Here is a 57,671-nt window from a genome sequence, read left to right as displayed (position 1 = left end):
GTGATGGTGGCGTTTGATGTGGTGACTCGCTGGCTGCGCCATCGCGGCTATGACGTGACCTACGTGCGCAATATCACCGACATCGACGACAAGATCATCAAGCGTGCCAATGACAACGGCGAGCCGTTCGAAGCATTGGTCGAGCGTATGATCGCGGCCATGCACGAAGACGAAGCGCGGCTCAATGTGCTGCGTCCGGATCAGGAGCCGCGTGCCACCGGCCATATCGCCGGCATGCACGCAATGATCCAGACCCTGATCGACAAGGGCTTTGCCTATGCACCGGGCAATGGCGACGTGTATTACCGCGTCGGCAAATTCGTCGGTTATGGCAAGCTGTCGCGCAAGAAGATCGAAGATCTGAAGATTGGCGCGCGCATCGAGGTGGATGAAGCCAAACAGGACCCGCTGGATTTCGTGCTGTGGAAGGGCGTCAAACCCGGCGAGCCGAGCTGGGAGTCACCTTGGGGCGCGGGTCGCCCGGGCTGGCATATCGAATGCTCGGTAATGTCGACCTGCTGCCTGGGCGAGACTTTCGATATCCATGGCGGTGGCCCGGACCTGGTGTTCCCGCACCACGAAAACGAGATCGCCCAGAGCGAGGCAGCCACCGGCAAGCTCTACGCCAATGCCTGGATGCACGCCGGTGCGGTGCGCGTGGACGGCGAGAAGATGTCCAAATCCCTGGGCAACTTCTTCACCATTCGTGAAGTGCTGGAGAAGTATCCCCCGGAAGTGGTGCGCTACTTGCTCGTATCCAGCCACTACCGCAGCCCGATCAACTACTCCGAAGACAGCCTGCGCGAAGCCAAAGGCGCGCTTGAGCGTTTCTACAATGCGCTCAAGGGTCTGCCCGCTGCTGCGCCTGCGGGTGGCGAAGCCTTTATCGAGCGCTTTGCTGCAGCCATGGATGACGACTTCAACTCGCCGGAAGCCTGCGCCGTATTGTTCGAGCTGGTCCGTGAGATCAACCGTCTGCGCGACAGCGATCTGCAAGCCGCCGCTGGTCTGGCAGCGCGCTTAAAGGAACTGGCTGGGGTGTTGGGTGTGCTGCAGCTGGAGGCGGAAGCTTTCCTGCAAGCCGGTGCTGCGGGCAAGGTCGATGCTGCTGAGGTTGAAGCCTTGATCGCCGCGCGCCTTCAGGCCCGTGCCGAGAAGAACTGGGGCGAGTCCGACCGTATTCGCGACCAGCTCAGCGCCATGGGTGTGGTGCTTGAGGATAGCAAGGGCGCTACAACCTGGCGTTTGGTTGATTAAGGCAGGCGTTGGATTAAACAGGCCGCTTTCGAGCGGCTTGTTTATTTGCGGTTCTAGAGACAGAAGGAAGACTTATGCACATCAGTCGTCTATCGCGAACCTTGCTTGCGTTGCTGCTCTGGGCGGCGGCCGTGTATATGCTTATCTGCGTTGCTTTGCTGGTGTTCCAGCGTTCGCTTATCTACTTCCCGCAGCCCCGTGCTATCGATAATCCCAGCACGCTGCTCAAGCTGCCCATCGAGGATGCCGAGGTGCTGGTTTCCACCCGGCCACTCAAGGGGCGCAATGCTCTGATCTATTTCGGCGGCAACGGCGAGGATGTCTCCCTCAATCTGCCCGAATTTTCCCAGGCCTTTAGCGACCATGCGCTTTATCTGCTGCATTACCGAGGCTACGGCGGTAGCAGCGGCTCGCCCGCAGAAGAGGCTATTCAAACCGATGCGCTCGCCTTGTTTGACCAAGTTTATGCCCAGCACCCCTGCACTGTGGTGGTGGGGCGCAGTTTAGGCTCGGGCGTGGCGGTGCGACTTGCCAGCCAGCGGCCGGTAGCCCGTTTGATTCTGATTACGCCTTACAACAGCATCCAGGAACTGGCGCAGAGCCGTTTCCCGTATATCCCCGTGCAGTGGCTGCTTAAGGATAAATTCGAGTCCTGGAAGTACGCCCAACAGATTCGTATGCCAACGCTGTTGATCGCGGCGGAGCAGGATCAGGTCATCCCACGCGCCAGCACCGATGCGCTTTTCAGCCATTTCACCCAGGGTGTGGCTGCGCTCAGAGTTATTCCGGCGGTGGGACATAACTCGTTATCGCAAAGCCCGGAGTACCTGATGCGACTCAAGGACGCGTTGTGTAAGGGCTAACGCGGTGATCGCCTGCCTTGGCCTTGTTTGACTTATGCGCCTGCGATTGTGAACAGACCTATAGCTGTAACGTGTAACCGTTAGGCCATAGGGCTTAGTTCCACAACCAGTTCCACAGTCCTGGCAGGCGGGCGTATTGCTGTGAATCGCCGAGGGCACGTCTGAGGGCTGCACGTTGCAGTGCGTCGCGCTGGCCATAGAACGGCTGTTTATCGGTGGCCAGCCCCACATCCTCGGCTACATCCAGAAGAATCTGCAGGTATTCCTGCATATGCCGCGCGGTGTAGGGGTTGAGGTCATGGAAGGTCACTACCACGGGTATTACCCCATCGACTACTGGCAAGGCGCCGACGCTGATTTGCTGCGCGGCCCGCGCCAGCTGGTCACGCAGATTACTGCGCCGGCGCAGGCTGCCATTGATACCCCAGGTCTTGCCATCGTGGGCGCTAAGATCGGTCAGCAGTAAACGCAGGCCGTGCGCCTGGTAGGCAGCGAACGTGCGTTCGTCGTAGTTCCAGAAGGGTGGCCGCACCAGGCGCGGCGGGGCGCCGCTGATGGCGGTCAGGTCGGCTACGCCGTCGGTCAGTGACTGATCCAGAGCGGCCGGGGTGAGAAAACGGTGGTTGGCATGGCCTGGGGTGGCGGTGTGAAAACCGAGCAGATGGCCCTCACTGTGCTGACGCTGTAGCAGCGCCTGGCCCTGTACGCTGCCGCCGGCCCAGGCGGCGCGGGTCTGGACAAAAAACAGTGCCTTGATTCCGGGTTGGATCGGGTTGTCTGCCAGGCTGTCGAGGATCTGTTCGGTTGGGTTATCGCGGGCGCTGGCACTAGGGCCGTCATCGAAACTCAGGAGAAAGCGTATCGGCTCAATCTCGGGGTTGGGTTGGGGCGGCGCAAGGCTGCTGCAGGCGCTCAATAACAGCATGCTGACTAGGGCGTAGGCCAATTGCGTGATTCGAGGGAAAGCGTTTGTTGGAGTTGCGGGGTAACGCATTTGGCTTTGGCTCGCGAGGGGAAAGGATTGGCATGCTGAAGACACAGGATAGAGAGCGGGGCGCGGAGTCTATACGGCAGCGGTTGCAGTGGATTGGCGACTTAGCGGTTTCGACCCTGTTTGTGCCGTATAGATCCGTGGTTGATTAATAAGGTTGGCTCAGGCCAAGGCTTACCGGTGTTGCCGCGAGTTTTAGCGTGCTGTCAGGCCGGCCTCCCGTAGCCGTTTGTACAGCGTGTTGCGGCTAACCCCGAGGCTGCGCGCCAGGTGCGAGATATTGCCGCCGCAGGCCTGGTACTGGGTGGCCAGATCATCCGCACTGGTGCTGGCCAGTGGTTGCGGGGAAGGTTGGGTGGCGGCTGTCTGCGCTGCTGCTGGTTGCAAATCGGCAAAGAAATCATCCGGCAGGTGTTCTGGGCGAATCTGCTGGTCCTCGGCCATGGCCAGAGCGATCTGCAAGACGCTGCTTAGCTGACGCAGGTTGCCAGGCCAGGGGTGACGTTCGAACAGTCTCAGTACCTCATGGCTTAGCCCCGCCCATTGTTGTGGTTCGCGGTGGTAATCCCAGATGCGCTGGACCATGGCGGCCTTGTCGGTGCGTTCGCGCAGCGGCGGCAGCTCCAGGTTGAGGCCGCTGATGCGGTAGTAGAGGTCCTGGCGAAAGAGCCCGCTTGCCACATCCTGGCGCAGCGGGCGGTTGGTGGCGGAAATCAGGCGGATATCCACCGGATACAGCTCGCTGCTGCCCAGCGGTTGCACGCAGCGCTCCTGCAATACCCGCAGTAGGCGGGCCTGCACCCGCAGTGGCATATCGCCGACTTCGTCGAGAAACAGCGTGCCTTTGTCAGCCTTGCGAATCAGGCCGATGCTGCCTTTCTGATTGGCGCCGGTAAACGCGCCTTTTTCATAGCCGAACAGTTCGGACTCCACCAATTCGGCGGGAATGGCCGCGCAGTTGACCGCGATAAACGCCTGGCTGGCGCGTGAGCTGGCGTGATGCAGGGCTTTGACGAAGACCTCCTTGCCGACGCCGGTTTCGCCATGCACCAGAATCGGGATGTTCTTTTCCAGCAGCCGTTCGGCCTGACGCACGGCTTTGTCGACCCGTGGGTCGCCGAGGTTGAGTGACGCCAGGGTGAACGGGTTGCGAGTGGCGCTGGCAGGCGGCTGTTGGGTTGGACGAAAGTCGCGAGCCTGAATGGGTGAAGGTTGCTGCGGACGTCTGATCTGCGCGTGGAAGCGAAAGCGTCCGCTGGCGCGCAGGTTGAACGGCAGCGCCTCGGGCTGGTTGAGCAGTTGCTGCAGCGGCACGTCGAACAGGCTTTCGATATTCACTTGGGCCAGGCCTACACCCAACAAGCTGTCGGCACGGCGATTGGCGGAAACCACCTGGCCTTGCTCATCAAAAATCAGCAGCCCAGCCCAAGGGCTGCTGAGATTGTCCAGGCTGGTGTTGAAACTCAGCTGGAAGTAGCGCTGCTGGAACAGGTTGAGAATCAGGCGGTTTTCCACCGACTGACTCATCATCTTGACCATGCCCAGGGTGTGCGAGGGCGGCAGGTAGCTGTCGCTCGACACATCCAACACCGCGATCATCTGCCGCTGCTCGTCAAAAATCGGCGAGGCCGAGCCGGTCATAAAGCGATTGGCCTTGAGAAAGTGCTCATCGTGCTGAATATGTACCGCCTGGGCGCAGCTCAGGGCGGTGCCGATGGCATTGGTGCCGGTGTAACGCTCCAGCCAGGTGGCTCCGGCGACAAAACCTGCGGCGCGACTGGGTTCGATAAAGCGTTGGTCGCCCCAGGACTGCAGCACCTGGCCTTGGTGGTCGGCCAGCATGATCAGGCAATTAGAGTTGGCCAGGATGGTGCCGTAGTAGGGCAGCACTTCCTTGTGGGTGGTATGCACCAGGGCGTGCTGGCTTTCCAGCAGGGCGCTGACTTCGCCGCGCTCTGGCTGGTTGAAGATCGGTGTGCTCTGGTGGGTCAGGCCGTAGTCACGGCAGCGGGTCCAGGAGTCCTGGATGATGGTCTCGTGAGGCAGGGCAGTGACAGCGTCAGCCATGACAGGGTTCTCGCGCGGGTTCTTGTTGTTATGGGCCACGGTCTTTGCCGGGTCTGTGCAGTGTCGCCAAAGGCTGTTCAATGTCAACGCTGTGACTGTTCAGTTGTTCACTGTGCACTGTTCAAAAGTGTTCAATGCGCTCTTCTCCGGTTGTCTTTGTGTGGCTGTAGTTGTTTTAAATCAGTGACTTATATTTGCCTGAAGGGGTTGGCACGGAACTCGCTTTGTAGCTGGGCAGATAACAAGAAAAAGGACGGCCCATGTCACTTACCCTGGAGCATGTCACGCGGATCGTTGATCACCAGTTGTATATCGACGATGCCTGCCTGAGCTTCGAGCCCGGCTCCTTCAATGTGCTGCTGGGGCGCACGCTGTCTGGCAAGACCAGCCTGATGCGCCTGATGGCGGGGCTGGATAAGCCCACCAGCGGACGCATCCTGATGAATGGCGCGGACATGACCAATGTCTCGGTGCGCCAGCGCAATGTGTCGATGGTCTATCAGCAGTTCATCAATTACCCGACCCTGACGGTGTTCGAGAACATCGCCTCGCCGCTGCGTCAGGCTGGGGTTAGCAAGGCCGAGATCCTGGAAAAGGTCCACGCCACGGCGCAGATGCTGCGCATTGAAGGCTTGCTCAAGCGCTACCCGCTGGAGCTGTCCGGCGGTCAGCAGCAGCGTACGGCGATGGCGCGGGCACTGGTCAAGGATGCCTCGCTGATTCTGTTCGATGAGCCGCTGGTCAACCTCGACTACAAGCTGCGCGAAGAGCTGCGTCAGGAAATGCGCGAGCTGTTCCAGGCCCGCCACACCATCGCCATCTATGCCACCACCGAGCCCAACGAGGCCCTGGCCCTGGGCGGCACCACCACCATCCTGCATGAAGGGCGCGTGGTGCAGAGCGGCAAAACAGCCGAGGTCTATCACCGCCCGCAGCAGGTGCTGGCGGCCGAGCTGTTCTCGGAGCCGGCGATCAACCTGATGCCGGGACGCGTTAGTGGCACCGAAGTAAGTTTTGCCGACACCGTGTACTTCCCGCCCAACCCGGACCTGCAAGGTATCGCCGAAGGCGAGTACCGCTTCGGCGTGCGCCCCAGCCATATCGGCCTGGTGCCGTCCAACGATGACGATTTGGAACTGGCGGTAACGGTCGAGCTGGCCGAGATCAGTGGTTCGGAAACCTTTCTGCATGTGCGTAACGAGCAGTTCGTGCTGGTGCTACATCTGCCTGGGGTGCATGAGTACGACGTGGACACGTCGATCCTCATCTATATCCCCACCCACAAGCTTTTTGTTTTCGCCGCTGATGGGCAGTTGATTCAGGCGCCCAGCCGCCGCTTGGGGAGGGTTGCCTGATGGCCGAGATTCGTTTGCACAACCTGGCCCACAGTTACAGTCGCGCGCCGACTGAGGCGGCTGACTACGCCATCCGCGAGATGAACCATGTGTGGGAGCAGGGCGGCGCCTATGCGCTGCTGGGGCCTTCGGGCTGCGGCAAGTCGACCTTGCTGAATATTATTTCCGGGCTGCTTAGCCCGTCCCATGGCGAGGTGCAATTCGATGGCAAGGTGGTCAACGCCTTGGCGCCGGAGCTGCGCAATATCGCCCAGGTTTTCCAGTTTCCGGTGGTCTACGACACCATGACGGTGTTCGACAACCTGGCTTTCCCGTTGCGTAACCAGGGCATGAACGAGGCGAAGATCCTCACCAAGGTCAACGAAATTGCCGAGGTGCTGGAGCTGCATCCGTTGCTGCACAAGCGCGCCCGTAATCTGACCGCCGACGAGAAGCAGAAAGTCTCCATGGGCCGTGGTCTGGTGCGTGATGACGTGTCGGCGATTCTCTTCGATGAGCCGCTGACGGTGATCGACCCACACCTGAAGTGGAAGCTGCGGCGCAAGCTCAAGCAGATCCACGAGCAGTTCAATATCACCATGGTCTACGTCACCCACGACCAGCTCGAAGCCTCGACCTTCGCCGACAAGATCGCGGTGATGTACGGTGGGCAGATCGTTCAGTTCGGCACACCACGTGAGTTGTTCGAGCGGCCCAGCCACACCTTCGTCGGCTACTTTATTGGCAGCCCGGGGATGAACCTGGTCGATGTGGTGCCCTGTGACGGCGGCGTGCGTTTCAATGACACCGTGCTGCCGTTGTCTGCCGCGCTCAATCGGCGGGTTGCCGAGCTGTCCGGGGCCAGCCTGAAAATCGGCATCCGTCCAGAGTTCATACACGTCTGGGATGGCCCCAACGAGGACGCATTGTGTGGCGAGGTGGTACATGTCGAAGACCTCGGCACCTACAAGATTCTTACCCTCAAGCTCGATGGCCAGTCGCTCAAGGTGCGCCTGCAGGAAGACCAGCCCGTGCCCCAGCAGCAGGTGTACCTGAGCTTTCCCGCACAGTGGCTGATGCTTTATGCCGATGATTTTCTGGTTGAGGCGCAAGCGCAGGAGGTGCAGCCATGAAGGTGCAGAACAACAAGGCCTGGTGGCTGGTACTGCCGGTGTTTCTGCTGGTGGCGTTCAGCGCCATCGTGCCGATGATGACGGTGGTCAACTACTCGGTGCAGGACATCTTCGACCACTCCACGCGCTATTTCGTCGGCATCGACTGGTACAAGCAGGTGCTGCAGGACACCCGCCTGCATGACTCCTTGCTGCGCCAATTTATCTTCTCCGCCTGCGTGCTGCTGATCGAAATTCCCTTAGGCATCGCCATCGCCCTGTGCATGCCGACCAAGGGCCGCATGGCCTCGCTGGTGCTGATCGTGCTGGCGATTCCGCTGCTGATTCCGTGGAACGTGGTCGGCACCATCTGGCAGATATTCGGCCGCGCCGACATCGGCTTGCTGGGCTGGAGCCTGAACAGCCTTGGCATCAGCTACAACTACGCCTCCAACACCAGCGATGCCTGGGTCACGGTGCTGATCATGGACGTCTGGCACTGGACCTCGCTGGTGGCGCTGCTGTGCTATTCAGGCCTGCGCGCCATTCCCGATGTGTATTACCAGGCCGCGCGCATCGACCGTGCATCCGACTGGGCGGTGTTCCGCCATATCCAGCTGCCCAAGCTGAAAAGCGTGCTGCTGATCGCGGTGATGCTGCGCTTTATGGACAGTTTCATGATCTACACCGAGCCTTTCGTGCTCACCGGCGGCGGGCCAGGCAACGCTACCACCTTCCTCAGCCAAACCCTAACGCAAATGGCCATCGGCCAGTTCGACCTGGGCCCGGCGGCAGCGTTTTCGCTGGTGTATTTCCTGATCATCCTGTTGGTGTCCTGGCTGTTCTACACCGCCATGACCCACAACGATAAGACTCGCTGAGGCCGACCATGACCCTACGTAAACAAGTAGTGCTGGGGCTGTATATCCTGTTTTTACTGGTGCCCATTTACTGGCTGCTGAACATGTCGTTCAAGAGCAACACCGAGATTCTCGGCGGCCTGACGCTGTGGCCGCATGGCTTCACCCTGGACAACTACAAGGTGATCTTCACCGACCCGAGCTGGTACGAGGGTTATCTCAACTCGCTGTACTACGTGTGCCTGAATACGATGATTTCGCTGACGGTGGCGCTGCCGGCGGCCTATGCGTTTTCGCGCTACCGTTTTCTCGGCGACAAACACCTGTTCTTTTGGCTGCTGACCAATCGCATGGCGCCACCGGCGGTATTTTTGCTGCCGTTCTTCCAGCTGTATTCGTCCATCGGCCTGTTTGATACGCATATCGCCGTGGCGCTGGCGCACTGCCTGTTCAACGTGCCGCTGGCGGTGTGGATTCTCGAAGGTTTTATGTCCGGGGTGCCGAAGGAAATCGACGAAACCGCCTATATCGACGGCTACAGCTTCCCGAAATTCTTCGTGAAGATCTTTATCCCGCTGATTGGCTCGGGCATCGGTGTCACCGCGTTCTTCTGCTTCATGTTCTCCTGGGTCGAGCTGCTGTTGGCGCGCACCTTGACCTCGGTGGATGCCAAGCCGATTGCTGCGGTGATGACCCGCACGGTGTCGGCGTCGGGGATCGATTGGGGCGTGCTGGCGGCGGCAGGGGTGTTGACCATTCTGCCGGGCATGCTGGTGATCTGGTTTGTCCGTAATCATGTGGCCAAGGGCTTTGCCCTGGGCCGGGTATAGGAGCCGCGACGATGGATTGGATGGCCTGGACTCTGCCGACGGCGTTATTTTTCGGCTTTATTGGCATGCTGCTGGTCGGTATGACGGTGTGGGAACTGCGCTCGCCCTGTATTGAGCGCAAAGGCTTATTGCCGATCAGCACCACCCGTGGTGATCGGCTGTTTATCGGTCTGCTTGGAAGTGCCTACCTGCACCTGCTGGTGGTGGGTACGACCGATTGGAGTGTCTGGATAGCCTCGGTGCTGTCCCTGTTCTGGTTGTTTGCAGTGATGCGTTGGGGCTAAGCCGGGCTGCCTTGGGCGCGCCTGCAGGTTGGGCGCGGCCATGACCCGCTTGCCTCATTCCAAACCCTGAGATGGAGGTCTCTATGTTCGACAATAACAACAAAACTCGACATAGCATGGCGCTGGCTGCCTTGCTGACGTTGTCCGGCTTGAGCGGCGCAGCCTGGGCTGATGCCTACGAAGAAGCGGCAAAAAAGTGGATTGGTGAGGAGTTCAACCCCTCGACCCTGACGCCTGAGCAGCAACTCGAAGAGTTGAAGTGGTTTATCAAGGCCGCCGAGCCGTTTCGCGGCATGAGCATCAGCGTCGCCTCGGAAACCATCGCCACTCACGAGTACGAGTCCAAGGTGCTGGCCAAGGCCTTTAGCGAAATCACCGGGATCAAGCTCAAGCACGACCTGATGCAGGAAGGCGATGTCGTCGAGAAGCTGCAAACCCAGATGCAGTCGGACAAGAACATCTACGACGGCTATATCAACGACTCGGACCTGATCGGTACGCACTTCCGTTATGGCAAGGCGGTGGCCATCAGCGACATGATGGAAGGCGAAGGCAAGGCAGTCACTTCGCCAACCCTGGATCTGCAGGACTTTATCGGCCTTTCCTTTACCACTGCGCCCGACGGCAAGCTCTACCAGCTGCCTGATCAGCAATTTGCCAACCTCTACTGGTTCCGCGCCGACTGGTTCGAGCGCCCGGAGCTGAAAGCCAAGTTCAAGGAAATCTACGGCTACGAGCTGGGTGTGCCGGTCAACTGGTCAGCCTATGAGGACATCGCCGAGTTCTTCTCCGAGAAGGTCAAGGAAATCGATGGCCAGCGCATCTATGGCCATATGGATTACGGCAAGAAAGACCCATCCCTGGGCTGGCGCTTCACCGATGCCTGGTTCTCCATGGCCGGCGGTGGCGACAAGGGCCTGCCCAACGGCTTGCCAGTGGACGAGTGGGGGATTCGCGTAGACGGTTGCCGTCCGGTGGGCTCCAGCGTTGCTCGTGGCGGCGATACCAATGGCCCGGCGGCGGTGTATGCCACCACCAAGTATGTCGACTGGATGCGCAAGTACGCGCCGCCTGAAGCCCAGGGCATGACCTTCTCCGAGTCCGGCCCGGTGCCGGCGCAAGGCAGCATCGCCCAGCAGATTTTCTGGTACACCGCCTTTACTGCCGATATGACCAAACCAGGTCTGCCGGTAGTTAATGAAGATGGCACGCCGAAGTGGCGCATGGCGCCTTCACCGAAAGGGCCGTACTGGGAAGAGGGCATGAAGCTGGGTTATCAGGACACCGGCTCCTGGACCTTCCTCAAGTCCACCCCGGAGAAACAGCGCCTGGCCGCCTGGCTGTATGCGCAGTTCGTCACCTCGAAAACCGTATCGTTGAAGAAGACCCTGGTTGGCCTGACGCCGATTCGTGAGTCGGATATCAACTCGCAAGCCATGACCGACGTTGCGCCGAAACTCGGCGGCCTGGTGGAGTTCTATCGCAGCCCGGCGCGGGTGCAGTGGACCCCAACCGGAACCAACGTGCCTGACTACCCACGTTTGGCTCAGCTGTGGTGGCAGTTCATTGCCGAGGCTGCCAGCGGCGATAAGTCGCCACAAGAGGCACTGGATGGCTTAGCAGCGGCGCAGGACACCATGCTGGGCCGCCTTGAGCGTTCCGGCGTGCTGGGCGAGTGTGGGCCGAAGCTGAACGAGCCGAAAGATCCGCAGTACTGGCTGGATCAACCGGGTGCACCGAAGCCAAAACTGGCCAACGAAAAGCCTCAGGGTGAAACCATCAACTACAACGAGCTATTGAAGTCATGGGAGCAAGCCCGCGACTGACGCAGCGGGTTTTACTCAGCATAAAAAACGGCACCTAAGGTGCCGTTTTCTATTGCTGCCAGCGCCGCACTTAGTCGTGCAGATGCTCTGCAGCATGCAGGGTGTTTTCCAGCAGGCAGGCGCGGGTCATCGGACCAACGCCGCCTGGCACCGGGGTGATCCAGCCCGCGCGGGGCAGGGCGGTTTCATACACCACATCGCCAATCAGCTTGCCGTCGGTCTGACGGTTGATGCCCACGTCGATGACGATGGCGCCAGGTTTGATCCACTCGCCATGCACCAGGCCAGGCTTGCCGGCAGCTACCACGACGATATCGGCCTGGCCGACATGCATTGGCAGGTCTTTGGTGAAACGGTGGGTTACGGTAACGGTGCAGCCAGCCAGCAACAGTTCCATCGCCATCGGCCGACCGACGATATTCGAGGCGCCAACCACCACCGCGTGCATGCCATACAGGTCGACACCAGTGCTTTGCAGCAGGGTCATGATGCCTTTCGGGGTGCAGGGGCGCAGCAGAGGCATGCGTTGGGCCAGGCGGCCGATGTTATAGGGGTGGAAGCCGTCAACGTCTTTATCCGGGCGAATGCGTTCCAGTAATAAAGAAGCATCGAGGTGTTCCGGCAGTGGCAGTTGCACCAGAATACCGTCGATGCTCGGCTCGTCATTCAGGCGGTCGATCAATGCCATCAGTTCGTCTTGGCCGGTGGTGGCTGGCAGGTCATAGGCTTGGGAAACGAAGCCGACTTCTTCGCAGTCTTTACGTTTGTGCGAAACGTAGACCTGGGACGCAGGGTCGCTACCGACGAGAATCACTGCCAGCCCGGGTGCGCGTAGGCCTTGCTGACGTCGTTCGGCGACACGTTGGGCGATCTGCTGGCGCAGGCTGGCGGCAATTGCTTTGCCATCGATCAGTTGTGCGGTCATTGCGCTTGGTTAACCATAAAGAAAGGATGGAAAAAGGACGCGCATTCTCGCATGACCATGCTGTGGGGCAAAGGCGCACGCCGCGGTTTTCGCGTAACTCCTTTAAATGGCTGAATTTTTTTAACTTTTCCTGTTGACGACCTGAAACTGCCTCTATATCATTCGCCCCGCTTGTCGAGCACAGCCAGTCGCTGGGTAAGACGGCAAAGGTCGAAGCTGCAAAGTTTTTTCCGAAGCCGAAAGCTTTAAGTCTGCATCTGCAGATGGATAGGCGCCCGTAGCTCAGCTGGATAGAGCATCCGCCTTCTAAGCGGATGGTCGCAGGTTCGAGTCCTGCCGGGCGTGCCATTTGGCGGTCTTGGCTCAAGCAAAATGCAATATGGTGGGCGTAGCTCAGTTGGTAGAGCGCAGGATTGTGACTCCTGTTGTCGTGGGTTCGATCCCCATCGTCCACCCCATATTCCAAAGCGCCAGGTTTAAGCCTGGCGTTTTTGTATAAAGCTTTACCACGCGGACGTGGTGGAATTGGTAGACACACTGGATTTAGGTTCCAGCGCCGCAAGGCGTGAGAGTTCGAGTCTCTCCGTCCGCACCATCTTTTAGAACTCCCTCCCGTTTGCCGCCTGCATCTAGGGTGACTTCTGCAAATCGACCCTCTAGAATGCATGCCCTTGATTAGGGCCCGGTAAACGGCCGGCTTATGTGTGCAACGAGGATTATCCATGCAAGTTTCTGTTGAAAACACTTCTGCTCTCGAGCGCCGTATGACCGTTGGCGTATCTGTTGAGCGCATCGAGACTGAAGTCAACAAGCGTCTGCAGCAGACTGCCCGTCGTGCCAAGGTCCCTGGTTTCCGTCCTGGCAAAGTGCCAATGAGCGTGATCCGCCAGCGTTATGAAGACGCTGCGCGTCAGGAAGCCCTGGGTGATCTGATCCAATCCACTTTCTACGAAGCCGTTGTTGAGCAGAAGCTCAATCCAGCTGGCGCTCCGGCTGTTGAGCCGAAGTCGTTCGAGAAAGGCAAGGATCTGGAATACGTTGCGACCTTCGAAGTCTTCCCGGAATTCACCGTTGCCGGCTTCGAGTCCATCGCTATCGAGCGCCTGCAGGCTGACGTGGCTGACGCTGACGTCGACAACATGCTGGAAATCCTGCGTAAGCAGAACACCCGTTTCGAAGCTGCCGAGCGCGCTGCCGAGAATGGCGACCAGCTGAACATTGATTTCGTTGGCAAGATCGACGGCGAGGCTTTCGCTGGCAGTTCGGCCAAGGGCACTCAATTGGTTCTCGGTTCTGGCCGCATGATCCCAGGCTTTGAAGACGCCCTGGTAGGTGCCAAGGCTGGCGAGGAGCGCGTAATCAACCCGACTTTCCCGGCTGATTACCAGAATCTGGACCTGGCTGGCAAAACTGCCGAGTTCACCGTCACCGTCAACAGCATCTCTGCACCTCAGCTGCCTGAGCTCAATGATGACTTCTTCGCCCTGTTTGGCGTGAAAGAAGGCGGTCTGGAAGGCTTCCGCGCTGAAGTGCGCAAAAATATGGAGCGCGAGCTGCGCCAGGCCATCAAGTCCAAGGTTAAAAACCAGGTGATGGACGGTCTGCTGGCCGCCAACCCGATTGAAGTGCCAAAGGCGCTGATCAGCAATGAAGTGAACCGTCTGCGCGTGCAGGCCGTTCAGCAGTTCGGTGGCAACCTCAAGCCTGAGCAGCTTCCAGCTGAGCTGTTCGAAGAACAAGCCAAGCGCCGTGTTGTGCTGGGTCTGGTTGTGGCTGAAGTGGTCAAGCAGTGCGAGCTGAAGCCGGATGACGCCCGCGTTCGCGAAATGATTCAGGAAATGGCTTCGGCTTACCAAGAGCCTGAACAGGTTGTGGCCTGGTACTACAAAAACGACCAGCAAATGAACGAAGTGCGTTCGGTTGTACTGGAAGAGCAAGTTGTAGATACTGTTTTGCAGAAGGCCAACGTGACCGATAAAGCGGTCTCGTACGAAGAAGCTGTCAAGCCGGTAGAAGCACCACAACCAGAAGCACCACAAGCCGCCTGATTTCTTTACCTCGTTCGAACACGCCATAAGCCAGCCTCCGCGCTGGCTTATGCGTATTTGTGACATGACTATTTAGGGAGCGAGTGCCGCATGTCCCACAATCTTTTTATGCAGCAAATGCCTAGCATCCAAGCCGCTGGTGGCCTGGTACCTATGGTTGTCGAGCAGTCGGCTCGCGGTGAGCGCGCCTACGACATCTATTCACGCCTGCTCAAAGAGCGCGTGATTTTTCTTGTCGGCCCTGTAGAAGATTACATGGCTAACCTGATCTGTGCGCAGCTGCTGTTCCTTGAAGCGGAAAACCCGGACAAGGACATCCATCTGTACATCAACTCCCCAGGTGGTTCGGTGACTGCGGGTATGTCGATCTACGACACCATGCAGTTCATCAAACCTAACGTGTCCACCACCTGTATTGGTCAGGCATGCAGCATGGGTGCATTCCTGCTGACCGCTGGTGCTGAGGGCAAGCGTTACTGCCTGCCAAACTCGCGCGTGATGATTCACCAGCCACTGGGCGGTTTCCAGGGCCAGGCGTCGGACATCGAAATCCACGCCAAGGAAATTCTCTTTATCCGTGAGCGTCTCAACATGCTGATGGCTAAGCACAGTGGGCGCACTCTGGAAGAAATCGAGCGCGATACCAATCGTGATAACTTCATGAGCGCTGAGGCGGCTCGTGAATACGGGTTGATCGACGCAGTAATTGAAAACCGCCCCGCTTAATGTAAGCCGCTCAAAATAGGGTGGGTCGGCATATCCGGCCTTTAGCGGGCTTGAAAATGCCCGCATTTGCCCTCATCTTGTGTTTCAAGCCTACCGGATTGGATTGAACGAATGACTGACACCCGCAACGGCGAGGACAACGGCAAGCTGCTTTATTGCTCCTTCTGCGGCAAAAGCCAGCATGAAGTACGCAAATTGATTGCCGGCCCCTCGGTCTTTATCTGCGACGAGTGCGTCGACCTGTGCAACGACATCATCCGCGAGGAGGTGCAGGAAGCTCAGGCCGAGAGCAGTGCGCACAAACTGCCTGCCCCCAAGGAAATCAGCGGCATCCTCGATCAGTATGTGATCGGCCAGGAGCGTGCGAAGAAAATTTTGGCGGTAGCGGTCTATAACCACTACAAGCGCCTCAATCAGCGTGATAAGAAAGATGACATTGAGTTAGGTAAGAGCAATATTCTGCTCATCGGTCCGACTGGCTCGGGTAAAACCCTGCTGGCCGAAACCCTGGCGCGCTTGCTCAACGTACCTTTCACCATTGCTGACGCCACCACCCTGACCGAGGCTGGTTATGTGGGTGAGGACGTCGAGAACATCATTCAAAAGCTGCTGCAGAAGTGCGATTACGATGTGGAAAAAGCCCAGATGGGCATCGTCTACATCGACGAAATCGACAAGATCTCGCGCAAGTCGGATAACCCGTCGATTACCCGCGACGTATCGGGCGAGGGCGTGCAGCAGGCGCTGCTCAAGCTGATTGAAGGCACTGTGGCTTCCGTGCCGCCGCAGGGCGGTCGCAAACATCCGCAGCAGGAATTCCTGCAGGTTGATACGCGCAACATTCTGTTTATCTGTGGTGGCGCGTTCTCCGGCTTGGAAAAAGTCATCCAGGGTCGTTCGACCAAGGGTGGCATCGGTTTCAACGCCGAGGTTCGCAGCAAGGAAGAGGGCAAGAAAGTTGGCGAATCACTGCGCGCAGTCGAGCCTGATGACCTGGTTAAGTTTGGTCTGATTCCTGAGTTCGTTGGCCGTTTGCCGGTTATCGCCACGCTGGATGAGTTGGACGAAGCCGCTCTGGTGCAGATTCTGACCGAGCCGAAGAATGCCCTGACCAAGCAATACGGCAAGCTGTTCGAGATGGAAGGCGTTGAGCTGGAGTTCCGTCCGGATGCGCTGAAGTCGGTTGCCCACAAGGCACTTGAGCGTAAAACCGGTGCTCGCGGCTTGCGTTCGATTCTCGAAGGTGTCCTGCTCGACACCATGTACGAGATTCCGTCGCAGTCCGACGTCAGCAAAGTGGTTATCGATGAAAGTGTTATCGATGGCACCTCCAAGCCGTTGCTCATTTATGAGAACAACGAGCTGCCAGCCAAGGCTGCGCCTGACGCGTAACGGCGTTGTAACATGTTGAAAGCAAGGGGCCTGCGGGCCCCTTTGCTTTTGCTGCGCCAGCGCTTGTTTTTTGTTGGGGCTGCCCCCATCTTAGGGCTAAGGGTCATCCCATCTGTTTACGGCCGTATGGCCGCTGTAGAGCCAAAATCATGAAGACAACCATCGAATTGCCTCTCCTGCCGTTGCGCGATGTTGTGGTCTATCCGCACATGGTCATTCCGTTATTCGTCGGGCGTGAGAAATCCATTGAAGCCCTTGAGGCGGCGATGACTGGCGAGAAGCAGATTCTGCTCCTCGCGCAAAAGAATCCTGCTGACGACGACCCAGATGAGGCCGGCCTCTACCGCGTCGGTACCGTAGCCACTGTGTTGCAGTTGCTGAAACTGCCGGACGGTACCGTCAAGGTGCTGGTCGAAGGCGAGCAGCGCGGCGAAATCGAACGCTTTATCGAGGCCGACGGCCATTGTCGCGCTGAAGTCCAGCTGATTGATGAGGTTGATGCCGCCGAACGTGAGTCGGAGGTCTTTACCCGTAGCCTGCTTAGCCAGTTCGAGCAGTATGTGCAGCTGGGCAAAAAAGTCCCTGCCGAAGTGCTGGCTTCGCTTAACGGCATCGATGAGCCGAGCCGGCTGGTCGACACCATGGCTGCACATATGGTGCTGAAGATCGAGCAGAAGCAGGAGATTCTAGAGATCACCGACCTGGCTGCGCGGGTTGAGCATGTGTTGGCGCTGCTGGATGCCGAGATCGACCTGTTGCAGGTGGAAAAGCGCATCCGTGGTCGGGTCAAGAAGCAGATGGAGCGTAGCCAGCGCGAGTACTACCTGAATGAGCAGATGAAGGCCATTCAAAAGGAGCTTGGCGACAGCGAAGAAGGCCATAACGAACTCGATGAACTGAAAAAGCGTATTGAGAATGCCGGCCTGACCGCCGAAGCCCACACCAAGGCCAATGCCGAGCTGAACAAGCTCAAGCAGATGTCACCGATGTCGGCCGAAGCCACCGTGGTGCGTTCTTATATCGACTGGCTGGTTAATGTGCCATGGAAGGCTCAGAGCAAGGTGCGCCTGGATTTGGCGCGTGCTGAAGCGATCCTCGATGCTGACCACTACGGCCTGGATGAGGTCAAGGAGCGCATCCTTGAATACCTCGCTGTGCAAAAGCGCGTGAAGAAAATCAAAGGTCCGGTGCTTTGCCTGGTCGGTCCGCCCGGTGTAGGTAAGACCTCGCTGGCCGAGTCGATTGCCAGCGCCACCAACCGCAAGTTCGTACGCATGGCCCTGGGTGGCGTGCGTGATGAGGCGGAGATCCGTGGTCATCGCCGCACCTATATTGGCTCCATGCCGGGTCGTCTGATTCAGAAGATGACCAAAGTTGGCGTGCGCAACCCGCTGTTCCTGCTCGATGAAATCGACAAGATGGGTCAGGACATGCGCGGCGACCCTGCCTCGGCGCTGCTTGAGGTGCTCGATCCTGAGCAGAATCATAACTTCAACGATCACTACCTGGAGGTCGACTACGACCTGTCCGATGTGATGTTCCTCTGCACGGCTAACTCGATGAACATTCCGGGGCCGCTACTGGATCGTATGGAGGTGATTCGTCTGCCGGGTTACACCGAAGCCGAGAAGATCAACATCGCGATCAAATACCTGGCGCCCAAGCAGGTGCAGGCCAATGGCCTGAAAAAGACTGAGTTGCTATTCGAAGAAGCGGCTATCCGCGACATTATTCGCTACTACACCCGCGAGGCTGGTGTGCGCGGCCTGGAGCGGCAGATTGCCAAGGTGTGCCGCAAGGTGGTCAAGGAGCACACCACAGAGAAGCGCTTCCAGGTCACCGTCACGGCTGATTCGCTCGAACATTTCCTCGGCGTGCGCAAGCATCGCTACGGTTTGGCCGAGCAGCAGGATCAAATTGGCCAGGTCACCGGTCTTGCCTGGACCCAGGTCGGCGGTGAGCTGCTGACCATCGAAGCAGTGGTGGTGCCTGGCAAAGGTCAGCTTATCAAAACCGGCTCGCTCGGTGATGTGATGTTGGAATCCATCACCGCCGCGCAGACGGTTGTACGCAGTCGGGCCAAGAGCCTGGGCGTGCCTGTGGACTTCTACGAGAAGCAGGATATCCATATCCACATGCCGGAAGGGGCAACACCCAAAGATGGTCCCAGCGCAGGCGTTGGCATGTGTACGGCGCTTGTTTCGGCCCTGACGCAGATACCTGTGCGTGCGGATGTGGCAATGACTGGTGAAATCACTCTGCGTGGTCAGGTATTGGCCATTGGTGGTTTGAAAGAAAAACTGTTGGCCGCGCACCGTGGTGGAATCAAAACCGTGATCATTCCGGAAGAGAATGTGCGCGATTTGAAAGAGATTCCGGAGAATATTAAGCAAGACCTGCAGATTAAACCGGTTAAATGGATTGACGAGGTCCTGCAAATTGCGCTGCAATACGCCCCGGAGCCCTTGCCTGATGCGGCTCCCATGGTTGCAAAGGATGAAAAACGCGAGACTGATTCCAAGGAGCGAATTAGCACGCATTAGCCGGAGGGGTTTCTTGACACATTTTTAGAGCCCTTGTTATAAAGCGGCTCTTATCGTGTCAGCAGGCTCTCCGCACCAGCTTCGCTTACATTTAAAAGCAAGAAATAAACTCAACAGAAATTAAGGGGACTTAAGAGTGAACAAGTCGGAACTGATCGATGCCATTGCTGCATCTGCTGATATCCCAAAAGCTGTTGCTGGCCGTGCGCTGGACGCAGTAATTGAATCCGTTACTGGCGCTCTGAAGGCTGGTGACTCCGTAGTACTGGTTGGCTTCGGCACTTTCGCTGTGAAAGAGCGTGCTGCGCGCACTGGCCGTAACCCACAAACTGGTAACCCGATCAGCATCGCTGCTGCCAAGATTCCAGGCTTCAAAGCCGGTAAAGCTCTGAAAGACGCTGTCAACTAAGCCTCTTTCGGTTTTGCCCAGCAGATCAGTTGAATAGCTGATCTGATGCGAGGCGGGATGTTCAGCCAGTCATAACGTGCTGAACATGGCGAATCAGACGCTTGAATTCGATCCGCTTTGCCAGTTACGAGAAGGCGCATCCACTGATGCGCCTTTCTTCTATCCGGATTTTACCCACACTGCGCGACTGCTTTATTTGTACAGTCGTTCTGGGGGACGCATGCTGCAAAACATCAGGGACAATTCACAGGGTTGGATTGCCAAAACCATCATCGGCATCATTGTCGCGCTGCTCGCGCTGACGGGTGTAGATGCCATTTTTACCAGCACCAGTAATAGCCAGAATGCCGCTGAAGTGAATGGCGAGAAGATCACTTCCGCCGAGCTTAGCCAGGCAGTCGAGATGCAGCGTCGTCAATTGCTGCAGCAGTTGGGGCGCGACTTTGATGCCTCTCTGCTGGACGAGAAGCTGCTGCGTGAAGCCGCCCTGAATGGCCTGGTTGAGCGCACCTTGCTGCTCGATGGCGCCAAAGACGCCAAGTTTGCCTTTTCGCAGCAGGCGCTGGATCAGCTGATCCTGAAAACACCTGAGTTTCTGGTCGATGGTCAGTTCAATGCTGAGCGTTTCGATCAGGTTATCCGCCAACTGGGCTACAGCCGTTTGCAATTCCGCCAGATGCTTGAGCAGGAAATGTTGATTGGTCAATTGCGCGCCGGCCTGGCCAACAGTGGGTTTGTCACCGATGCCCAGGTGCAAGCCTTTGCCGCACTGGAAAAGCAGACTCGCGACTTCGCTACCCTGACCCTTACGGCTGATCTGGATGCAGTCACGCTCAGCGATGACGACATCAAGGCTTATTACGCCGCTCAAGCCAGCGAGTTTATGAGCCCTGAGCAGGTGGTATTGGAATACGTCGAGCTGAAGAAGGACGCTTTCTTCGATCAGGTTGAAGTCACCGATGAGGCGCTGCAGAGTGCTTATCAGAATGAAATCGCCAACCTCGCCGAACAGCGTCGTGCCGCGCATATTCTGGTTGAAGTGAACGATAAGCTGAATGACGAACAAGCCCAGGCCAAACTGGTCGCGGTGCAGAAGCGTCTTGAGCAAGGCGAAGATTTCGCCGCACTGGCCAAAGAAGTTTCCGATGACTCGGGTTCGGCAGGTGAGGGCGGTGATCTGGGCTTTGCCGGCCCAGGCGTGTACGACCCAGCCTTTGAAGAAGCGCTGTATGCGCTGGACGAGAGTGCGGTATCGGCTCCTGTGCGCAGCGAGTTTGGCTGGCATCTGATCAAGCTGCTGGGCGTTCAGGCGCCGCAAGTGCCAAGCTTCGCCAGCTTGGAAGAAAAACTGCAGCGCGATCTCAAGACGCGTCAGGTTGAGCAGCGCTTTGTAGAAGTCTCCAAGGACCTCGAAGACGCCGCGTTTGAAGCCTCGGACCTGGCTCAGCCCGCTCAGGAGCTGGGCCTGCAGGTCAAAACCACTGAAGCTTTTGGTCGTGAGGGTGGTACTGAAGGCCTGACTGCCAATCGTCAGGTGATTCAAGCGGCATTCAGCGATGAAGTGCTGGAAGACGGCAGCAACAGCAGTGTGATCGAGCTTGATCCGAACACTGTGGTGGTGGTGCGCGTTAAAGAGCACAACAAGCCTGAGCAGCTGCCGCTTGAGCAGGTTGCCGATGGCATTCGTGCCCAGCTGACCAAGGTTCGCGCAAGCGAAGCGGTGAAAGCCAAGGGTGAAGAGCAGCTAGCTGCGCTGCGCGAGGGTCAGACGCCCGCTCCCCAGGCCGATGCTGCGCAGGGCTGGAATGTGGTCGAGGCGGCCACTCGCAGCCAGGAAGGCGTTGAGCCAGTGGTGCTGCAGGCACTGTTCCGCATGTCCAAGCCTGAAGCGGCCGACAAGCCGACCTTCGCAGGTATCAGCCTGAGCAACGGTGATTTCATGATCATCCGTCTCAATGGCGTGAGCCAGCCGCAGCAAGTGCTGTCGGATGAGGACAAGGCCATGTACAGCCGCTTCCTCGCCTCGCGCGTTGGTCAGCAGGACTTCGCCGCGTTCCGCAAGCAGTTGGAAGATACGGCGGATATCGAGCGCTTCTGATCGGTATTGCTGAGTAAAGAAATGGCAGGGAGCCATTTCTAACGTCGCGCAGCGACGGCCCGCAGGGTGAATGCCATGGATGGCAATGCATAAAAAAGGCCGCTTAGTTAAGCGGCCTTTTTGTTGGTGCGATTTAACGGCTTACTCTTCCATGGCGCCCATGGCGGTGGTGTTGAAGCCGCCGTCGACGTACATGATCTCGCCGCTGACGCCCGAGGCCAGGTCGGAGCAGAGGAAGGCGCCGGCGTTGCCGACTTCATCGATGGTGACGTTGCGGCGCAGCGGGGTCTGCTTCTCGTTGGCGGCGAGCATCTTGCGGAAGCTCTTGATCCCGGAAGCCGCGAGGGTGCGGATCGGGCCGGCAGAGATGGCGTTAACGCGAGTGCCTTCTGGACCGAGGCTGCCGGCCAGGTAACGTACGCCGGCCTCCAGGCTGGCCTTGGCCATGCCCATAACGTTGTAGTTAGGCATGGTGCGCTCGGCGCCCAGGTAGGAGAGGGTCAGCAGGCTGCCATTGCGGCCTTTCATCATCTCGCGGCCGGCTTTGGCCAGGGCGACGAAGCTGTAGGCGCTGATGTCGTGAGCGATGCGGAAGCCTTCACGGGTGGTGACGTCGGTGAAGTCGCCGTCCAGCTGGTCACCGGGGGCAAAACCAACGGAGTGAACGATGCAATCCAGGCCGTCCCACTTTTTGCTCAGGGCTTCGAATACCGAGGCGATTTCCTCATCGTTGGCCACATCGCACGGGAAGCACAGGTCGGCGTTCGAGCCCCAGTCAGCGGCAAAACCTTCGACGCGGCCTTTGAGCTTTTCGTTCTGGTAGGTGAAGGCCAGTTCGGCGCCTTCACGGTGCATGGCTGCTGCGATGCCGGAGGCGATGGACAGTTTGCTGGCGACGCCAACGATCAGTACGCGCTTGCCGCTTAGAAAACCCATGGGTGTTGTTCCTCTTCCTGTGTACAAGAATTAGCCAGCTGGGGCCATAAAGGCCGCTTCCAGCAACTGCTGTGTATAGATGTCCTGTGGCGCGGCAAAGACACGTGCCGCCGGGCCTTGCTCCACCACTTTGCCCTGCTTGACCACCATCACCTGATGGCTCAGGGCTCTGACTACCGCCAGGTCGTGGCTGATAAACAGGTAGGTCAGGTTGTATTTGGCCTGCAGCGAGCGTAGCAGCTCGACCACCTGGCGCTGCACGGTGCGGTCGAGGGCCGAGGTCGGTTCATCCAGTAGGATCAGCGCGGGTTTGAGCACCAGGGCGCGGGCGATGGCGATGCGTTGGCGTTGGCCGCCGGAGAATTCGTGGGGATAGCGGTGGCGGGTTTCCGGGTCCAGCCCGACCTCCACCAGGGCGTCGATAATCGCCTGTTCCTGCTCAGCCTCGCTGCCCATGCGGTGGATCTGCAAACCCTCACCAACAATCTGACTGACAGACATGCGTGGGCTGAGGCTGCCGAAGGGGTCTTGAAACACCACCTGCATCTGCCGGCGCAGCGGCCGCACATCCTCTTGCGACAGGCTTTCGATGGCCTGGCCCTGGAAGCGGATGCCGCCCTGGCTGCCGAGCAAACGCAGAATCGCCAGGCCCAGGGTGGATTTGCCCGAGCCACTTTCCCCAACGATGCCTAGGGTATGGCCCTGTGGCAGGCTGAAGTTGATACCGTCCACGGCTTTGACATGATCGACGGTGCGGCGCAGCAGGCCCTTTTTGATCGGGAACCAGACGCGCAGGTTGTCGATTTCCAGCATGGTTTTGCCAGGCGGTTGATCAACCGGGCCGCCGGTGGGTTCGGCGCCGAGCAATTCACGGGTGTAAGGGTGCTGCGGTTCTTTAAACAGTGTTTCGCAGGCGGCCTGTTCGACGATATGCCCGTGCTGCATGACGCAAACGCGGTGGGCAATCCGCCGTACCAGGTTGAGGTCGTGGCTGATCAGCAGAATCGCCATGCCCAGGCGCGCCTGCAGATCCTTGAGCAGTTCGAGAATTTTTAACTGCACGGTGACGTCCAGCGCCGTGGTCGGCTCGTCGGCGATCAGCAGTTCAGGCTCATTGGCCAGGGCCATGGCGATCACCACGCGCTGGCGTTGACCGCCCGACAGCTCGTGCGGGTAGGCCTTGAGGCGCTTGTGCGGCTCGGGAATGCCAACCAGCTCAAGCAACTCCAGGGTGCGCGCGGTGGCAGCTTTGCCGCGCAGGCCTTTGTGCAGGCCCAGCACCTCGTTGATTTGTTTTTCGATGCTGTGCAGCGGGTTGAGCGAGGTCATGGGCTCTTGAAAGACCATGGCGATACGGTTGCCACGGATACCGCGCAGTTTATTCTCGTTCAGCTTGAGCAGGTCCTGCCCGGCGTAGTGGATGCTGCCGTTGGGGTGCTGGGCAATTGGGTAGGGTAAAAGGCGCAGGATGGAGTGCGCGGTGACCGATTTGCCCGAACCGCTTTCGCCCACCAGGGCCAGGGTTTCGCCGCGCTTGATATCGAAGCTGACGCCTTCCAGCACACGCTGTTTCAGGCTGCCGCTGACGAATTCGACAGCTAGGTCGCGGACTTCGATAAGGCTGTTGGAGTCGGTCATGTCATTTCCTCGGATCGAAGGCATCGCGCGCCGCTTCGCCGATAAACACCAGCAGGCTGAGCATCAGGGCGAGCACGGCGAAGGCGCTGATACCGAGCCAGGGTGCTTGCAAGTTGGATTTGCCCTGGGCCACCAGCTCACCCAACGAAGGCGCGCCGGGCGGTAGGCCAAAGCCGAGGAAGTCCAGCGCGGTGAGGGTGCCGATCGCGCCGGTGAGGATAAACGGCATAAACGTCATGGTGGAAATCATCGCGTTGGGCAGGATATGGCGGAACATGATCGAGCCGTTTTGCATGCCCAGGGCGCGTGCTGCACGCACATATTCCAGGTTGCGCCCACGCAGAAACTCAGCGCGCACCACATCCACCAGGCTCATCCAGGAGAACAGCAGCATGATGCCCAGCAGCCACCAGAAGTTTGGCTGTACGAAGCTGGCAAGGATGATCAGCAGGTAGAGCACTGGTAGGCCGGACCAGATTTCCAGAAAGCGCTGTCCAACCAGATCGACCCAGCCGCCATAGAAACCCTGCAGGGCGCCGGCAAACACACCGATCACCGAGCTGGCCAGGGTCAGAATCAGGGCGAATAGCACCGAGATGCGGAAGCCGTAGATCACCCGTGCCAGCACGTCGCGGCCCTGGTCGTCGGTGCCCAGCAGGTTTTCCGCCGAAGGTGGCGCGGGGGCGGGCACTTGCAGGTCGTAGTTGATGCTGGAGTAGCTGTAGCGGATCGGCGGCCAGATCATCCAGCCGTCTTTCTCTTTGATCAGTTCCTGGATATAGGGGCTTTTGTAGTTGGCCTGCAGCGGGAATTCGCCGCCGAAGGTGGTTTCCGGGTAGCGCTTGAATACCGGGAAATACAGTTCGCTGTCGTAGCTCACCACCAGTGGCTTGTCGTTGGCGATCAGCTCGGCGCCGAGGGTGACGAAGAACAGCACGAGGAATATCCACAGCGACCACCAGCCGCGCTTGTGCGCTTTGAACAGCTGGAAACGGCGTTGATTGATGGGGGACAGTTTCATCTCAACCCTCCCGGCTTTCGAAGTCGATACGCGGATCGACCAGGGTGTAGGTAATGTCGCCGATCAATTTCACCACCAGCCCCAACAACGTGAAGATAAACAGGGTGCCGAACACCACCGGGTAATCGCGGTTGATCGCGGCCTCGAAACTCATCAGACCCAGGCCATCGAGGGAGAAAATCACCTCAATCAGCAAGGAGCCGGTAAAGAAGATGCCGATAAAGGCTGCCGGGAAGCCGGCGATGATAATCAGCATGGCGTTGCGGAACACATGGCCGTAAAGCACGCGGGTGTTGCTCAGGCCCTTGGCCCGTGCGGTAACCACGTACTGCTTGTTGATTTCATCGAGAAAGCTGTTTTTGGTCAGCAGCGTCAGGGTGGCGAAGTTACCGATTACCAACGCGGTGACGGGCAGCGCCAGGTGCCAGAAGTAGTCGAGCAGCTTGCCGGTAAAGCTCAGCTCGTCGAAGTTGTTCGAGGTCAGCCCGCGCAGCGGGAACCAGTCCCAGTAGCTGCCGCCGGCAAACAGCACGATCAGCAGAATGGCGAACAGGAACGCTGGAATCGCATAGCCGACGATGATCAGCGAACTGGTCCACACGTCGAAGGCGCTGCCGTGGCGGGTGGCCTTGGCGATACCCAGCGGGATCGACACCAGGTACATGATCAGCGTGCTCCACAGTCCCAGGGAGATCGACACCGGCATCTTTTCGATAATCAGGTCGATAACCTCGGCATCACGAAAGAAGCTGGAGCCGAAATCCAGTTGTGCGTAGCTCTTGAGCATCAGCCAGAAGCGTTCTGGTGCGGATTTATCGAAGCCATACATACGCTCGATTTCCGCCACCAGTTCCGGGTCCAGGCCCTGGGCACCACGGTAATTGGAACCGGCCACCGAGACTTCGGCGCCGCCGCCGGCGATGCGACTGGTGGCGCCGTCGAAGCCTTCCAGCTTGGCAATCATCTGTTCAACCGGGCCACCGGGGGCGGCCTGGATGATGATGAAGTTGATCAGCAGAATGCCGAACAGCGTGGGGATGATCAGCAGCAGCCGACGAAAGATATACGCCAGCATCTTATTGCTCCACGTCTGCTGCAGGGTGAGCGGCAGCTTCATCGGCTATCGCTTCAGGCGATTTAGCGCGGGCCCACCAGGTATGCAGGCCAATGTCGTATTGCGGAGTGACCTTGGGGTGCTCGAAGCGGTTCCAGTAGGCCACGCGCCAGGTCTTGATATGCCAGTTGGGCACCACGTAATGGCCCCACAGCAGTACACGGTCGAGGGCGCGGGTATGGGTGATCAGGTTTTGCCGCGAGTCGGCGTTGATCAAGCCCTCGACCAGGCTGTCGATGGCCGGATCTTTCAGGCCGATAAAGTTGCGGCTGCCTGGGTTGTCGGCGCTGCTGGAATGCCAGTATTCGCGCTGCTCGTTACCCGGCGAGTTGGATTGGCCAAAGCCGCCGACGATCAGATCAAAGTCGCGCGAACGCAGGCGGTTGATGTACTGGGACACGTCAACACGGCGGATCACCAGATCGATACCCAGGTCAGCCAGGTTGCGCTTGAACGGCAGCAGGACGCGTTCGAACTCGGTTTGCGCCAGCAGGAACTCGAAGCTCACTGGTTTACCCGTGCTGTCGAGCATCTTGTCGCCATCCACGCGCCAGCCGGCTTCCTGCAGCAACTGGTAAGCACGGCGCTGTTGTTCACGAATAATGCCGCTGCCATCGGTGACCGGTGGCAGGTATTCGTCGGTAAATACCTGGGGCGGAATCTGTGCGCGCAACGGCTCCAGCAGCTTTAGCTCGTCAGCAGAGGGTAGGCCGACTGAGGCCAGCTCGGAGTTGTCGAAGTAACTACGGGTGCGGGTGTAGGCACCGTTGAACAACTGCCGATTGGCCCATTCGAAATCAAACAGTAGGCCCAGGGCCTCACGCACGCGGCGGTCGTTGAACAGTGGGCGGCGGGTGTTGAAGATAAAGCCCTGCATGCCGGTGGGGTTATGGTTGGCGATCTCTTCCTTGATCAATTGGCCGTTGGCAACGGCGGGGCTGTTGTAGGCGGTGGCCCAGTTCTTTGCGCTGATTTCCAGCCAGTAGTCAAACTGCCCGGCCTTGAGTGCTTCGAGGGCGACGGTGTTGTCGCGGTAGTAGTCGATTTCTAGCGTGTCGAAGTTGTAGAAGCCGCGATTGACCGGTAGGTCCTTGCCCCACCAATCCTTGACCCGCTCATAGCGGATCGAACGGCCGGCCTGCACATCCGCCACCTTGTAGGGGCCGCTGCCCAGGGGGACTTCCAGGTTGCCTTTGCTGAAGTCACGCTCGGCCCACCAGTGCTTCGGCAGCACCGGCAGTTGGCCGACGATCAACGGCAGCTCACGATTACCCGCATGCTTGAAGACAAAACGCACGCGGTGGGGGCTTTCGATCTCCACCTTGTCGACATCGGCGTAATAGCCGCGGTACATCGGTACGCCTTTGCTCATCAGCGTTTCGAAGGTGAATTTAACGTCTTCGGCGGTGATTGGTTGGCCGTCGTGGAAGCGCGCTTCGGGGCGCAGATAGAAACGTACCCAGGCGTTGTCCGGGGCTTTCTCGATCTTTTCGGCGATCAGGCCGTATTCGGTAAAGGGTTCGTCAAGGCCGTGTCGGGTCAGGGTGTCGTAGATCATGCCGATGTCGTCGGCTGCCACGCCCTTGTTGATAAAGGGGTTGAGGCTGTCGAAACCGCCAAAACCGGCCTGGCGCAGGCTGCCGCCTTTAGGCGCATCCGGATTGACGTAGTCGAAGTGCTTGAAGCTGGCGGGGTACTTGGGCGCTTCGTCATACAGGGTTTGTGCGTGCTTGGGGCCGGCCAGGGCCAGGCTGGCAACGCCCAGCAGGGCAATGCTGCTGACGTGGATAAACAGGGCGCGCAATGCATGGGTCATTCAGCGTTCTCCATGGATTTCAGCCACCAGGTACGCAGGCCCAGGGTGTAGGGCGGCGTGGTGACGAAGGCAAATCGGTTGCGGTAAGCCAGGCGGTGGTAATCGATATACCAGTTCGGGATGCTGTAGTGCTGCCACAACAGTGCCCGGTCAAGGGCGCGGGTGGCTGCGATCTGCTCGTCGCGGCTCTGCGCCGACAGCAGTTTTTCGATCATGGCATCGACCACCGGGTGGGTAACCCCAGCGTAGTTTCTACCACCTTTGACCTTGGCCTGGGACGAGTGGAAGTACAGCGATTGTTCAAGGCCGGGGCTGAGGGTTTGCGGCAGGGTCAGCAGAATCATGTCGAAGTCGTATTGGTCGAGGCGCTGCTTGTACTGGGCGCGGTCGACGGTGCGCAGGTTGGCCTGGATGCCAATGCTGGCGAGGTTCTCGGTAAAGGGCTGGAGAATGCGTTCAAGGTTGGGGTTGACCAGTAATATCTCGAAGCGCAGTGGCTGCCCGTCACTATTGAGCAGGTGTTGGCCGGAGGGCTTCCAGCCGGCTTCGGCCAATAGACCGAGGGCGCGGCGCAAGGTTTCCCGTGGGATACCCCGGCCATCGGTCTGCGGCATGCTGAACGGCTCGCTAAACAGGCGCGCCTGCAGTTGTTTGCGGTAGGGCGACAGCAGCAGCCATTCGGCACCCTCAGGTTTGCCGCGAGCCGAGAACTCACTGTTTGGGTAGTAGCTTTTGGCGCGGGTGTAGGAACTGTTGAACAGCGCGCGGTTGGCCCACTCGAAGTCGAACATCAGGCCCAGGGCTTCACGTATCTTGCGCTCGGCAAACACCGCGCGGCGGGTATTCATAAACAGCGCCTGGGTCTGGGTCGGGATCTGGTGCGGGATTTCGGCGCGAATCACTTCACCACGACTCAGCGCCGGGAAGCGGTAGCCGTTGGCCCAGTTTTTCGCCTGCTGCTCGATATAGATGTCGAACTCGCCGGCTTTGAAGGCCTCGAAGGCCACATGGCTGTCGCGGTAGAACTCCACCTCGACCCGGTCGAAATTGTATTTGCCGCGATTGACCGGCAGCTTGGCGCCCCACCAGTCCTTGACTCGCTCAAAGCGCAGGCTGCGCCCAGGGCTGACCTGGGTAATCCGGTAGGGCCCGCTGCCCAGCGGCGGTTCATAGGTGGTGGCCTTGAAGTCGCGGTCTTTCCAGTAGTGCTGCGCCAGCACTGGTAGTTCGCCCAAGCGCAGGATTAGCAGGGGGTTGCCGGCACGCTTGAGGACAAAACGGATGCTGTGGCGATTGAGGATATCGACCCGTTTTACTTCCTGCAGGTTGGTGCGGTACTGCGGGTGACCTTCCTTGAGCAACAGGCGGTAGGAAAAAGCCACGTCATAAGCGGTAATCGGTTTGCCATCATGAAAGCGCGCTTCACGGCGCAGGTTGAACACCACCCAGCTGCGGTCATCGCTGTACTCCACGGATTCGGCGATCAGGCCGTAGCTGGAGGCCGGCTCGTCACCCGACGGGTCATAGGCACCGGTACCGACCATCAGCGGCGCATTCAGCTCGTTGACCCCGTACTGCAGAAAGTTGGCCGTGCTGATCGGGCTGCTGCCCTTGAGGGTGTAAGGGTTGAGCGTATCGAAGGTGCCATTGGCCATCATCCGCAGCGTGCCGCCTTTGGGCGATTCCGGGTTGACCCAGGCGAAATGAGTGAAGCTGGCGGGATACTTCAGCTCGCCAAACTGGGCATAACCGTGGCTTTTATACAGAGTGGCCCAGGCAGATGAACTGATGGCCATGCAGAGAAGTAACGAGAGGAGGGGACGTATCAAGTGAAATATCCGATCCGTGGCGTCTTGTGGGCTGCTGGTCAGGCACATTAACAGCTTGTATCGGCAGGAAAAAGGGGAGGGTCGTAGCTAAGCAATAGCGTCACTTTGTCTACACTGAAATAACTAATTACGAGGGCCTCATTTTGGTAACAGCCTGCCATGGTTTGCAGTCATGGATCGATCGCTTCAACCAAGCCGAATTACCCGCCCTGGCCACAGTGGTGCAAGATCTGCACCGCCTTACTCAGGGCAACAAATCTTCTGTGCAGCAACTGGCCGATGTCCTGCTACGCGACGCGGCCTTGACCAGCAAAGTGCTGCGTATCGGCAATAGCGTGTATTACAACCCCTCCCAGGAAACTATCCGCACCATTTCCAGGGCCATCGTGCTGATCGGCTTCGATAACGTGCGCCAGATCGGCCTGTCGGTCAGCCTGATCGACGGCCTGCTGGCGCGCAGTTCCCGCGATCAGCTCGCTGAACTGTTGGCGCGCTCGTTTCATGCTGCCGTGCAGGCACGCAATATCGCCGGCTATGTGCTGACAAAAAATGATGAGGAAGTTTTTATCGCCGCCTTGCTGCATAACGTCGGCGAGCTGGCGTTTTGGGGCTGCGCTGGCGATGCGGCGGATGATCTGGCCAGTGCTCTGGCTCAGCCAGGTGTTGATGAAGATGAGGTGGTGATGCAACTGCTCGGCACCAGTTTTCGCCAACTGAGTTTGGCATTGGTGAAAAGCTGGAACCTGGGCGACACCGTTAGCCTGGCGCATCACTCAACCAGCCAGAATGACCCGGCCGTCAAAGCCGTGACCCTTGGGGCAAAGATCAGTCAGGCGGCGTTGGATGGCTGGGATACCCCGGCCATGGAGGCGCTGGTCGGCCAGTTGGCCAGTTTTATCGGAGTGACCCCGCAGGAAGCCATGCAGCAGGTGCTGGCCAGTGCCGAAGAAACCGTGAAAATGGCCGCGACCTTCGGCGCCAGCCAACTGTGCAAACTGATTCCCAATACCGACCCGGAACAGATTCGCCTGCAGCAGGAGCAGCGCAAGGCGCGGCTGCTGCAACCCAATCTACTGATTTTGCAGCAGGCCTTGCAGGACCTTGGTCTGATGGTTTCACACCGCAGCGATCTCGGTCTGGTGCTCGATACCCTGTTCAAGGGCCTGCATCAGGGCGCTGGTCTGGAGCGCATCATGCTGGTGGTACTGGCCGATGGGCAAAGCTGTTTCCGCGCCAAGCGGGTGATTGGCGAAGGCACCGAGGGCTGGGGCCGTGACTTCGTTCTACCCGTGGCGCAGCAAGAGCAACCGCATATTTTCAGTTACGCACTGCGTAATAAAGAAGCGCTGTGGATGGGCGTACCGGCCAGTTACAACCTTAACGAACTGGTTACCCAGCCGATTCGCCAGCACCTGGGGCAGGGCATGTTCTTTATCTCACCGTTGTTGGCCGGCACCCGCGAGATTGGCTTGTTGTATGCCGACAGTCGGCTATCCGGACGGGCGTTAAAGCATGAGCAGTTTGTCGCCTTTCAGCGCTTTACCCAACTGTCTGGGCGTTGCCTGGAGGCGATGAGCAAGAAGGCCTGATCAGTTGCTGGTGTACAGGGTCAGGGTCTGCCCTGGCTTGAGGGCTTTGCCGGCTTTTGGGTTCCAGTTCTGCAGACTCTTCATCGGCACTTTGAAGCGCTTGGCAATCAGATACAGGGAGTCACCTTGGCGCACCTTGTAGTAGGTCGCGCCTTGGCGCGCCGATTTGCCACTGTTGCCGCTGGCGCCACTGCTGGGTTTACCGGCTTGCAAGGTAAGCACCTGGCCGACGCGCAGGCTATTGCCGGAGAGTTTGTTCCAGCGCTGCACATCCTTGACCGCAACCTTGTGGCTCTTGGCGATCAGCCAGAGGCTGTCGCCGTTTTTCACCCGGTAGGTACGGCTCGGTGCGCTGTGTGCGACGCTGCGTTGGAACACCTGGGCGCGCGCGGGTACACCGGGTTGCGCGGGAATGCTGAGCATTTGGCCGATGCGCAGGTTGTTGTCGGAAAGCTTGTTGATGTCCTTGAGGGTGTTTACCGTCAGCTGATGACGGTTGGCGATGCTGTGCAGGCTGTCGCCTGAGCGCACGCGGTACTGCTGCCAGTCCACCAGCTCCTGCGGCTTCATCAGTGACAGGTTGGCGGTCAGCAACTCAGCTTTGTCGGTTGGTACCAGCAGATGCTGTGGGCCGTCCAGGGTCACGCCTTTCTTGAACGCGGGGTTGAGCAGGTACAGCTCGTCTTCATCCAGATCAGCCATAGCGGCAACGCGCGCGAGGTCCATGCGTTGCTTGAATACGACTTTCTCGAAATACGGCTCGTTGGCAATCGGCGCGAGGCTGACACCATAGGCTTGCGGCGTCATCACCACCTGCGAGAGAGCCAGCAGCTTGGGCACGTAATTCTGGGTTTCCACCGGCAGCGAGAGGTTCCAGTAGTCGGTGGGCAGGCCAAGCTTCTGGTTGCGCTCAATCGCCCGGCTAACGCGGCCTTCGCCGGCGTTATAGGCCGCCAGGGCCAGCAGCCAGTCACCGTTGAACATTTCCTTGAGGCGCGTCAGGTAGCTGATCGCCGCATCGGTCGAAGCCATTACATCGCGGCGGCCATCGTACCAGTTGGTCTGGCGCAGGTTGAAGTTGCGCCCGGTAGATGGGATGAACTGCCACAGCCCAACGGCATGGGCATGGGAGTAGGCCAGCGGGTTGTACGAGCTTTCGATCATCGGCAGCAGCGCCAGCTCCATCGGCATATTACGCTGTTCCAGGCGCTCAACGATAAAGTGGATATAAGGGCTGCTGCGCTCGCCGGCTTTCTCGATAAACGAGGGGTTGCTGACGAACCACAGGCGTTGTTGTTCGATACGCGGGTTGAGGGTGATGGTGTCCTGCAACTGGTAGCCCTCGCGTACCCGCTCCCAGATGTCTTTGGGTTCTTCGGGTGCTGGCGCTACAGTGCTGTTGAGCCATTGCGGCTCTTGCTCAAGGCCTACCGCGCGGTCGGTGTCGCGGCTGCTGTCGGGCCGGTGCTGGTTGCTGGTCTGGCAGCCGGCCAGGGTTACGCACATGATCACCATAAGCGTCTGAGCGCTTTGTGCTAATGCCTTTAAATTCAAGGTCTTGCGTGGTGGTAGAGGCATTGGCGGTGATGTACTTCCCGGCGAAAAGGTCGGGCGATTCTAGGAACCAGCATGTCTCTGGTCAAGTTTTAACCAGTCTTTTGTGTGGTTGTCGAGGTTTAGAAATGGTCTTTCCAGGCGCGTAATGCGGCGAATATCTGCTCTGGCGAGCGGCTGTCAGGCCCTTCACGTTCACTGATACGGGAGCTGACGGACGGTTGCGCGCTACGCAAAAAAGGATTGGTGGCGCGCTCCAAGCCAATCGATGACGGTAGGCTTATTTGTCCGTTTTCGCGCCATTGGCTGACCTGCGCCAGGCGTTGCTGGATTTGCGGATTATCCGGTTCAACCGCTGCGGCAAAGCGCAGGTTGCTCAGGGTGTATTCGTGGGTGCAGAACACCTGAGTCTGTTCAGGCAGGGAGGCCAGGCGGCTAAGGGAGTGGTGCATCTGCTCGGGGCTGCCTTCGAACAGGCGCCCACAGCCGCCAGCAAACAGCGTGTCGCCACAGAACAGCCAGTGCTGCTCAGGCTGGATATAGGCGATATGCCCGAGGGTGTGACCGGGCACTTCATAGATATCGAAGCGCTGGCCCAGTACTTCGGCCTGGTCGCCGTCGCGCAGTGCCAGATCACGCGCCGGGATCTTCTCGTTAGCTGGACCCAGCACTCGCGCACCTGTAATCGCCTTCAGTCGTTCAATACCGCCGACGTGATCGAAATGGTGGTGAGTGATCAGAATATCGCTCAACTGCCAGCCGGGGTTGGCCGTCAGCCAGGCTTCTACCGGTGCTGCGTCGCCAGGGTCGACAACTGCGCAGCGGCGCTGTTCGGCGTCTTGCAGCAGCCATATATAGTTGTCGGAGAATGCAGGCAGGGCGTCGATTTTTATCATCAGTTGGTCGCTAAGCAGGGCGCAAAGGTGCATCTTAGGTCTCATCGGTGGTGCTGGCTACGGCGGTGCTGACTACTTTGTGCTGCGGCACATGAAACGGGAGCAGCTTTATGTCCGACCATCCGTTTGCCCTCGCAGACAATGAATGGCTCGACCTTATCGCCGCAGCGCGCAGCTGGCTAAGCGGCCCGCTCGGTAAGTTGCTGCTGGAGCAGGAGCGGCAACTGCTGGAAGAAGAGCTGGCGCGTTTCTTCGGTGGTTATCTGGTGCATTACGGCCCCGTTGCCGATATGCCGCCGGATGCTCAGCAGATTCAGCGCAGTGTGCGTCTGGGGCCGCCGTTCAAGGGCGTGGAGATTGTCTGTGAAGAGCAATCCTGGCCGCTGACCGAGCACGCCACCGATGTAGTGGTGTTGCAGCACGGCCTGGATTTCAGCCTGTCGCCCCACGGCCTGCTGCGTGAGGCGGCGCGCAGCGTACGGCCGGGCGGTCATCTGCTGATCGTTGGGGTCAATCCGATCAGCAGCTGGGGCGTGCGTCATCTATTTACCCGTGACGCGCTGCGTCAGGCCCGCTGTATTGCGCCCAATCGGGTCAGCGACTGGTTGCACCTGCTGGGCTTCGCGCTGGAGAAACGCCGCTTCGGGTGCTATCGTCCGCCGCTTTCTTCGCCGGCCTGGCAGGCGCGGCTAGCTGGGCTGGAGCGACTGGGCGCGGCCTGGCAGCCGCCCGGTGGCGGTTTTTACGTGTTGGTGGCCCGCAAGCTGGTAGTGGGGCTGCGGCCATTACGCCAACCCAGTCGGCAACCGATGGGCAAGCTACTGCCGATGCCCGTGGCCAAAGTCAGCCGCCGCGAAACACCACATAAGTAGTTGGCCGAAATAGTTGGCATAAAAACTACTGGCGAATTAATTGAGCGAGAGATTGCAGATACATGAGTGAACAGGTCGAGATCTACACCGACGGCGCCTGCAAGGGCAATCCTGGCGTGGGTGGCTGGGGCGCGTTGATGATTTTCAAAGGTGTGGAGAAAGAGCTGTGGGGCGGCGAGGCCGATACCACCAACAACCGTATGGAAATGACCGCCGCGATCCGCGCCCTTGCCGAGTTGAAGCGTTCCTGCGATGTACGCCTGGTGACCGACTCGCAATACGTCATGCAGGGCATTCAGGACTGGATGCCGAACTGGAAGAAGCGCGGCTGGAAAACCGCTGCTAAGCAACCGGTAAAGAACGCCGACCTCTGGCAGCAGCTGGATGAGCAGGTAAACCGCCACAACGTCACCTGGCAGTGGGTGCGCGGCCATACCGGCCATCCGGGAAACGAACGCGCCGACCAGTTGGCCAATCGCGGTGTTGATGAAGTAAGAGGGTTGAAGCATGCGTAGCGTGGTGCTCGATACAGAAACGACCGGTATGCCGGTGGCTGATGGCCATCGGATCATTGAAATCGGCTGTGTCGAACTGATCGGCCGGCGCCTGACCGGGCGGCATTTCCACGTTTACCTGCAGCCTGATCGCGAGATTGACGAAGGCGCGATCGCGGTGCACGGCATCACCAATGAGGCGCTGAAGGACAAACCGCGCTTCAAGGAAGTCGCCGACGAGTTCTTCGAATTTATCAAGGGCGCGCAGCTGATCATCCACAACGCGGCGTTCGACGTTGGCTTTATCAACAACGAATTTGCTCTGATCAAGCAGGACGAGCGCGCCGATATCAGCGAGCACTGCTCGATCCTCGACACCCTGATGATGGCCCGCGAGCGCCACCCAGGGCAGCGCAACAACCTCGATGCCCTGTGCAAACGCTATGGCGTCGACAACTCCGGCCGTGACCTGCACGGCGCCTTGCTCGACGCCGAGATTCTCGCCGACGTCTACCTGACCATGACCGGCGGGCAGACCAATCTGTCCCTGGCCGGCGATGGTTCGGAAGGCGACAGCAATGGCCGTCAGCAACCCAGTGCGATTCGCCGTCTGCCAGCTGAGCGCGCGCGTACGCGGGTGATCCAGGCCAGCGCTGCTGAACTGGCCGAGCACGCGGCGCGGCTGGCGATTATCGAGAAGTCTGCGGGCGCGCCGCCGCTCTGGGTGCAGATGGAGCAGCCCAAGGCTGAGGTGTAAGAACGTCGCGAGTTATCCACTCGCGACCTTTTCGTACAGCGTCACGCAGAGGGGGTTCCGCCGCGCGGAGCCAGCCTCTACCCTGAGGCGATAGGCAGGCTAGGGCCTGTCATTCCCAGGGACGCCACAATGTATAAAGACCTAAAGTTCCCCGTCCTGATCGTGCACCGTGACATCAAGGCCGATACCGTGGCCGGTGACCGGGTGCGCGCCATCGCCCAAGAACTGGAGCAGGACGGCTTCAGTATTCTCTCCACCGCCAGCTCCGCCGAGGGGCGCATTGTTGCCTCCACCCACCACGGTTTGGCCTGCATTCTGGTGGCCGCCGAAGGGGCGGGTGAGAACAGCAACCTGCTGCAGGACATGCTTGAGCTAATTCGCATTGCTCGCCGCCGTGCGCCGCAGCTCCCAATTTTCGCCATCGGTGAGCAAGTCACCATCGAGAATGCGCCGGCCGAGGCGATGATTGATCTCAACCAGTTGCGTGGCATTCTTTATTTGTTTGAAGACACCGTGCCATTCCTAGCTCGCCAGGTGGCCCGCGCCGCGCGCAATTATCTGGATTGCCTGCTACCGCCATTCTTCAAGGCGCTGGTGCAGCACACCGCGCAGTCCAACTATTCCTGGCACACGCCCGGCCATGGCGGCGGCGTTGCTTATCGCAAAAGTCCGGTAGGGCAGGCGTTTCACCAGTTCTTCGGGGAAAACACTCTGCGTTCTGACCTCTCGGTGTCGGTGCCGGAGCTGGGTTCGCTGCTCGACCACACCGGCCCGCTCGCTGAGGCTGAAGCCCGTGCGGCGCGCAATTTCGGTGCCGATCACACCTACTTCGTGATCAACGGCACCTCGACGGCGAACAAGATCGTTTGGCACAGCATGGTTGGCCGTGATGATCTGGTGCTGGTGGATCGCAACTGCCACAAGTCGATCCTGCATTCGATCATCATGACCGGCGCGATCCCGCTCTACCTGTGCCCAGAGCGCAACGAACTGGGGATTATCGGGCCGATTCCGCTGAGCGAGTTCAGTCGCGAATCGATCCAGGCGAAGATCGATGCCAGCCCGCTGGCGCGCGGTCGTGTGCCAAGCAGCAGCGGGGCGATGGTCAAGCTGGTGGTGGTGACCAACTCCACCTATGACGGCCTCTGTTACAACGCTGAATTGATCAAACAGACCTTGGGCAATAGCGTCGAAGTGCTGCATTTCGATGAGGCCTGGTACGCCTACGCGGCGTTCCACGAGTTTTATGCCGGGCGCTACGGCATGGGCACTGCACGTACCGAAGATGCGCCGTTGGTGTTTACCACCCACTCTACGCACAAGTTGCTGGCCGCGTTTAGCCAGGCCTCGATGATCCACGTGCAGGATGGTGGCGTGCGGCAACTGGATCGGGATCGCTTCAACGAAGCTTTTATGATGCACATCTCCACTTCTCCGCAGTACGGCATCATCGCCTCGCTGGATGTGGCCTCGGCGATGATGGAAGGTCCGGCGGGCCGCTCGCTGATTCAGGAAACCTTCGATGAAGCCCTGAGTTTCCGCCGCGCTCTGGCCAACCTGCGGCAGAACCTCAGTAACGATGACTGGTGGTTCAGCATCTGGCAGCCGGCCAAGGCCGAAGGCGCCGATGATGTGGTGACCGAGGATTGGCTGCTGCAACCGCAAGCCGATTGGCATGGCTTTGGCGATGTCGCCGAAGACTACGTGCTGCTCGACCCGATCAAGGTGACCCTGGTAACGCCAGGCCTGACCGCCGATGGCAAGCTGGCCGAGCGCGGCATTCCGGCGGCGGTGGTCAGCAAGTTCCTCTGGGAGCGCGGCCTGGTGGTGGAGAAAACCGGCCTGTATTCCTTCCTGGTGCTGTTCTCCATGGGGATTACCAAGGGCAAGTGGAGCACCTTGCTGACCGAGTTACTGGAGTTCAAGCGCAGCTACGACGCCAACCTGCCATTGAACGATGTGCTGCCCTCGATTACTCAAGCCGGCAAGACCTTCTATCACGGCATGGGCCTGCGTGACCTGTGCGATGCCTTGCATGCCTGTTACCGCGAAAACGCCACAGCCAAGGCGCTTAAGCGCATGTACACGGTGCTGCCGGAGGTGGCGATCAAACCGGCCGATGCCTACAACCAACTGGTGCGCGGCGAGGTGGAGGCGGTGCCGATTGAACAGCTGGAAGGCCGTATTGCTGCGGTGATGCTGGTGCCTTATCCGCCAGGTATTCCGCTGATCATGCCGGGTGAGCGTTTTACCGCGCAGACCCGCTCAATCATCGATTACCTGGTCTTTGCCCGCACCTTCGACCGCAGTTTCCCTGGCTTTGATGCCGATGTGCACGGACTGCAGCGCGAGGACGGGGTCTATACCGTGGACTGCATCAAGGCCTGATTCCGCTCTGGCCTGCAGCTTTGCTTGGCGGCACCGACGTTATGCGTCGGCTGCCGCCAGTCTTTCTCAGTAGATCAAGTGCTTATCGCCGATAAGTAAAAATTGAGCTTAACTTTGATGACGTGGTCTGCGTCACAGTGGCCAGCATCGACATTTGTCGGTTGGTTGTTATAGTTGCTCGATTTTTAGCATAAGAAGATTTTCATTGTGCGCCTGCGCTCCTACTGAGGGGTGCGCTTGCGCCCCAGCTGAGGATGACTGCCGTGTCCGACTACAAAGCCTTTAATGTCGTGTTGGCAGATAAGGTCGCCCATGTGGTGATCAATCGCCCGGAAAAAGTCAACGCGATGAACGCGGACTTCTGGCGCGAGATCATCGAGATTTTCCGCTGGGTTGATAACACCGATGAAGTGCGCGCGGTGGTGATCTCCGGCGCGGGCAAGCATTTCTCCTCAGGCATCGACCTGATGATGCTGGCCTCGCTCGGCAGCCAGATGGGCCCGGATGTCGGCCGCAATGCCGAAAAACTGCGGCGTAAGATTCTCGAACTGCAAGCCTCGTTCAATGCCGTGGACAACTGCCGCAAACCGGTGCTTGCAGCCATTCAGGGCTATTGCCTGGGTGGCGCGATTGATCTGGTGTCGGCCTGCGATATGCGTTACTCGACGGTCGATGCACAGTTTTCGATCAAGGAGATCGACATCGGCATGGCCGCCGATGTCGGCACCCTGCAGCGCCTGCCGCGCATTATTGGTGACGGCATGATGCGCGAGCTGGCCTTTACCGGCCGCACCATTGACGGTGAAGAGGCCCGTAGCATTGGCCTGGTCAACCGCACTTATGCTGATGCCGATGCCCTGCTTGATGGCGTAATGGGCATTGCCCGCGAGATCGCCAGCAAGTCGCCGGTGGCGATTCGTGGCACCAAGGAAATGATTCGCTACATGCGTGATCACCGGGTCGACGACGGCCTGGAATATATCGCCACCTGGAACGCCGCCATGCTGCAATCGGCGGATCTGCGGGTGGCCATGACGGCTCATATGAGCAAGCAGAAACCGGAGTTCGCTGACTGATGCTGTCCTTGCACCTGTTTTTATCACCGACACGGGAGGCGCAATAGCTCATGGTTTCTGGAGCCACGTCGCTTAATCTGGTGCGCGATGAACTGTTCACCACCATGGAGGAGGCTGAGTCGAGCCTCGAACACTTTATCGCCGACCGTCACAACGGCAGTCTGCTGCAGCAAGCTGTGGAAAACCTGCATCAGGTACGCGGCACGCTGAACCTGATCGAACTGGCCGGTGCCGAGCTGCTCGCTCAGGAAGTGCTGGATCAGGCCACTGACATTCCCGCCGGTGCCGGCGAAGAGCGCGATGTGCAGCTTTCCGCTTTAAGCAATGCGCTGCACGTGCTGCGCCGCTATCTGGAAAACGTAGAAGCGCATCGTCAAGAAATGCCGGAGCTGCTGCTACCAGCGATCAACGCTCTGCGTCAGGCCGGTGGTCAGCCAGCCTTGCCTGAAAGCTTCTTTTTCAGCGTGCGCCTCGACCATGCTCGCCCGCGTACTTCGCCGCCCTCGGTTGATGGTGCTGTGCGCGAAAGTGAAGGGCGCCGTCTGCGGCATATGTATCAGGTGGGGCTGCTGGGCTTTATTCGTGAGCAGAACCCGCAAGCCAGCCTCAAACTGATGGGCCGCGCACTGACCCGTCTCGACAGCCTGTTTGCCAACGAGCCGCGCGGTCGCCTGTGCTGGGTGGGCGCGGCGGCCGTTGAGGCGCAGGTCGACGGCCAACTGCTGGCGCGCAAGTCGCGTAAGCAGCTGTTCTCGCGGGTGGATCGCGAGCTCAAGCTGATGCTCGCCAATGGGCAGCACGAAGCGCCCCGTGGCCTGCTCAAGGAATTGCTTTATCTAGTGGCCCTGGCGGATACCCGTGGCCCGCAGGCGACAGCCCTGAGTGAAGTGTTCGGCCTGATGCCGTTGCCCTTTACCGATCACCTGCTGGAGGAGGAGTACCAGCGCCTCGCGGGTCCTGGCCAGGCGGTGATGCGTTCGCTGAGTTCGGCGATCCGTGAAGAGCTCAACAGCGTCAAAGATATGCTCGACCTGATCGAGCGCGGCACCCTGCAAAGTGACAGCCTCAATAACCTGCATGCTTTGCTCGGCAAGCTGAGCAAGACCCTGGGTATGGTCGGCCTGAGTTCGGCCGGCAACTCCCTTAACGCCCAGCTGAAAACTGTCGCCAACTGGAGCGAGGAGAGCGCACCAGCGCCTCAGGAACTGCACAAACTGGCCGATGCTGTGTTGTATGTCGAAGGTATGGTCGCCAGCCTGGAGCGTGGTGAGCGCCGTGAGGCGCGGCCTGCCCAGGCGCAGCCAGGTGACGAAGCCGAGTCTTTTGCTCTGCATCAGCTCAACGAAGCGCGCATCGTGGTGGTCGATGAGGCCCAAGCTGGCCTGGCCTTGGCTAAGCGGGCGATTACCGCATACCTGGAGTCGGGTGGCGAGCGCATGCACTTGTCCAACGTACCGTTCAGCCTGCAAGCCGTACGCGGCGGGTTGTGGTTCCTCGGTCAGGAGCGTGCCGCGCTATTGGTCGGCGCCTGCGCCGATTACATCCAGCAGCATATGTTCGATGCGCCGCAAATGCCGTCCGAGCAGATGCTGGAAACCCTCGCTGATGCCCTTAGCAGCCTTGAGTACTACCTCGAAGCCGGTGCAGTGATGCGTCCAGAAACCCAGCCAAGCGTGCTCGACCTCGCCGCCGAAAGCGTGCGGGCCCTGGGTATGCCTTTGGGAGTTTGATTATGCAGCGCTGGCTACCAGCCCATCTCAACAGCCAGCAGCCGGGTGGTTGGGTGCTGGCGCACTGCAAGCAACACTTTCTGGCAGGCAGCAACGGTGTGCTGTTCCCCCGTGAATGGCTGAAGAAGCAGGACCTGCCGATTATTACCGAGCATGGCCTCGGCCATTTTGACGGTGATGCGGTCTATCTGCTGGAGCTGAGCCAGCCCTTCGATATGCCCGGCTGCGCATGGCAGAGCCTGCGCCAATTTATGCTGCAGGGCGATGCTGACACCTTCAAGTTGCTTAGCTACGCCACGCAGATTGGCACCTGGGCCAGCCAGCATCGCTTCTGTGGCAGTTGCGGTGGGGCGATGCAACATGTTCCAGGCGAACGCGCGATGCACTGCGTGCGTTGTGAGCTGCAGCATTATCCGCGGCTTTCACCGAGCATGATCGTGCTTGTTACACGCGGCGATGAGATTCTTCTCGCGCGCTCACCACGCTTTGTTGCTGGGGTCTATAGCACCTTGGCCGGCTTCGTTGAGGCGGGCGAATCAGTTGAGCACTGCGTAGCCCGTGAAGTACGCGAAGAGGTCGGCGTCGAGATCAGCAACCTGCAGTACCTCGGTAGTCAGGGCTGGCCGTTTCCGCATTCACTGATGCTGGGCTTTCATGCCGAGTACGCCGGTGGCGATATCGTGATGCAGGTCGATGAAATCGAGGATGCCCAGTGGTTCAACGTGCATGATCTGCCGCCATTGCCGGCTTCGCGCTCGATTGCCCGCTACCTGATCGATGTTTATGTGGCGCGCCGTCTAGGCCAGCCCGAGCCAGTGCTGCCAGGCTAGGCGCACGGTCAACGCCAATACCACCAGAATAAATACTGGGCGGATAAACTTCGAACCGCCCTTGATCGCCGTGCGTGCGCCGAGAAACGCCCCGACCATCAGCGCCAAGCCCATGCAGATGCCCAGCATCCAGGCCACTTGCCCGCTGATGATAAACACCGTCAGCGCGCAGATATTACTGACGAAGTTCATGCTGCGCGCTACGCCGCTGGCCTTGACCAGATCGAGCGGGTAGAGCAGCAGGCTGCTGACCGTCCAGAAGGCGCCGGTGCCTGGGCCCGCCACGCCATCATAGAAACCCAGGCTAAGGCTCTGTGGCCACTGCCGGCCCTTTGCTATTGGCGCTTCGGCGAGCAGCGGCGCATCCGGGGTTTTGCCAAACAGCAGGTACAGGCCGCAGCCAAACACCACCGCAGGTAACAGCTGATTCAGCCACTCCGAGGGCAACCATTGCGCCATGGCCGCGCCAAGCAGGGCGCCGACCGCGGTGCCGATCAAGGCATTGCGCCATTGGCTGGGGTTAAACAGTTTGCGCCGATAGAAGGTGTAGCTGGCGGCGGCCGCGCCAAAGGTCGAGCTGAGTTTGTTGGTGCCCAAGGCCAGGTGCGGCGGCAGGCCGGCAGTCAGCAGCGCTGGAATGGTCAGCAAGCCGCCACCGCCGGCAATTGCATCGATAAAGCCGGCAATAAACGCGACCAGGGCGAGAATCGCCAGGGTGGTCAGGTCAACACTGAGTTCAAACGGGAAAGCCATTTAAAAACACGTCCTGTGTCTAATTGTGGTGTTCTCTGGCTGTTCGCCAGCCAGGTAGCTGCGCATAATGCCGGCAATTTCAAGCATAAGGAATGCACGGCGATGCAATACGGCGGACTGGCATGGGCAACGGCATTGCTGGGGTTACTGGCGGCCTTTGTTGCGGCGCGTATCCTGTTCAATCGGCACTGGTTTCTCGGCTGGTTGCGCGGCACCTGCGGCTTGGCATTTCTTGCGCTGGCGGCGCTGATTGGCCTGCTGGCTAATGATTTGCGCAGCTATGCAGCAATTCCTGAAGGCAAACCGCTGGCCACGCTGAGCTTCAAGGCAGACGGTCCGCTGTATCGGGTCAGTGTGCTGGAGGGCGGGCGTGAGCGCACGCTGACCATGGAGGGCGATCTCTGGCAGCTGGATGCGCGCTTCCTGCAGTGGAAGGGTTTGGCGGCGCTGATCGGCCTGCAGCCGGGTTACCGCCTGGAAAAACTCTCGGGGCGTTTTCTCTCCATCGAGCAGCAAAGCCTGGCGCAGCACACCCGTGTCGAACTTGCGCGCAGCCCTTACGGCATCGACCTGTGGCGCTGGCTGCGGTTGGGCCAGCATGATCTGTTTATCTTCGACCCTCAGGCGCGCCGGGTGACCTACCTGCCGCTGGCTGATGAAGCGGTGTACAGCATCAACCTGACGCCTGCCGGCTTGCTCGCCGAGCCGATGAACCCGGCGGCCAAGCAGGCGCTGAAAGACTGGCAGTAACTTCCAGCAGCTGTAAAAAAGGCGACCCGAGGGTCGCCTTTTTAGTGGATGGGTTTTCTCAGGAGAGAAAGCCGCCGTCCACATTCAACGCCACGCCGGTGGTGTAGCTGGACGCATCGCTGGCCAGGTACAGCACGGTGCCGGCCATTTCGCTTGGGTCCGCTACGCGCTTGAGCGGGATGCGCTGCAACGCGATCTTGAGGATGGCGTCGTTCTTGGTCAGCGCCGAGGCGAACTTGGTGTCGGTCAGGCCAGGCAGCAGGGCGTTGCAGCGAATGCCGAACTGCGCGCATTCCTTGGCGAAGACCTTGGTCATGCTGATCACCGCAGCCTTGGTCACCGAGTAGATGCCCTGGAACTCGCCCGGCGAAACCCCATTGATCGAAGCGACGTTGATGATGCTGCCACCACCGTTTGCCTTCATCAGTTTGCCGCCTTCGATGGACATAAAGTAGTAGCCGCGAATGTTCACATCGACGGTCTTCTGGAACGCGCCCAGGTCGGTGTCGAGTACGTTGCAGAACTGCGGGTTGGTGGCGGCGTTGTTGACCAGAATATCGAGGCGGCCGAACTGCTCCTTGATCTGCGCGAAGACGTTGCTGATCTGCTCCATTTCACCAATGTGGCAGGCAATGGCCGTGGCTTGGCCACCGTCAGCGATGATCGCGTCGGCGACTTTCTGGCAGTCATCGATCTTGCGGCTGGAGACGATCACATGGGCGCCTTGCTGGGCCAGCAGTTTGGCAATGGCTTCACCGATGCCACGGCTGGCGCCGGAGACGAAGGCAATCTTGCCGTCGAGGTCGAACAGTTGGGTCTTGGACATGCGGTTCCCCTTATCTGAAGGCGTTAGGCCGGATTACAGCTGCGATTTATTGATGACCTGCAGGCTCATCTGCTCCAGCAGCTTGTTCATGTGAATGAACTGCGCGAAGCGTTTGTCCTGGGTCTGGCCGTGGAAATAGCGGTAGTAGATCTGCTGCACGATGCCGGCCAGGCGGAACAGGCCGTAGGTGTAGTAAAAGTCGATGCTGTTGATTTCGATGCCCGAGCGTTCGGCGTAGTAATCAGCGAACTGCTGGCGGGTCAGCATGCCTGGGGCATTGCTGGGCTGACGGCGCATCAGCTGGATCGGTGCGGAGTCGCCGGCTTCGATCCAGTAGGCGAGGGTGTTGCCCAGGTCCATCAGCGGGTCGCCGATGGTGGTCAGCTCCCAGTCCAGCACGCCGATGATCTGGCTCGGGTTCTGCGGATTGAGGATCACGTTGTCAAAGCGGTAATCGTTATGCACGATGCCAGGCTTGTGGTGATCGGCGGGCATCTTGTCCTTGAGCCAGGCCTTGACCGGCTCCCACAGCGGCGCGTCGGGGGTCAGGGCCTTGTCGTAGCGATCGCTCCAGCCACCGATCTGGCGCTGCACATAGCCTTCGGGCTTACCCAGGTCGCCCAGGCCGCAGGCCTGATAGTCGACGTTGTGCAGTTCGACCATCTTGTTGATAAAGCTCTTGCACAGCTCGCGGGTCTGCTCGGCGCTGAAGTTCAGCTCGGCCGGCATGTCCGAGCGCAGGATGATGCCGTTGACCCGCTCCATCACATAGAACTCGGCACCGATCACCGACTCGTCGGTGCAGTGCACGTAGGCTTTCGGGCAGTAGGGGAAGCCGGCGTTGAGCTGATTGAGGATGCGGTATTCGCGGCCCATGTCGTGGGCGGATTTAGCCTTGTGACCAAAGGGCGGGCGGCGCAGTACAAATTCGTTGTCGGGGTATTCCAGCAGATAGGTCAGGTTCGAGGCACCGCCAGGGAACTGGCTGATGCGTGGCTCGCCCGTCAGACCGGGGATATGCGCCTTGAGGTACTGGTCGATGACCGCGACGTCGAGTTCTTCGCCTTCGCGGATTCGGGTGGACTGGTCAGTAAGCGCCATGTTTATCCCTTCTGCTTATTATGGGTCTAGGGTCTGTTGCCGTTTCGTCGCGAGCCGCGTTGCTGCGCAAAATCTCGCCAGGCTAGGCGGAGGACGCAGGTAATGGTGTTCCCTTGCCAAGTCCTCCAACACCGCATGGCGAGAGTTTGCGCGCAACCCGCAGGGCCGGGCCTGTTTTAGCGCGATACTGCGTTTCTCGACACTCATTTGGAACAACCAAACGTCGTGTCTCGTGCCTTGCCTCGCGCTAAAACAGGCTCCGGCGCGGCCGCGAACGAAACGGCAACAGACCCTAAGATAATTAGCTAATCTAATGCTGCAGCCTGTGCCTCACAAGGATTACCCGCCGTTATAGGTGGGCGTGTTGCTCCCTAATCAAGCTGCCTGATTGGCCATTCAAGCCCGGTTTTTAGTCATAAAAAAACCGGAGTCGAGGACTCCGGTTTGTTTTGTATCTTCGTTGCCTTGACGCTTAAACCGGGAACAGCTCGCCCAGTTTCATGGCCAGCATCATGTCGCCTTCGGCGCGCAGTTTGCCGGACATAAAGGCTTGCATACCGTCGGTTTCGCCGCTGGTAATGCCTTTCAGGGTTTCGGTGTCCATGATCAGGGTCACGTTGGCGTTGGCGTTATCGCCTTTCTCAACGGCGCAGGTGCCGTCTTTAACGATCAGGGCGTAGTTCTCGCCGTCTTCGATGTTGAATTGGAACACCAGGTCCAGGCCTGCAGCGGCACCGGCGTTGAATTTGGACTGCATGGTATTGACGATGTCTGCAACGCTCATGGTTTCTTCCTTTTTCTCAGGTTTTTTCTAGCGCCCTAGATGGGTGCAGTGGGCCGCAGCTCAGCGATAGGTGATGAGCTGCGGCGCCTTCAACAGCTGCAAATGCACATGGCTGTTGAAGGAAGCCAGGCTCACTTGGCTGCCGCGAAACTTCAGGCAGCTTAGTGAGGTGTTAACAATTTGCCAGTTCAGCTCGAAAGCCTGCGCCGGCGCGATACCCGTAATCAGATGCAGCAGGGCGGTAATAGTGCCGCCGGAGGTGAATACGGCGATGTTCTGTTTGCTGTCGGCTTGCTCCAGCAGGCGAGTAAGGCCGCCCTGGACCTGCTCGACGAAGCCTTGCCAGCTTTGCAGGTCCGGCGTGTCGTGTTCGCCGCAAATCCAGCGGCCAATCAGTTTGGCGAACAGGCGCTGAAATTCAGCACGGTTTTGCGCACCATTGCGCAGGATGTGCAGGGCTTCAGGTTCTTCACCAAGCATGCCCGGCAGCAGGCTGCGGATTACCGCGTCAGCGTCGAACTCATTAAAGGCCGGGTCAATGTCCAGTGGTGGTACACCAATGCCGGCGTTGTGCAGCTGTTGCAAGGTACTGTTGGCCGTGTGCTGCTGGCGGCGTAGATCACCGCTGACGCTGCGATCAATACGCGTGCCGAGTTGGGCGAGGTGCGCGCCCAACACTTCGGCCTGGCGAATTCCAATGGGCGATAGCACATCGTAATCGTCTGCACCGAAGGAGGCTTGGCCATGTCGAATCAGGTAGATGCTGCCCACGTCCGCTCGATTCCGGTACGTTGAAAGTTTCGCGAGGGTATGGGGAAGCTCAGGAGCTGTCAACGTAAAAACATACGCTTGTTTGAATTGCATGGGTGCTCTGAATGTCGAGGCCTTGCTTGCTGGCCGCCAACCCGGTGCCTCGGTATGCTTGGGCACTATTGCGTGCGGTCGATGAGCATGCGTTGCCATTGGGACAAGGGGAAATACGTGGAGTTTTTTGCAGAGTACTTAGGCTTTCTGGCCAAGACAGTGACCTTGGTTGTGGCCATTGTGGTGGTGCTGGTGACGATTGCCGCACTGCGCAGCAAGGGCCGCCAGAGCACTGGCCAGCTGCAGGTGAACAAGCTCAATGACTTCTTCAAGCAGCTGCACCAGCGCATGGAGCAGGCGGTACTCGATAAGGAGCAACTGAAAGCCGCTGCTAAAGCCGAAGCCAAAGCCGCCAAGCAGGCAAAGAAAGCCGGTATTCATAAGCCGCGCGTCTACGTGCTGGATTTTGACGGCGATATCAAAGCCTCGGCCACTGACAGCCTGCGCCACGAAATCACTGCTTTACTGACTATGGCAACACCGCAGGATGAAGTGGTGCTGCGTCTGGAAAGCGGCGGCGGCATGGTGCACAGCTATGGTTTGGCTTCTTCACAGCTGGCGCGGATTCGTCAGGCGGGCGTGCCGCTGACCATCTGCATCGACAAAGTCGCGGCCAGCGGCGGTTATATGATGGCCTGCATTGGCGAGAAGATCATTTCCGCGCCGTTCGCCATCCTCGGCTCAATTGGCGTGGTGGCGCAGCTGCCTAACGTGCACCGCCTGCTGAAAAAGCATGACATTGATTTCGAGGTACTGACCGCCGGTGAGTATAAACGCACCCTGACGGTGTTCGGCGAGAACACCGAGAAGGGCCGGGAGAAGTTCCAGGAAGACCTGGAAACCACCCATGAGTTGTTCAAGGGCTTTGTTGCCCGCTACCGACCGCAGCTGGACATTGACCAGATTGCCACCGGTGAAGTTTGGTTGGGCCTGGCGGCATTGGAGAAGCAGTTGGTCGATGAGCTCAAGACCAGCGACGAATACCTGGCAGAGCGCGCGAAGAGCGCCGAGCTGTTTCATTTGCACTATGCCGAGAAGAAAACCCTGCAGGAGCGCGTTGGACTGGCGGGCAGCGTGGCATTGGATCGCTTCGTCCTGAACTGGCTGAGTCGTTTGAGTCAGCAGCGTTTCTGGTAACCGTTTTAAGGGAGTTGATATGAACACGTTCAGTGCATTGCAGGCCCGTGAGAGCGCAGCGGGCGGTTTCGAACAAGTGATTGTGCAGCGCGAGATTGACGACTTGCCGGCCGGCGAGCTGCTGATTCGGGTCAAGTATTCCTCGCTCAACTATAAGGATGCGCTGTCGGCCAGTGGCAACCGCAGCGTGACCAAGAGTTTTCCGCACACCCCAGGCATCGACGCTGCCGGTGTGGTGGAGGCATCCAGCGTGGCCGAATTAAGCGTGGGTGATGAGGTGATCGTCACCGGCTATGACCTGGGGATGAACACCTCGGGCGGCTTTGCTCAGTACATTCGTATTCCTGCCAGCTGGGCATTGAAGCGGCCCAAGGGTTTGTCGCTGCGCGAGGCCATGGTGCTCGGCACCGCCGGGCTTACCGCCGCGCTATGTGTCGACAAGCTGGAGCAAAGCGGGCTGACGCCGGATGCGGGCAGCGTACTGGTGACCGGCGCCACCGGTGGGGTTGGCAGTGTCGCCGTGGCTTTGTTGACCACCCTGGGTTACCGCGTTGCAGCATCGACCGGCAAGGCGGAGCAGGGTGATTACCTCAAGGCGCTGGGCGCGCAGCAGATTGTGCTGCGTTCTGAATTGCTGGACGGCAGCGACAAGCCGATGCTCAAGGAGCAGTGGGCCGGCGCGGTGGATTGCGTGGGCGGGGATATCCTGTTCAATGTGGTCAAGTCGCTGTGCTACGGCGCCAGCGTTGCCTGCTGCGGCCTGACGGCTGGCGTCGGCTTCAAGGGCAGTGTGCTGCCGTTTATCCTGCGTGGAGTGAACCTGCTGGGGGTCGACTCGGTCGAGCTGCCTCTGGTGGTCAAGGCCTCGATGTGGGACCGGTTGTCGTTGCAGTGGAAGGTCAATCTGGATGCGCTGGTCAGCGAAGTGACGCTTGAGCAGCTGCCGGATGCGATTGCCCAGGTACTCGCAGGCAAACAGGTTGGGCGAGTGTTGGTCAATCTGGGTTAAGTAACGAGAAACAAAAAAGGCCACCTCAAAGGGTGGCCTTTTGCTTAGCGTGCCGGATCAGGCGCGGCGGCGGAACAGCGGCAGAGGCTGGTCCGTGGAGGCCTGATACACCTCGCTGAACTCCTCGAAGGCTTTCAGGGCGTCCAGCGGGTCTTTGTCCTCGCGCAGGGCGAAGGCATCGAAGCCCACGCGCAGGTAGGAGAACAGCTGATCGCGCAGCACATCGCCGATGGCGCGTACTTCGCCTGTGTAGCCGTAGCGGTTGCGCAGCAGGTAGGCGGTGGAGCAGTGGCGGCCATCGGTGAAAGCAGGGAAGTTCAGCGCGATGACCTGGAAGTTATCCAGTTGATCGGCGATTTCCTCGATCTCCTCACCGGCGTCGAGCCATACGCCCAGGCCGCCATCGCGGGCCTTGAGCGCGGTGCTGTGTTCAACCCACAGGCCCAGCGGCACGATCAGATCGTCGCAGTTAGGGATGCCGTCCAGCGTGGCGTCCTTGGGCAGCAGGTGCCAGCTTTCGTCGATCAGCTGGCCGTTCTTAATGATTCGCTGCATATACGCGCTCCTTGAACGGGGCAACACCGATACGGCGGAAGGTGTCGAGGAAGCTTTCCTCTTCGCTACGCTGCTCGACATAGACCTTGACGATCTTGTCGATCACGTCAGCCATGTCCGCTTCGGCGAAGGAGGGGCCGAGGATCTGCGCCAGGCTGGCGTCACGGCCAGCGTTGCCGCCGAGGGAGACCTGATAGAACTCCTGACCTTTCTTGTCGACCCCGAGGATGCCGATATGGCCCACGTGGTGGTGACCGCAGGCGTTCATGCAACCGGAAATGTTCAGGTCGATATTGCCGATGTCGAACAGGTAATCCAGGTCATCGAAACGGCGCTGGATGGCTTCGGCAATCGGGATCGACTTGGCGTTGGCCAGGGAGCAGAAGTCACCGCCCGGGCAGCAGATGATATCGGTCAGCAGGCCGACGTTCGGCGTGGCAAAACCATTCTCGCGCAGCTCGCCCCACAGGGTGAACAGCTGCGCCTGCTCGACGTCAGCCAGAATGATGTTCTGGTTGTGGCTGTTGCGTACTTCGCTAAAGCTGTAGCGGTCGGCCAGATCGGCGATCACGTCGAGCTGCTTGTCGGTGACATCGCCTGGCGCCACGCCGGTCGGCTTGAGCGACAAGGTGACGGCGACATAGCCGGGCTTCTTGTGGGCAAAGGTGTTGCGCTGACGCCAGCGGGCAAAGCCTGGGTGCTCGGCATCCAGGGCCGCCAGCGCGGCATCTTGGTCGTCGAGGACTTTGTAGCTTGGGTCGATAAAGTGCGCAGCAACGCGGGCCACTTCAGCTTCGGTTAGGGTGGTGGGGCCGTCTTTCAGGTGAACCCACTCGGCATTCACGCGCTCGGCGAACACTTCAGGGGTCAACGCCTTGACCAGTATCTTGATGCGCGCCTTGTACTTGTTATCACGACGGCCATAGCGGTTGTACACACGCAGGATGGCGTCGAGGTAACTGATCAGGTGCTGCCACGGCAGGAATTCGTTGATAAAGCTACCGACGATTGGGGTGCGGCCCAGGCCGCCACCAACGGAGACGCGGAAGCCCAGCTCACCGGCGTCGTTCTGTACCGCTTCCAGGCCGATGTCGTGCACTTCAATCGCTGCACGGTCGCTCACGGCACCGTTAACCGCAATCTTGAACTTGCGCGGCAGGTGGGTGAACTCGGGGTGGAAGGTCGACCACTGACGGATGATTTCGCACCACGGACGTGGGTCGATGATTTCATCCTTGGCCACACCGGCGAACTGGTCGGTGGTGGTGTTACGGATACAGTTGCCGCTGGTCTGGATCGCGTGCATCTGCACGGTGGCCAGCTCGGCGAGAATATCGGGCACATCTTCCAAGTCTGGCCAGTTGAACTGCACGTTCTGGCGCGTGCTGATGTGCGCGTAACCCTTGTCGTAGTCACGGGCAATCTTAGCCATCATGCGCACTTGGGCAGAGGACACCAGACCATACGGCACGGCGACGCGCAGCATGGGAGCAAAGCGCTGGATATACAGGCCATTTTGCAGGCGCAGCGGGCGAAATTCTTCGCCGCTCAGTTCGCCAGCGAGGTAACGGCGGGTTTGATCGCGGTACTGCTTGACGCGGTCTTCGACGATTTGTTGGTCGTACTGGTCGTATACGTACATGGGGTGTCCTGTTATCAGGTACAGCTAATCAGCGCGCACGGCCGCGCACTCCCTGCGGAGCCGGAGGAAGATACCAGCTCAGGGTTATGCGCAAAAGTGATGTTTAAGTATATGGAAAGAACTTAAAGGGATAAGCCGGCCATGGAACATAGCCCCATGGCTTGAGTAAGCGGGCATGCTGGTCTTAACTGCATAAGACGATTCACCCATAAACACAACAAGAGGGGTAGTCCATGAGCGAACACAGTGAACTGGATAATGCTGACAGCGTGGTCGATGCCAAGGCTATTTTCGCCTTGATTGTGATTTTCGTGGTCACGGCCGTTTTCTGGGTCAGCCAGCAATAAGACCCAGTTGGTGGATACAGCACAAAGCGGGCATCCGTTAACGGATGCCCGCTTTTTATTGGCTTATTGGCCGCAGTGCAGGGCTGCTATTCAGTGGCAGCTGAGGCTGTCGGCCTGGCGATAGAGCATAAGCAGTTTACGGGTAATGGACTGCTGAATATCGTCGCGCTCGAAGGTCGATAGCCGCGTCAGGCGGCTGACCTGTAAGCGATGCAGGTGGATGTAGGGCATCTGCTGATCGAACTCGCGAAGGTCGCCCTTCATCATGATCGGCAGGAAGATATCACCGGCCTTCTTCTGGTTACTGATGATCTGCGCCAACGCCGGTTTGAACGGCATGGTTTTCGGCGCAGGGCCGCCTTCCTTGATCATCGTAGTCAGCAGCAAGCCTGGCTTGCGCAAGACCACACCGGGCAGCACGCACAATCCGGTCTTGCGTACGGCATGCGCCTCGATGCCATGCAGGGTGTCGTGGAAGGCGTAGGGGTTGGGCAGCACCACCATCTTGCGGCCCATATCGCTGGGGAAGTGCAGGTCGTAGTTGGTGTACAGCTGGCGCGTCGATTCTGAGTACACGCACAGGCGATTTTCGAACAGCTTGATAAAGCGTTCGGCTAACTCGCGTCGGGCGATGCTGTCCAGGTCCCAGATCAGGTCCTGATTCTGCGGTTTGCTCAGGTCGACTTCCTGGTGTTCCATGTCGCTCATTGCGTTCTCATACCCTGAACTGCCCAAGCAGCCGGTTTAGCTGCTCGGCCAACTGACCTAGGCGTTGCCCGGCATCGCTGGATTGCTGCGCCGCCAGGGCATTGTTATGGGCCAGGCTGGCTGCCTGGGTGACGTTCTGGTTGATGTCTTCGACCATGTGCGATTGTTGCAGTGTCGCGCTGGCGATGGAAGCGTTCAGGCCGGTGAGATTACGCAGCCCGCTGGCGATCAATGTGAGGTTAGCACCGGCCTGGCTGGCTTGTTCAATGGTCAGCTGCGAGGCTTTGCTGCTGTCGTTGATTACCTTGACTGCGGCTTCCGAGTTGCCTTGCAGGCGCTCAATCATCACTTGGATTTCCGCCGTGGATTTTTGTGTGCGCTGCGCCAGCAGGCGCACCTCATCGGCGACCACAGCAAAGCCACGGCCTTGCTCGCCGGCACGGGCGGCTTCGATAGCTGCATTGAGCGCGAGCAGGTTGGTCTGATCGGCAATCGAGCGGATCACCTCCAGCACGCTGCCGATCTGCGTACTTTCCTGGGCCAGGGCCTGAATCACCGCCACGGCCTGGTCGATGGTGCCGGACAGCTCGTTGATCTGCCGCAGGCTCGCTTCAATGCTCTGCTGGCCTTGCAGGGCTTGCTCTTCTGCTGCGTGCACTTCGGATGAGGCATGTTCGGCGTTCTTCGCTACATCCTGCACACCGTAAGTCACTTCATTGATCGCAGTGGCCACCAGCTCCATCTGCTGGGATTGCTGTTCGCTGTGCTGCTGAGCCTGGCCGGAAATCTGACCGAGGTTGCGCGCGGCGGCATCGAGCTGACCGGCAGAATCGAGGGACTGCTTGATCACCAAGCGTAGCTTGTCAGTAAAGGTATTGAAGTGGCGGGACAGGGCGGACAGTTCATCGTTGCCGTTCGTGTCGAGGTTGCGCGTCAAGTCGCCATCGCCGCTGGCGATATTGGCCATGGCGCTTACAGCTTGCTGCAGGGGGCGGGTGATGCTGCGTACGATCAGCACGATCAGCAGGGCCACCAGCGCGGCAATCACCAGGCCGATCACTATGGTTTTCAGCGCCCGAGCCTGAAACTCGGCCTGAACGTCATCCACATAAACGCCAGAACCGATGATCCAGCCCCAGGGTTGGAACAGTTGCACATAGGACACTTTGGGCACAGGGTCGCTGGCGCCCGGTTTGGGCCAGCGGTAATCGACCTGGCCAGCGCCTTGGCGTTTGCTGATGGCGACCATTTCATTAAACAGCGCCTTGCCGTCAGGGTCCTTAAAGCCTGAGAGGTTCTGGCCTTCGAGTTTGGGGTTAGTCGGGTGCATGACCATCACTGGGGTCTGATCATTGATCCAGAAGTATTCCTGGCCGGCATAGCGCAGGCCGCGGATGGTTTCCATCGCCTGTTTTTGTGCATCTTCGCGGGGTAGGCTGCCGGCTGCTTCCAGGGCGTAATAGTGCTGCAGAATGCCTGCGGCGCTCTGTACCACGTGCTGGGTTTTCTCGGCTTTGGCGGCGTACAGATCGGCGTGGATCTGCTTGAGCAATAATGAGCCCTGAATAATCAGCATAACGATGGCGACCACCAGAATCAGCCATAAACGACGGTTAATGGGCAGGCTGCGAAGGCTGTTCATGGCTTTGCTCTCTCTTTTTCCTGCGTTGGACTGTCTCTATGTCGGCCAGCGCCGCATTTTGACTAGGTTAGACCTTAGGTTAGTTGATGAAAGCATGGCGCACGGCTGTGTCTGGTTATTGCTATTTGCCGCGCGAGCTCCTTGCGTTCTCTGCTAGGATTTGCCCGCTTGAGCGTTAAGCAAATGATTTGCCTGCTTTTTCTACTCCCTGTGGGTTGCTGTTATGGCGGTGCTGGCAGGCCGCGACTTTTTATCGTTAGTGCAGTTTCAGGTGCGCGTGCTGCATCTTTTAAGGAGTGGAAATGGATCTTTGGGTAGCTGTTCAGGCGTTGATTTTGGGCATTGTCGAGGGCATTACCGAGTTTTTGCCGATCTCCAGCACCGGGCACCAAATTATCGTCGCCGACCTGATAGGTTTTGGCGGCGAGCGGGCGATGGCCTTCAATATCATCATCCAGCTGGGGGCAATTCTGGCGGTGGTGTGGGAGTACCGACGCAAGATTCTCGACATCGTTGTCGGCCTGCCCAAAGAGCCGCAGGCGCAACGCTTTACCGCCAACCTGCTGATCGCCTTTCTGCCTGCCGTGGCGCTGGGCGTATTGTTTGCCGACCTGATTCATCATTACCTGTTCAACCCGATCACCGTGGCCCTGGCGTTGGTGGTGGGCGGTGTGATCATGCTCTGGGCCGAGCGCCGGACGCATCTGGTACACGCCGAGAGCGTGGACGACATGACCTGGAAGGACGCGCTGAAGATCGGTTTCGCCCAGTGCCTGGCGATGATTCCGGGCACTTCACGCTCCGGTGCGACGATCATCGGCGGCCTGCTGTTCGGCTTGTCGCGCAAGGCGGCCACCGAATTTTCCTTCTTTCTTGCCATGCCGACCATGGTCGGTGCTGCGGTGTATTCCGGCTATAAGTACCGCGATCTATTCCAGGCCAGTGATCTGCCGGTGTTTGCCATTGGCTTTGTCACCTCGTTTATCTTCGCCATGATTGCGGTGCGGGCGCTGCTCAGCTTTATCGGCAAGCACAGCTATGCAGCGTTTGCCTGGTACCGCATCGGTTTCGGCTTGCTGATTCTGGCGACCTGGCAGCTGCAGTGGATTGACTGGAGCACCGCGCAGGGCTGATTACTTAGGCTGTATTCGGCAGATGGATTAAAGGCGCACCCCAGGGTGCGCCTTTGCCAGAGTGGCCTTGGTTATCGGCACAAAGCAAAACGCCCCGTTCGAGGCTGCTCGAACGGGGCGTCTTTTCACGCGGTGGTTTAAACGATCACGCCCTGGCTACGCAGGTAGTCATCGTAAGTACCGCTGAAGTCGGTGATACCGTTGGCCGACAGCTCGATGATGCGCGTGGCCAGAGAGCCGACGAATTCGCGGTCATGGCTGACAAAAATCAGCGTACCTGGGTAGTTTTCCAGGGCCAGGTTCAGCGCCTCGATGGATTCCATATCCAGGTGGTTGGTCGGTTCGTCCATGATCAGCACGTTCGGCTTTTGCAAAATCAGCTTGCCGAACAGCATACGGCCTTGCTCTCCACCGGAGATGACTTTGACCGACTTGAGGATTTCGTCGTTGCTGAACAGCATGCGCCCCAGGGTGCCGCGAATCATCTGCTCGCCGGTGGTCCACTGGCCCATCCAGTCGAACAGGCTCACATCGTCTTCGAAGTCGTGAGCGTGATCCTGGGCGTAGTAACCCAGCTCTGCGCTGTCGGTCCATTTCACGTGACCGGCATCGGGGGTCAGTTCGCCGACCAAGGTGCGCAGCAGGGTGGTTTTGCCGATACCGTTCGGGCCGATAATCGCCACGCGCTCGCCGGCTTCAACCTGGAAGCTGAAGTTCTTGAACAGCGCTTTGCCGTCGAAACCCTTGGCCATTTTGTCGATCATCACGGCCTGGCGGTGCAGCTTCTTGTTCTGCTCGAAACGGATAAACGGGCTGACGCGGCTGGACGGCTTGACTTCGGCCAGCTGGATCTTGTCGATCTGCTTGGCGCGCGACGATGCCTGCTTGGATTTCGAAGCGTTGGCCGAGAAGCGGCTGACAAAGCTCTGCAGCTCGTTGATTTGCGCTTTCTTCTTGGCGTTATCCGACAGCAGTTGCTCGCGCGATTGGGTCGCGGCGGTCATGTACTCGTCGTAGTTACCTGGGAACAGGCGCAGCTCACCGTAATCCAGGTCAGCCATGTGGGTGCACACGCTGTTCAGGAAGTGACGGTCGTGAGAAATGATGATCATGGTGCTGTTGCGCTGGGTGAGGATGTTTTCCAGCCAGCGGATGGTGTTGATGTCCAGGTGGTTGGTTGGCTCGTCCAGCAGCAGCACTTCCGGGTCGGAGAACAGTGCCTGGGCCAGCAAAACGCGCAGTTTCCAGCCAGGGGCTACTTCGCTCATCGGGCCGAAATGCTGCTCCAATGGGATGCCCAGGCCGAGCAGTAATTCGCCGGCACGGGACTCGGCGGTGTAGCCGTCCATCTCAGCAAACTCACCTTCGAGCTCGCCGACCTTCATGCCGTCTTCTTCGCTCATTTCCGCCAGGGAATAGATGCGGTCACGCTCGGCTTTAACCTTCCACAGCTCTTCGTGACCCATGATCACGGTGTCGATTACGCTGAATTCTTCGTAGGCGAACTGATCCTGGCGTAACTTACCCAGACGCACGTTCGGCTCCAGCATCACCTGGCCACCACTGGGCTCTAAGTCGTCGCCGAGAATTTTCATAAAGGTCGACTTGCCGCAGCCATTGGCCCCGATCAGGCCGTAACGATTGCCGCCGCCAAACTTGACGGAAACGTTCTCGAACAGGGGCTTAGCCCCGAATTGCATGGTGATGTTAGCGGTGGAGATCAAAGGTATTACCTATCAATGACTTATGGCTTGCTGAGTGGGGTTGATACTGATTCGATACCACTATTCAGCTTTTCCAGTTCGTTCCAGTCGGAGCTTGAGTTGATCCAGCGGGCATACGTCGACAACAACAATTGGACGCTATGGCCCAATTGCTGAGAGATGAAAGCGGGGTTCACGCCGGACATTAAGCATATTGTCGCATAGGTGTGACGGCAGTTATATGGCGGCTGATAACGGATGCCCAGGGCTTTAAGGGTAGGGCGCCACTGGTGATGCAGGCCGGAGGTTTCCTTTATAGCGTTCCATCGTGTAACACCTGCTTAAAAGTCGATCTAGCGTCGGCCCCCGCCCGTGGAGAGGCGGCTACACGGCGCTGAGCAGCGCGTAGAGTTCTTCCTTGAGGCCGATATCCAGCGCGGCGAAGGGTTCATCGAGTAGCAGCAGATTCGGTTGCAGCACCAGCGCACGGGCCAGCGACGCCCGGCTCTGCATGCCGCCGGAGAGCTGGTGCGGAAACTTGCCCAAGTCGCCACTGACCAATCCCAGGCGCAGTTCTGGAAATTGTTGTCAATGTGGCCCTCCTGCACATCC

At 59.0% G+C, this 57,671-nt stretch carries 46 protein-coding genes, 3 tRNA genes and 4 pseudogenes (2 of these 53 cut by a window edge); 29 read left to right on the top strand and 24 right to left on the bottom strand.

Annotation, left to right across the window (positions count from 1 at the left end; all coding sequences use genetic code 11):
- Positions 1-1,257: the 3' portion of a cysteine--tRNA ligase gene (cysS, locus tag AC0T4W_RS11340; protein ID WP_476319083.1), read on the top strand. It extends 126 nt beyond the left edge of the window; the window shows 1,257 of its 1,383 coding nt (coding positions 127-1,383); its start codon lies beyond the left edge, outside the window; the stop codon is at positions 1,255-1,257.
- Positions 1,258-1,331: 74 nt separating this feature from the next.
- A complete protein-coding gene (locus tag AC0T4W_RS11335; protein ID WP_476319082.1) occupies positions 1,332-2,120 on the top strand; it encodes an alpha/beta hydrolase in 789 nt (262 codons plus the stop codon).
- A 94-nt stretch (positions 2,121-2,214) separates the two neighbouring features.
- Here AC0T4W_RS11335 and AC0T4W_RS11330 read toward each other — a convergent pair whose 3' ends face one another.
- Together AC0T4W_RS11330 and AC0T4W_RS11325 are read right to left on the bottom strand one after the other, a co-directional pair.
- A complete protein-coding gene (locus AC0T4W_RS11330; RefSeq protein ID WP_476323592.1) occupies positions 2,215-3,045 on the bottom strand; it encodes a polysaccharide deacetylase family protein in 831 nt (276 codons plus the stop codon).
- 261 nt (positions 3,046-3,306) lie between these two features.
- Positions 3,307-5,178, bottom strand: coding sequence for a sigma-54-dependent Fis family transcriptional regulator (locus tag AC0T4W_RS11325; protein WP_476319080.1), 1,872 nt, complete (start codon positions 5,176-5,178; stop codon positions 3,307-3,309).
- Between the two features lie 260 nt (positions 5,179-5,438).
- Here AC0T4W_RS11325 and AC0T4W_RS11320 point away from each other — a divergent pair, with 260 nt between their 5' ends.
- From AC0T4W_RS11320 to AC0T4W_RS11295, 6 genes are all read left to right on the top strand, one after another.
- Positions 5,439-6,533 (top strand): ABC transporter ATP-binding protein, encoded by a 1,095-nt coding sequence (locus AC0T4W_RS11320; protein ID WP_476319079.1) that lies wholly within the window; start codon positions 5,439-5,441, stop codon positions 6,531-6,533.
- Positions 6,533-7,645 carry an ABC transporter ATP-binding protein gene (locus AC0T4W_RS11315; RefSeq protein ID WP_476319078.1) on the top strand — a complete coding sequence of 371 codons (1,113 nt, stop codon included), beginning with the start codon at positions 6,533-6,535 and terminating at the stop codon, positions 7,643-7,645. The genes AC0T4W_RS11320 and AC0T4W_RS11315 overlap by 1 nt, the downstream gene beginning before the upstream one ends.
- Entirely contained in the window at positions 7,642-8,505 is an 864-nt protein-coding gene (locus AC0T4W_RS11310; RefSeq protein WP_476319077.1) for a carbohydrate ABC transporter permease, read from the top strand. Before AC0T4W_RS11315 ends, AC0T4W_RS11310 begins: the two co-directional genes overlap by 4 nt.
- Positions 8,506-8,513: 8 nt before the next feature.
- Complete coding sequence (locus AC0T4W_RS11305) at positions 8,514-9,314, top strand: carbohydrate ABC transporter permease (RefSeq protein ID WP_476319075.1); 801 nt, start codon at positions 8,514-8,516, stop codon at positions 9,312-9,314.
- 11 nt (positions 9,315-9,325) lie between these two features.
- Complete coding sequence (locus tag AC0T4W_RS11300) at positions 9,326-9,598, top strand: DUF2160 domain-containing protein (protein ID WP_476319074.1); 273 nt, start codon at positions 9,326-9,328, stop codon at positions 9,596-9,598.
- An 83-nt stretch (positions 9,599-9,681) separates the two neighbouring features.
- Positions 9,682-11,424 carry an ABC transporter substrate-binding protein gene (locus tag AC0T4W_RS11295; RefSeq protein WP_476319073.1) on the top strand — a complete coding sequence of 581 codons (1,743 nt, stop codon included), beginning with the start codon at positions 9,682-9,684 and terminating at the stop codon, positions 11,422-11,424.
- A 70-nt stretch (positions 11,425-11,494) separates the two neighbouring features.
- Here the strand turns inward: AC0T4W_RS11295 and folD are convergent, their stop codons facing one another.
- Positions 11,495-12,349, bottom strand: coding sequence for a bifunctional methylenetetrahydrofolate dehydrogenase/methenyltetrahydrofolate cyclohydrolase FolD (folD, locus tag AC0T4W_RS11290; RefSeq protein WP_304869322.1), 855 nt, complete (start codon positions 12,347-12,349; stop codon positions 11,495-11,497).
- A gap of 271 nt (positions 12,350-12,620) precedes the next feature.
- On the opposite strand from folD, the gene AC0T4W_RS11285 reads away from it, so the two are divergent.
- From AC0T4W_RS11285 to AC0T4W_RS11245, 9 genes are all read left to right on the top strand, one after another.
- A tRNA-Arg gene (locus AC0T4W_RS11285) sits at positions 12,621-12,697 on the top strand.
- A 34-nt stretch (positions 12,698-12,731) separates the two neighbouring features.
- Positions 12,732-12,807: transfer RNA gene (locus AC0T4W_RS11280), tRNA-His, on the top strand.
- Positions 12,808-12,859: 52 nt separating this feature from the next.
- Positions 12,860-12,944, top strand: a tRNA-Leu gene (locus AC0T4W_RS11275).
- Positions 12,945-13,071: 127 nt separating this feature from the next.
- Positions 13,072-14,397 carry a trigger factor gene (tig, locus tag AC0T4W_RS11270; RefSeq protein ID WP_476319072.1) on the top strand — a complete coding sequence of 442 codons (1,326 nt, stop codon included), beginning with the start codon at positions 13,072-13,074 and terminating at the stop codon, positions 14,395-14,397.
- Positions 14,398-14,487: 90 nt separating this feature from the next.
- Entirely contained in the window at positions 14,488-15,123 is a 636-nt protein-coding gene (gene clpP / locus AC0T4W_RS11265; RefSeq protein WP_476319071.1) for an ATP-dependent Clp endopeptidase proteolytic subunit ClpP, read from the top strand.
- Positions 15,124-15,234: 111 nt separating this feature from the next.
- Complete coding sequence (clpX, locus tag AC0T4W_RS11260; RefSeq protein WP_397493239.1) at positions 15,235-16,515, top strand: ATP-dependent Clp protease ATP-binding subunit ClpX; 1,281 nt, start codon at positions 15,235-15,237, stop codon at positions 16,513-16,515.
- Positions 16,516-16,664: 149 nt separating this feature from the next.
- Complete coding sequence (lon, locus tag AC0T4W_RS11255) at positions 16,665-19,058, top strand: endopeptidase La (RefSeq protein WP_476319070.1); 2,394 nt, start codon at positions 16,665-16,667, stop codon at positions 19,056-19,058.
- 136 nt (positions 19,059-19,194) lie between these two features.
- Positions 19,195-19,467 carry a nucleoid-associated protein HU-beta gene (gene hupB, locus AC0T4W_RS11250; protein WP_010490206.1) on the top strand — a complete coding sequence of 91 codons (273 nt, stop codon included), beginning with the start codon at positions 19,195-19,197 and terminating at the stop codon, positions 19,465-19,467.
- 220 nt (positions 19,468-19,687) lie between these two features.
- A complete protein-coding gene (locus AC0T4W_RS11245) occupies positions 19,688-21,565 on the top strand; it encodes a SurA N-terminal domain-containing protein (protein WP_476319068.1) in 1,878 nt (625 codons plus the stop codon).
- A gap of 141 nt (positions 21,566-21,706) precedes the next feature.
- Here AC0T4W_RS11245 and fabI read toward each other — a convergent pair whose 3' ends face one another.
- Genes fabI through AC0T4W_RS11215 form a run of 6 tightly spaced genes read right to left on the bottom strand, consistent with a single transcriptional unit; the run spans position 21,707 to position 29,916 of the window.
- Positions 21,707-22,501: an enoyl-ACP reductase FabI gene (gene fabI / locus AC0T4W_RS11240; RefSeq protein ID WP_274086671.1), complete on the bottom strand. Its 795-nt coding sequence runs from the start codon at positions 22,499-22,501 to the stop codon at positions 21,707-21,709.
- 30 nt (positions 22,502-22,531) lie between these two features.
- On the bottom strand, positions 22,532-24,139 hold the full coding sequence (locus AC0T4W_RS11235) for an ABC transporter ATP-binding protein (protein ID WP_476319067.1): 1,608 nt from the start codon (positions 24,137-24,139) through the stop codon (positions 22,532-22,534).
- A 1-nt stretch (position 24,140) separates the two neighbouring features.
- On the bottom strand, positions 24,141-25,160 hold the full coding sequence (locus AC0T4W_RS11230) for an ABC transporter permease (protein ID WP_476319066.1): 1,020 nt from the start codon (positions 25,158-25,160) through the stop codon (positions 24,141-24,143).
- A 1-nt stretch (position 25,161) separates the two neighbouring features.
- Positions 25,162-26,235, bottom strand: coding sequence for a microcin C ABC transporter permease YejB (locus AC0T4W_RS11225; RefSeq protein ID WP_304869300.1), 1,074 nt, complete (start codon positions 26,233-26,235; stop codon positions 25,162-25,164).
- Between the two features lies 1 nt (position 26,236).
- A complete protein-coding gene (locus AC0T4W_RS11220) occupies positions 26,237-28,090 on the bottom strand; it encodes an extracellular solute-binding protein (RefSeq protein WP_476319065.1) in 1,854 nt (617 codons plus the stop codon).
- Positions 28,087-29,916, bottom strand: a complete 1,830-nt coding sequence (locus AC0T4W_RS11215) for an extracellular solute-binding protein (protein WP_476323589.1) — start codon at positions 29,914-29,916, stop codon at positions 28,087-28,089. Before AC0T4W_RS11215 ends, AC0T4W_RS11220 begins: the two co-directional genes overlap by 4 nt.
- Positions 29,917-30,083: 167 nt before the next feature.
- Between AC0T4W_RS11215 and AC0T4W_RS11210 the strand changes: the two genes are divergently transcribed.
- Entirely contained in the window at positions 30,084-31,508 is a 1,425-nt protein-coding gene (locus tag AC0T4W_RS11210) for an HDOD domain-containing protein (RefSeq protein WP_476319064.1), read from the top strand.
- Here AC0T4W_RS11210 and AC0T4W_RS11205 read toward each other — a convergent pair whose 3' ends face one another.
- Positions 31,509-33,086 carry a lytic transglycosylase domain-containing protein gene (locus AC0T4W_RS11205; protein WP_476319063.1) on the bottom strand — a complete coding sequence of 526 codons (1,578 nt, stop codon included), beginning with the start codon at positions 33,084-33,086 and terminating at the stop codon, positions 31,509-31,511.
- A 98-nt stretch (positions 33,087-33,184) separates the two neighbouring features.
- Positions 33,185-33,958: a hydroxyacylglutathione hydrolase gene (gloB, locus tag AC0T4W_RS11200; protein ID WP_476323586.1), complete on the bottom strand. Its 774-nt coding sequence runs from the start codon at positions 33,956-33,958 to the stop codon at positions 33,185-33,187.
- A 110-nt stretch (positions 33,959-34,068) separates the two neighbouring features.
- Here gloB and AC0T4W_RS11195 point away from each other — a divergent pair, with 110 nt between their 5' ends.
- The 7 genes from AC0T4W_RS11195 (at position 34,069) to nudC (ending at position 42,105) form a co-directional block, all read left to right on the top strand.
- Entirely contained in the window at positions 34,069-34,830 is a 762-nt protein-coding gene (locus AC0T4W_RS11195) for a class I SAM-dependent methyltransferase (RefSeq protein WP_476319062.1), read from the top strand.
- A 62-nt stretch (positions 34,831-34,892) separates the two neighbouring features.
- Positions 34,893-35,345, top strand: a complete 453-nt coding sequence (rnhA, locus tag AC0T4W_RS11190; RefSeq protein WP_296127834.1) for a ribonuclease HI — start codon at positions 34,893-34,895, stop codon at positions 35,343-35,345.
- Entirely contained in the window at positions 35,338-36,081 is a 744-nt protein-coding gene (gene dnaQ / locus AC0T4W_RS11185) for a DNA polymerase III subunit epsilon (protein WP_476319061.1), read from the top strand. Before rnhA ends, dnaQ begins: the two co-directional genes overlap by 8 nt.
- 129 nt (positions 36,082-36,210) lie before the next feature.
- Positions 36,211-38,469, top strand: a complete 2,259-nt coding sequence (locus AC0T4W_RS11180; RefSeq protein WP_476319060.1) for an Orn/Lys/Arg family decarboxylase — start codon at positions 36,211-36,213, stop codon at positions 38,467-38,469.
- 263 nt (positions 38,470-38,732) lie between these two features.
- Positions 38,733-39,545, top strand: coding sequence for a crotonase/enoyl-CoA hydratase family protein (locus tag AC0T4W_RS11175; RefSeq protein ID WP_476319059.1), 813 nt, complete (start codon positions 38,733-38,735; stop codon positions 39,543-39,545).
- A gap of 50 nt (positions 39,546-39,595) precedes the next feature.
- Positions 39,596-41,275: a FimL-related protein gene (locus AC0T4W_RS11170; RefSeq protein WP_476319058.1), complete on the top strand. Its 1,680-nt coding sequence runs from the start codon at positions 39,596-39,598 to the stop codon at positions 41,273-41,275.
- Positions 41,275-42,105, top strand: a complete 831-nt coding sequence (gene nudC, locus AC0T4W_RS11165) for an NAD(+) diphosphatase (RefSeq protein ID WP_476323583.1) — start codon at positions 41,275-41,277, stop codon at positions 42,103-42,105. The genes AC0T4W_RS11170 and nudC overlap by 1 nt, the downstream gene beginning before the upstream one ends.
- Here the strand turns inward: nudC and AC0T4W_RS11160 are convergent.
- Entirely contained in the window at positions 42,073-42,858 is a 786-nt protein-coding gene (locus AC0T4W_RS11160; RefSeq protein WP_476319057.1) for a TSUP family transporter, read from the bottom strand. The two genes, nudC and AC0T4W_RS11160, sit on opposite strands and share 33 nt — an antisense overlap.
- Positions 42,859-42,960: 102 nt before the next feature.
- Between AC0T4W_RS11160 and AC0T4W_RS11155 the strand changes: the two genes are divergently transcribed.
- Positions 42,961-43,608 carry a hypothetical protein gene (locus AC0T4W_RS11155; RefSeq protein ID WP_476319056.1) on the top strand — a complete coding sequence of 216 codons (648 nt, stop codon included), beginning with the start codon at positions 42,961-42,963 and terminating at the stop codon, positions 43,606-43,608.
- A 58-nt stretch (positions 43,609-43,666) separates the two neighbouring features.
- Here AC0T4W_RS11155 and AC0T4W_RS11150 read toward each other — a convergent pair whose 3' ends face one another.
- From AC0T4W_RS11150 to AC0T4W_RS11135, 4 genes are all read right to left on the bottom strand, one after another.
- Positions 43,667-44,434: an SDR family oxidoreductase gene (locus tag AC0T4W_RS11150; protein WP_476319055.1), complete on the bottom strand. Its 768-nt coding sequence runs from the start codon at positions 44,432-44,434 to the stop codon at positions 43,667-43,669.
- Between the two features lie 33 nt (positions 44,435-44,467).
- A complete protein-coding gene (locus AC0T4W_RS11145) occupies positions 44,468-45,535 on the bottom strand; it encodes a phosphotransferase family protein (RefSeq protein WP_476319054.1) in 1,068 nt (355 codons plus the stop codon).
- A gap of 472 nt (positions 45,536-46,007) precedes the next feature.
- Positions 46,008-46,319: an SCP2 sterol-binding domain-containing protein gene (locus tag AC0T4W_RS11140; protein ID WP_090255840.1), complete on the bottom strand. Its 312-nt coding sequence runs from the start codon at positions 46,317-46,319 to the stop codon at positions 46,008-46,010.
- Between the two features lie 60 nt (positions 46,320-46,379).
- Positions 46,380-47,090 carry a histidine phosphatase family protein gene (locus tag AC0T4W_RS11135; RefSeq protein WP_476319053.1) on the bottom strand — a complete coding sequence of 237 codons (711 nt, stop codon included), beginning with the start codon at positions 47,088-47,090 and terminating at the stop codon, positions 46,380-46,382.
- Positions 47,091-47,300: 210 nt separating this feature from the next.
- Here AC0T4W_RS11135 and sohB point away from each other — a divergent pair, with 210 nt between their 5' ends.
- Both sohB and AC0T4W_RS11125 read left to right on the top strand, forming a co-directional pair.
- Complete coding sequence (sohB, locus tag AC0T4W_RS11130) at positions 47,301-48,320, top strand: protease SohB (RefSeq protein WP_476319052.1); 1,020 nt, start codon at positions 47,301-47,303, stop codon at positions 48,318-48,320.
- 19 nt (positions 48,321-48,339) lie between these two features.
- Complete coding sequence (locus tag AC0T4W_RS11125; protein ID WP_476319051.1) at positions 48,340-49,329, top strand: YhdH/YhfP family quinone oxidoreductase; 990 nt, start codon at positions 48,340-48,342, stop codon at positions 49,327-49,329.
- Positions 49,330-49,386: 57 nt separating this feature from the next.
- On the opposite strand, the gene AC0T4W_RS11120 is transcribed toward AC0T4W_RS11125, so the two are convergent.
- The 5 genes and pseudogenes from AC0T4W_RS11120 to AC0T4W_RS11100 form a co-directional block, all read right to left on the bottom strand.
- Entirely contained in the window at positions 49,387-49,884 is a 498-nt protein-coding gene (locus AC0T4W_RS11120; protein WP_304869268.1) for a DUF934 domain-containing protein, read from the bottom strand.
- Positions 49,868-51,526, bottom strand: a complete 1,659-nt coding sequence (locus AC0T4W_RS11115; protein WP_476319050.1) for a nitrite/sulfite reductase — start codon at positions 51,524-51,526, stop codon at positions 49,868-49,870. Before AC0T4W_RS11115 ends, AC0T4W_RS11120 begins: the two co-directional genes overlap by 17 nt.
- A 437-nt stretch (positions 51,527-51,963) precedes the next feature.
- A complete protein-coding gene (locus AC0T4W_RS11110; protein WP_090386664.1) occupies positions 51,964-52,581 on the bottom strand; it encodes a hypothetical protein in 618 nt (205 codons plus the stop codon).
- Between the two features lie 7 nt (positions 52,582-52,588).
- Positions 52,589-53,359: pseudogene (locus AC0T4W_RS11105) on the bottom strand (methyl-accepting chemotaxis protein); the annotation flags it as partial.
- A 135-nt stretch (positions 53,360-53,494) separates the two neighbouring features.
- Positions 53,495-54,157 (bottom strand): annotated as a pseudogene (locus tag AC0T4W_RS11100) (cache domain-containing protein); the annotation flags it as partial.
- Between the two features lie 368 nt (positions 54,158-54,525).
- On the opposite strand from AC0T4W_RS11100, the gene AC0T4W_RS11095 reads away from it, so the two are divergent.
- Positions 54,526-55,356 carry an undecaprenyl-diphosphate phosphatase gene (locus AC0T4W_RS11095; RefSeq protein ID WP_476319049.1) on the top strand — a complete coding sequence of 277 codons (831 nt, stop codon included), beginning with the start codon at positions 54,526-54,528 and terminating at the stop codon, positions 55,354-55,356.
- Between the two features lie 137 nt (positions 55,357-55,493).
- On the opposite strand, the gene AC0T4W_RS11090 is transcribed toward AC0T4W_RS11095, so the two are convergent.
- The 3 genes and pseudogenes from AC0T4W_RS11090 to AC0T4W_RS11080 form a co-directional block, all read right to left on the bottom strand.
- A complete protein-coding gene (locus AC0T4W_RS11090; protein ID WP_476319048.1) occupies positions 55,494-57,080 on the bottom strand; it encodes an ABC-F family ATPase in 1,587 nt (528 codons plus the stop codon).
- A gap of 20 nt (positions 57,081-57,100) precedes the next feature.
- Positions 57,101-57,376, bottom strand: a pseudogene (locus tag AC0T4W_RS11085) (site-specific integrase); the annotation flags it as partial.
- Positions 57,377-57,449: 73 nt separating this feature from the next.
- Positions 57,450-57,671: pseudogene (locus tag AC0T4W_RS11080) on the bottom strand (ATP-binding cassette domain-containing protein) (its annotated part continues 155 nt past the right edge of the window); the annotation flags it as partial.

Source organism: Pseudomonas sp. C7.1, from assembly GCF_056312395.1.
The sequence above is the reverse complement of the archived record's forward strand: the minus strand, read 5'-3'. Positions and strand labels throughout refer to the sequence as shown.

Coding starts and splice junctions, on each gene's coding strand:
- AC0T4W_RS11335 (WP_476319082.1), top strand. CDS start 1,332: ATGCACATCAGTCGTCTATCGCGAACCTTGCTTGCGTTGCTGCTCTGG.
- AC0T4W_RS11330 (WP_476323592.1), bottom strand. CDS start 3,045: ATGCTGTTATTGAGCGCCTGCAGCAGCCTTGCGCCGCCCCAACCCAAC.
- AC0T4W_RS11325 (WP_476319080.1), bottom strand. CDS start 5,178: ATGGCTGACGCTGTCACTGCCCTGCCTCACGAGACCATCATCCAGGAC.
- AC0T4W_RS11320 (WP_476319079.1), top strand. CDS start 5,439: ATGTCACTTACCCTGGAGCATGTCACGCGGATCGTTGATCACCAGTTG.
- AC0T4W_RS11315 (WP_476319078.1), top strand. CDS start 6,533: ATGGCCGAGATTCGTTTGCACAACCTGGCCCACAGTTACAGTCGCGCG.
- AC0T4W_RS11310 (WP_476319077.1), top strand. CDS start 7,642: ATGAAGGTGCAGAACAACAAGGCCTGGTGGCTGGTACTGCCGGTGTTT.
- AC0T4W_RS11305 (WP_476319075.1), top strand. CDS start 8,514: ATGACCCTACGTAAACAAGTAGTGCTGGGGCTGTATATCCTGTTTTTA.
- AC0T4W_RS11300 (WP_476319074.1), top strand. CDS start 9,326: ATGGATTGGATGGCCTGGACTCTGCCGACGGCGTTATTTTTCGGCTTT.
- AC0T4W_RS11295 (WP_476319073.1), top strand. CDS start 9,682: ATGTTCGACAATAACAACAAAACTCGACATAGCATGGCGCTGGCTGCC.
- folD (WP_304869322.1), bottom strand. CDS start 12,349: ATGACCGCACAACTGATCGATGGCAAAGCAATTGCCGCCAGCCTGCGC.
- tig (WP_476319072.1), top strand. CDS start 13,072: ATGCAAGTTTCTGTTGAAAACACTTCTGCTCTCGAGCGCCGTATGACC.
- clpP (WP_476319071.1), top strand. CDS start 14,488: ATGTCCCACAATCTTTTTATGCAGCAAATGCCTAGCATCCAAGCCGCT.
- clpX (WP_397493239.1), top strand. CDS start 15,235: ATGACTGACACCCGCAACGGCGAGGACAACGGCAAGCTGCTTTATTGC.
- lon (WP_476319070.1), top strand. CDS start 16,665: ATGAAGACAACCATCGAATTGCCTCTCCTGCCGTTGCGCGATGTTGTG.
- AC0T4W_RS11245 (WP_476319068.1), top strand. CDS start 19,688: ATGCTGCAAAACATCAGGGACAATTCACAGGGTTGGATTGCCAAAACC.
- fabI (WP_274086671.1), bottom strand. CDS start 22,501: ATGGGTTTTCTAAGCGGCAAGCGCGTACTGATCGTTGGCGTCGCCAGC.
- AC0T4W_RS11235 (WP_476319067.1), bottom strand. CDS start 24,139: ATGACCGACTCCAACAGCCTTATCGAAGTCCGCGACCTAGCTGTCGAA.
- AC0T4W_RS11230 (WP_476319066.1), bottom strand. CDS start 25,160: ATGAAACTGTCCCCCATCAATCAACGCCGTTTCCAGCTGTTCAAAGCG.
- AC0T4W_RS11225 (WP_304869300.1), bottom strand. CDS start 26,235: ATGCTGGCGTATATCTTTCGTCGGCTGCTGCTGATCATCCCCACGCTG.
- AC0T4W_RS11220 (WP_476319065.1), bottom strand. CDS start 28,090: ATGACCCATGCATTGCGCGCCCTGTTTATCCACGTCAGCAGCATTGCC.
- AC0T4W_RS11205 (WP_476319063.1), bottom strand. CDS start 33,086: ATGCCTCTACCACCACGCAAGACCTTGAATTTAAAGGCATTAGCACAA.
- gloB (WP_476323586.1), bottom strand. CDS start 33,958: ATGATAAAAATCGACGCCCTGCCTGCATTCTCCGACAACTATATATGG.
- AC0T4W_RS11195 (WP_476319062.1), top strand. CDS start 34,069: ATGTCCGACCATCCGTTTGCCCTCGCAGACAATGAATGGCTCGACCTT.
- rnhA (WP_296127834.1), top strand. CDS start 34,893: ATGAGTGAACAGGTCGAGATCTACACCGACGGCGCCTGCAAGGGCAAT.
- dnaQ (WP_476319061.1), top strand. CDS start 35,338: ATGCGTAGCGTGGTGCTCGATACAGAAACGACCGGTATGCCGGTGGCT.
- AC0T4W_RS11180 (WP_476319060.1), top strand. CDS start 36,211: ATGTATAAAGACCTAAAGTTCCCCGTCCTGATCGTGCACCGTGACATC.
- AC0T4W_RS11170 (WP_476319058.1), top strand. CDS start 39,596: ATGGTTTCTGGAGCCACGTCGCTTAATCTGGTGCGCGATGAACTGTTC.
- AC0T4W_RS11160 (WP_476319057.1), bottom strand. CDS start 42,858: ATGGCTTTCCCGTTTGAACTCAGTGTTGACCTGACCACCCTGGCGATT.
- AC0T4W_RS11155 (WP_476319056.1), top strand. CDS start 42,961: ATGCAATACGGCGGACTGGCATGGGCAACGGCATTGCTGGGGTTACTG.
- AC0T4W_RS11150 (WP_476319055.1), bottom strand. CDS start 44,434: ATGTCCAAGACCCAACTGTTCGACCTCGACGGCAAGATTGCCTTCGTC.
- AC0T4W_RS11145 (WP_476319054.1), bottom strand. CDS start 45,535: ATGGCGCTTACTGACCAGTCCACCCGAATCCGCGAAGGCGAAGAACTC.
- AC0T4W_RS11140 (WP_090255840.1), bottom strand. CDS start 46,319: ATGAGCGTTGCAGACATCGTCAATACCATGCAGTCCAAATTCAACGCC.
- AC0T4W_RS11125 (WP_476319051.1), top strand. CDS start 48,340: ATGAACACGTTCAGTGCATTGCAGGCCCGTGAGAGCGCAGCGGGCGGT.
- AC0T4W_RS11120 (WP_304869268.1), bottom strand. CDS start 49,884: ATGCAGCGAATCATTAAGAACGGCCAGCTGATCGACGAAAGCTGGCAC.
- AC0T4W_RS11115 (WP_476319050.1), bottom strand. CDS start 51,526: ATGTACGTATACGACCAGTACGACCAACAAATCGTCGAAGACCGCGTC.
- AC0T4W_RS11110 (WP_090386664.1), bottom strand. CDS start 52,581: ATGAGCGACATGGAACACCAGGAAGTCGACCTGAGCAAACCGCAGAAT.
- AC0T4W_RS11095 (WP_476319049.1), top strand. CDS start 54,526: ATGGATCTTTGGGTAGCTGTTCAGGCGTTGATTTTGGGCATTGTCGAG.